Genomic DNA, 57,671 nt, shown 5'->3' with positions numbered 1-57,671 from the left:
TCAGCAGCAGTTCCTCGACCTCTTCGATCTCGAACTGGCGCCCGCCGGGGATCTTGCTGATCGAGAACTCGCACGCGGTGCAGGCGAAGCGGCGATAGTTCTCCTTGACCTGCCCGCCGCACTGCGGGCAGGGCGTGTCCAGCGTGGCGTAGTCGCCCGGGATGGTGTCGCTGTCGTATTCCTTGGCGCGCTTGACGATCTGCTGCGTCATCTGCGCGATCTCGAGCATGAACTCGTCGCGCTTCAGGCGCCCGCGCTCGATCTGCGAGAGCTTGTGCTCCCACTCGCCGGTCAGTTCGGCCTGCGTCAGTTCCTGCACGCCCAGCCCGCGCAGCAGCGTCATCAGCTGGAACGCCTTGGCGGTGGGGATCAGCTCGCGGCCTTCGCGCACCAGGTACTTCTCGGTCAGCAGGCCTTCGATGATCGCCGCGCGCGTGGCCGGGGTGCCCAGGCCCTTGCCGGCCATGGCCTCGCGCAGCGCGTCGTCGTCCACCAGCTTGCCGGCGCCTTCCATGGCCGACAGCAGCGTGGCTTCGTTGTAGCGCGCGGGCGGCTTGGTGGTCAGGCCGACGCTCTCGACCTTGTCGGTCTTGACTTTCTCGTCCTTGGCCACCGGCACCAGGTTGGCGGCATCCTTGTCGCCTTGCGCCTCGCGGCCATAGATCACCAGCCAGCCGGGGTTGACCAGCACCTTGCCTTCGGTCTTGAAGTGGTGTCCGGCAACTTCGGTGATGCGGGTCGTGACCTGGAACTCGGCGGCCGGGAAGAACACCGCCAGGAAGCGGCGCACCACCAGGTCATACAGCTTCTGTTCCGGCTCCGACAGATTCTTTGGCGCCTGCAGCGTCGGGATGATGGCGAAGTGGTCGCTGATCTTGCTGTTGTCGAAGATCTTCTTGTTCGGGCGTACCCAGCCCTGCGACAGGATCTTCTTCGCGTGCGGCAGGTAGTTGGGCGAGCTGTCGGCCAGCATGTCCATGGTCTGCTTGACCGTGTCCATGTAGTCTTCGGGCAGCGCGCGGGCGTCGGTACGCGGGTAGGTCAGGACCTTGTGCTTCTCATACAGCGCCTGCGCCAGGCCCAGCGTGTTCTTGGCCGAGAAGCCGAAACGCGAGTTGGCCTCGCGCTGCAGCGTGGTCAGGTCGAACAGTGCCGGCGACTGCTGCGTCGACGGCTTGGATTCCTCGGTGACGGTGCCTGGCTTGTCGCGGCAGGCGGCAACGATGCTCTTGGCCTCGGCCTCGCTCCACAGGCGCGACTCGCGCGCCTCGGGATCGAACTCGCTCTTCTTGAACTTGGGGTCGAACCAGCGGCCTTCGTACAGGCCCGCGGCGGCGATGAACTCGGCGCGCACTTCCCAGTAGTCGCGCGGGACGAAGTGCTTGATCTTCTCTTCGCGCTCGACCACGATCGACAGCGTCGGCGTCTGCACGCGGCCCACGGTGGTCAGGAAGAAGCCGCCGCCCTTGCTGTTGAAGGCGGTCATCGCGCGCGTGCCGTTGATGCCGACCAGCCAGTCGGCCTCGGAACGGCAGCGTGCGGCGTCGGCCAGCGGCAGCATGTCCTCGTCCTCGCGCAGGCTGGCGAAGCCGTCGCGGATGGCCTGCGGCGTCATCGACTGCAGCCACAGGCGGCGGATCGGCTGTTTGGCCTTGGCCTGCTGCGCGATCAGGCGGAAGATCAGTTCACCCTCGCGCCCCGCGTCGCAGGCGTTGATCAGGCCGGTCACGTCCTTGCGCTTGATCAGGCGGTTCAGCACCTTCAGGCGCGACTCGGTCTTGGCGATCGGGCGCAGGTCAAAATGCGGCGGGATCACCGGCAGGTTGGCAAAACTCCATTTGCCGCGCTTGACCTCGTATTCGTCCGGGGCGGCGATCTCGACCAGGTGGCCAACTGCCGAAGACAGCACGTAGTCGTCGCTCTCGAAATACTCGTCGTGCTTGGTAAACCCCCCGAGGGCACGGGCGATATCCGCCGCGACCGACGGTTTTTCCGCGATGATGAGGGCTTTTGACATGGGAAAGGGTCCTTGCGAGCCGCTTCCGGCAACCCGCTAATTGCACTGCAAACGTAGTAATCAGAACGCCGGGAGGCTTTGAGGCGCCAATAATAAGCGCGGTTTCAACGACGGTGCAAGCAAGCGCCATCGTTGTCGCCGGCACCGCCTAGGCGGCGCCAGCCTCCCCGGCAAGTAGCCAGTCCAGCACCTGTGGCACATCTTCGGCGCTTGCCGGCATCGCGCCACCGCGCGTCAGCATGCGGTCCAGCACCTCGACATGCGGCAGCAGCGTGCCATAGAACTGCGGCGCGCCGCCCGACGCCGGCTGTACCAGCAGCGTCGGGAAGTTCTCGATGTCGATATCGCCGAGCGCATCGGCATGGGTCTCGATATCGATCCAGACGAAACAGTCCTGCGGATGGCGCCCGGCAAGTGTCTCCAGGGCCTTCAGGTAGTCCCGGCAGGTACCGCACCACTGCGCGCACAGGCAAGCCACCAGACGGCCCTGTGGCCGCGCCGCCAGGCATTCGGCAATCGCGGCGGCGTCACGCTCGGGAAAGTAAACGGTCATGGCATCGGAGTCATGTGGCGTCCGCGACATGCGGACGCCGGCGATTGTATCGGTATCGGGGACCATGCCCCCTTGCTGTGGCAAAACGCCTGGTTCAGCCGAGGCGCCGGAACAGGTTTCCCGGTAGACGTTCGGCCATGCCGGCCAGTTCCAGCTCCAGCAGGCGCGCCGCGACCGTCTCCGGGGGCTGGCCGCTGCGCTCGCACAGCGCGTCCAGCGTAACCGGATCGTAGCCGAGTGCCGGCAACAGGGTATCAGCCGGTTCTGAAAGCCGGGCCTTGCCGGTGACATCGTGGTCCGGAGCCGCAACGACCGGGGCCGGGGGTGGGGCGGGGGCGGGGGCGCCAAGTTCGTCGAGCACGTCCGCTACCGATTCCACCAGCTTCGCCCCCTGGCCGATCAGCAGGTGGCAGCCGCGCGACAGCGGCGCGTGGATCGAACCGGGAATCGCGAAAACCTCGCGCCCGAGGTCCGCCGCCAGCCGCGCCGTGATCAGCGAACCCGAGCGCGCTGCCGCCTCGACCACCAGCACGCCGCGCGCAAGCGCTGCGATGATGCGGTTGCGCCGCGGGAAGTTGGCCGCCAGCCCGCGCATGCCGAGGGGGAACTCGGTGACGATGGCGCCGCGCTGCGCCACCTCGCGGGCCAATGAAAGGTTCTCCGCGGGATAGACGCGGTCGGCCCCGGTGCCGATCACCGCCACCGTGCCGCCGCAGCCGCGCAGGCCGCCCGCATGGGCGGCCGCGTCGATGCCCTGCGCCAGGCCCGAAACCACCGTCAGCCCCGACTCGGACAAGCCCTGCCCGAACGTCAGCGCGTCGCGCGTGCCCTGCGCGGTGGCCGAGCGCGCGCCGACGATGGCCACCGCGGGGCGGGCCAGCATCGCGGGATCGCCCTGGATATATAGCAGCGGCGGCGGATCGGCCAGGTCGAACAGGCGTCGGGGATAGGCGTCGTCGGCGAGCGTAACGAGGTGGTTGCCGGGCGTGTCGAGCCAGCGCAGCGTCCGGCCGGCCAGCGCCGACACCGCGGCGCCGGGGGCAGCCAGCACGGCGCGCGCCAGCCTGGCCGGTACCACCGCCGACAGCGCCGCCACGCTTTGCGCCAGCACCTGCTGCGGCAGCCCGAATGCCGCCATCAGGCGCCGCATCGCCACAGGGCCGACGCCGGGTGCGTTGGCCAGCCGCAGCCACGCGAGCACGTCAGGCGGCTCGCGCGTGCTGTCCTGCCGGATCTCGCCGGCCAGGGGCAATGCCTTCACGCCATCCCCCAAGGCCGGTTCAGCGCGGCGAGGTGGCGCGGTCGCCGACCGCGATCACGTTGGAGGCGTCGGTCACCAGCGCGTACGCCACGCCGGGGAACACGCGGAAGACAAAGGCGAGCCCGTAACGCTCGTCGGGCAGGCGGATGCTGCGGTTCTGGTCGGTCCGGTCGTGTACGGTCTCGCCGGTGCGCGACAGCGCCAGCACTTGCCCGGGCTCGAGCCCGGCCTTGCTGCCGACGTTGAGCACCACCACCTGCTTGGCGCCGCCGAATTCGACGCCGCCATAGACCTTGGCAACGCGGCCGTCGACCTCGACATCGGGTGCGTGCGGCACGTAGCGCACCGCTTCGCGCGCCGGCTGCGGCATCAGCATCGTGCCCACGCCCATCTCTTGCTGGGCCTGCGTGACCTGCAGCGTGGACACCGCGTCGGGGCCCTGCGCGCCGCGCGCCAGCCGGACGTTGCCCTCGTACTCGGCCTCATAGCCCAGCACGGCGTTGGTGACCGGATCGCGCACCGGCGTGACCGGCCGGTAGGCCTGCCAGTCGCTGCCGGCCGGCGCATCGGGCGCAATGCCGCGCGCGTAGGCGCTGTCGTCGCGGCCCAGGTACACGCGCGATTCGGGCACCGCGACGATCCGTGCCGAGGTTGCAAGCGTGCCTTCGTCGACCACCAGCGGCCGGATCAGGAACGGCTCGATATCGCTGGCGGAAATGCTGAGGATGGCGGCGCCGTCCACATCGCCGCCGCGCACGCGAGGTGACAGTTGCACAGTCCCGTTGCCCGCGGGGGTGGTCGACAGCCAAGCGCGGCCGTCGCGCTGGATCAGGTACAGGATCTGGCCGGGGTAAATAAGGTGCGGGTTGCGGATCTGCTGCTGGTTCATCCCCCACAACTCGGGCCAGCGCCACGGCTGGCGCAGGTATCGGCCCGAAATGCCCCACAGCGTATCGCCGTTGCGCACGGTGTACTGCGAGGGCGCATTGGGGGCGAGATCGGCGATCGGGATGCCCTGGCGGGCAGTGCGCTGGGCCTCGGCCTGCTGCGCCGCCGTGACCGTCAGGTCGGCGGCCCTGGCGGGCAGTGTTGCCGCGGCAGTGATGCCGGCGGCACTCAGCAATGTGAGGGTGAACGCGTGCAGCCTGCGGCCCGACGCCGCCTGGTGTTCTTTGGTAAGATCGCGCATTTTCCTGAACCGGCCGGTGGTTCGGCCGGATTGACCCTGGAGAGCGTGCCTGCTTCGGCGCGCCTTGATTTTTTGTACTGGCGCCCCGATTCTGCATGTAAAGTCCCGACGCCGCAACGCGGCCGGGCCGCTCGCTCAAGCGGGCGTTGCGCCCTAGCATCATGGCAAAACTCGACATCCTGACCTACCCCGATCCCCGTCTGCACACCGTCGCGAAACCTGTCGCGGCCGTGGACGACCGTATTCGCCAGCTGGTGAAGGACATGGCCGAGACCATGTACGAAGCGCCGGGCATCGGCCTGGCCGCGACGCAGGTGAACGTCCACGAGCAGGTGGTGGTGATCGACGTTTCCGAAACGCGCGACCAGCTCCAGGTCTTTATCAATCCGGAAGTCGTCTGGGCCAGCGACAAGCGCAAGGTGTGGGAAGAGGGCTGCCTGTCGGTGCCCGAGATCTATGACCGCGTCGAGCGCCCCGACCGTGTGCGCGTGCGCGCGCTCAACGAGAAGGGCGAGACCTTCGAGCTGGACGCCGACGACCTGCTGGCCGTATGTATCCAGCATGAGATCGACCACCTGCGCGGCAAGGTCTTCGTCGAGTACCTGTCGCCGCTGAAGCTGAACCGCATCAAGAGCAAGCTGCAGAAGCGCGAACGCACGCGCATGTAAGTCGCGCGCGGCATCCGCGAGAAGTGCGCGAAGATGTAACAGCACGGCGGAATCCGCCGCCTGCGCTCGACACGCGCGCGGGGTCTGCTATCTTTATGACTTCCGAAGAACAAACGTACCGGCCGCGATAGCGGCCGGTTGCGCTTTCAGCCAGTATTCACCTCGGAACCTGCCATGTCCCAAGCCAAGCCCCTGCGTGTCGCCTTTGCCGGCACGCCCGAGTTCGCGCGCGTCGCGCTTGAAGCCATCCACGCCGCCGGCTTTCCCGTGGTGGCCGTGCTGACGCAGCCGGACCGGCCCGCGGGCCGCGGCATGCAGCTGCAGGCAAGCCCGGTCAAGCAGTACGCGGTGGCCAACGGGCTCGGCCCGGTGTTGCAGCCCCGTTCGCTGCGCCGGCAAGGCAAGTATCCGGAAGAGGCCGCGGCGGCCGTGGACACGCTGGCGGAACTCGCCCCCGACGTGATGGTGGTCGCCGCCTACGGCCTGATCCTGCCGGCCGAGGTGCTGGAGTTGCCGCGCCTGGGCTGCCTCAACATCCACGGCTCGCTGCTGCCGCGCTGGCGCGGCGCGGCGCCGATCCACCGCGCCATCGAGGCCGGCGATGCCGAGACCGGCATCACGCTGATGCAGATGGACGAGGGCCTGGACACCGGCGACATGCTCACGCGCGAGGCCGTGCCGATCGGCGCCGACGACACCACCGGCACGCTGCACGACAAGCTGGCCGCGCTGGGCGCGCACATGACCGTCGCCGCGCTGCAGGAACTGGCCGCTGGCCGCGCGCTGGCGGCGACGAAGCAGCCCGAAGCCGGCGTCACCTACGCCGAGAAGATCGCCAAGGACGAGGCGCCGCTGGACCTGCGCCGCCCGGCCACGGCGCTGGCCAGCCAGGTACGCGCCTTCAACCCGTTCCCCGGCGCCACCGTGCAGGTCGGCGATACCGTCATCAAGTGCTGGCAGGCAATGCCGCTGGCCGCGGCCAGCAGCCTGCCGCACCCGCCCGGGACGGTGCTGGCGGCCGATGCCGGCGGCATCATCATCGCCTGCGGCGACGGCAGCGCCCTGCAGGTGACCGAGCTGCAGAAGCCGGGCGGGCGCCGCCAGCCGGCGCAGCAGTTCCTGCAGGCCATGCCGGTGCCGCCGGGCACGCGCTGCGTGGTCCCCGGCAATGGCGCGGCGCAGGCATAATCAGTCAAGCCGGCGCGGCAAGCACTTCGTGTGCATCATGCGCCATGGTGCGGCGGCTGGTCCCCGCAAGCAGTTGAATTTTCTGGTGTTGGCCCCTATCTAACGGTCATCGCACCGGCATGTTTTGCAACGCCTTGCAGCAGCCGGCGCGGTCCACTACATGGAGATCACCGCAATGTTCAACTGGGTCAAGACCTTCATGCTGATGGCGGCCATCACGGCGCTGTTCATCGTCATCGGCGGCATGATCGGCGGACGCAGCGGCATGATGATGGCGCTGCTGCTCGCGCTCGGCATGAACTTCTTCTCCTACTGGTTCTCGGACAAGATGGTCCTGCGCATGTACAACGCGCAGGAAGTCGACGCCAGTACCGCGCCGCAGTTCTACGGCATGGTGCAGGAGCTGGCGCAGCGCGCCAACCTGCCGATGCCGCGCGTCTACCTGATCAATGAAGACGCGCCGAACGCCTTCGCCACCGGCCGCAACCCGGAACACGCCGCGGTGGCCGCGACCACCGGCATCCTGCGCGTACTGTCCGAGCGCGAGCTGCGCGGCGTGATGGCGCATGAGCTGGCGCACGTGCGCCATCGCGACATCCTGACCTCGACCATTGCCGCGACCATGGCCGGTGCCATTTCCGCGCTGGCCAACATGGCGATGTTCTTCGGCGGCCGCGACGAGAACGGCAACCGCACCAATCCCATCGCCAGCATTGCGGTGGCAATCCTGGCGCCGCTGGCGGCCTCGCTGATCCAGATGGCGATCTCGCGCGCGCGCGAATTTGAAGCCGACCGCGGCGGCGCCGAGATCTGCGGCGACCCGCAGGCGCTGGCCAGCGCGCTCGACAAAATCCACCGCTATGCGCAGGGCATCCCGTTCCAGGCGGCCGAGGAGCACCCGGCCACGGCGCAGATGATGATCATGAACCCGCTCTCGGGCGGCGCCATCGCCAACCTGTTCTCGACCCACCCGGCGACCGAGGAACGCATCTCGCGCCTGATGCAGATGGCGCAGACCGGGACCTATCCCGCCTGATCGGGCGGGAGTTCGCGGGGTCCCTGGGGAGCCCGCCGGGGAGCCAATGTGGCTCAATTCCGGAGCGCGGCTCCCACACAAGGTAAACTGCCCGCTGGTTTAAACATGGACCAGCGGGCATTTTTCTTGCCCTCGCCCGGCTGCCCACCGATTCACGACTTACCTGCCGCCTCACCCGCTGCCTGACCGATATGCGCCTGCCTCCCGATTCGCTTGCCTTCCAGATGCTTGGCGCCGCCGCCGCGGTACGCGCCGTCAGCGAAGGCACCGCCTTGCCGCAGGCGATCGAAGACGCCGCCGCGCAGTTGCGCCTGGACCGCGTGCGCGATGCCGCCACGCGCGGTGCGCTGCAGGACATCGCTTACCGCACCATGCGCCAGTTCGGCACCGCGCGTGCGCTGGTGACGAAGCTGGTCACGCGCCCGCCCGGCGCGCAGGTGGACTCGCTGCTGGCGGTGGCGCTTGCGCTGCTGCTCGAGCAGGCACCGGGCCAGCGGCAGGACAAAGACAGCCAGGACGCGGCACAGGGCGCGACGCCGGGCACCCCGGGCCGCGCCGGCTACAGCACCTTCACGGTGGTCGATCAGGCGGTCAGCGCGGCCGCGTCGGAACCCAAGACTGCGCACGCCCGCGGCCTGGTCAACGCGGTACTGCGCCGTTTCCTGCGCGAGCGCAAGGCGCTGCTGGCCGAGGTCAACCGCGACGAACAGGCGCGCTGGAACCTGCCGCCGTGGTGGCTGCGCATGCTGCGCGAGGCGTACCCGGAGCAGTGGACCGATCTCGCCGCGAGCGTCAACGTGCGCCCGCCGATGACGCTGCGCGTCAACACCGCGCGGGTCAGCGTGAAGCAATACCAGACCGACCTGGCCAATGCCGGTCTCGCCGGCACCGTGGTCGGCCCGCAGGCCGTGCGCCTGGTGCGCGCGGTGCCGGTGACGCAATTGCCGGGCTTCGCCGAAGGCACGGTGTCGGTGCAGGACGCCGGCGCGCAACTGGCCGCGCCGCTGCTCGAGGTGGCCGACGGCATGCGCGTGCTCGATGCCTGCGCCGCGCCCGGCGGCAAGACCGGCCACCTGCTGGAGCTTGCCGACATCGACGTGACTGCGGTGGAAAGCGACCCGCAGCGCGCCACGCGCATCAACGAGAACCTCGCGCGCCTCGGCACGCAGGCCCGCATCGTGGTGGGCGATGCCAGCCGGCCCGCCGACTGGTGGGACGGCCAGCCCTTCGACCGCATCCTGGCCGACGTGCCGTGCTCGGCCTCCGGCATCGTGCGGCGCCATCCCGATATCCGCTGGCTGCGCCGTGAGACCGATATCGCCAAGCTGATCACCGAGCAGCGCCGCATCGTGTCGCAGCTGTGGCCGCTGCTCAAGCCGGGCGGCATCCTGGTCTACGTCACGTGTTCTATTTTCCCAACGGAAGGCGAGGAGCAGGCGCGCTGGTTTGGTGCACAACTGGCAGATGCGATACGATTGCAGGCGCCGGGGCAGCTGCTGCCCGGCACCCGTACGACAACGCACTCGGCCGGCGAACAAGGTGAAAAGGACCCTGGCCACGCCAGCCTGCCATCGGATCACGATGGCTTTTTCTACGCCCGCTTCCAGAAACGCGCCTGATCTGATCCGATGCCGAGCACGCCGCGCCCATCAGACTGCCGCGTTACCGTGGATTTCGCCACGGGAATGACGCAACTGCGGACGCAACTGCGGGCGTGCATGCGTGTGCTGATGCTCGCGCTGGCTCTGCTGCTGTGGCTGCCGCCTGCCGCCCAGGCGCAGGTGATCGAGGCTACCGAGGCCCGCATCGAATACCAGGACGGTGGCTTCGAACTGGCTGCGAGCTTCGAGTTCGACCTGCCGCCCGCGCTGGAAGACGCGCTGCACAAGGGCATATCGCTATATTTCGTGGTCGATTTCGAGCTGACGCGGCCGCGCTGGTACTGGTTCGACGACAAGCCGGTCAACACCAGCCGCAGCGTGCGCTTGTCCTACCAGCCGCTGACGCGGCAATACCGCATTTCCACCGGCGGCCTGCAGCTGCCGTTCTCGCGGCTGAAGAGCGCGCTGCAGTTTGTCCAGCGGGTACGCGGCTGGCGCGTGTTCGAGCGCAACGCGGTCAAGCCCGGCGAGAGCTATCACGCGCAGGTGCGCATGCGGCTGGACCTGTCGCAACTGCCCAAGCCGTTCCAGATCAATGCGGTCAATACGCGCGACTGGAACCTGGCTTCGGACTGGCGGCGCTTTATCTACACCGTGCCGACGGACCTGAACGCGATCCCGACGCCGGTGCCGGTGCCCGCGGTTCCGGCGCCGCCGCCGCTGCCCGCTTCACCTGCCGCACCCATGCCCATGCCCATGCCGGCGCCCGCGTCTGCGCCGGGCGCACCCGCCGCCGCGGCGGAGCCGCGCAACACCGTGTTCGTGCAGGCGGTATCGAGCGCGCTGTCGCCCGCGCTGCTGGCGCAGCCGGCGCTGTCCGCCTCAAGCCAGCCATGAACACTTCGCTGTGGGACAGCCGTTTCCGGCGCGTGCTGTATCGCGTCGTGGCAGGCATCATCGTGTTCCTGGCGCTGGTGCTGGTCGGCCTGCTGGCCGGGGCATCGGCCAATACCGAATTCTTCGATCGCTATTTCACGCTGCTGTTCAAGGTGAACCTGGTGATCGGCGCGCTGCTGGTGCTGATCGTCGGCGCGCTCGCGGTGACGCTGTGGCTGCGCTACCGCCGCGGCAAGTTCGGCACGCGGCTGATGACCAAGCTCGCGGTGTTCTTCGGCGTGGTGGGCGTGCTGCCGGGCGTGCTGATCTACCTGGTGTCGCTGCAGTTCGTTTCGCGCAGCATCGAGTCCTGGTTCGACGTGCGCGTGGAAACCGCGCTCGAAGCCGGCCTCAACCTAGGCCGCTCCACCATCGACAGCGCGCTGGCCGACCTGCAGGGCAAGGCGCGGCTGATGGCCGAGCAGCTCTCCGGTTCGTCGGGCGTGTCCACGTCGCTGCAGCTGAGCCGGCTGCGCGAGCAATACGGCGTGCAGGAGGCGGCAATCTTCACCGGCAGCGGCCGCGTGCTGGCCACCGCATCGAGCAACTACGCCGCGCTGGTGCCCGACCTGCCTTCGGGCGTGCTGGCGGAGCAGGCGCGGCTGGCGGGCGGCTACGCCGCGGTCGAAGGCGGCACCGATCCGACGCAGGACAGCCAGGGCGCCGAGCGCGTCGAAGGCACCCCCCTGTACCGGCTGCGCGTGATCATCCCGCTGGGCGCGGCGCCGACCACCGCGCAGGAGCAGGTGGCCGCGAGCACGCCGCGCGCGACACCGCGCCCGCGCTGGGCCGGGTCGGGCCTGTCGGTGGAGCGCCGTCCCGAGGAAGCGCCGTCGAGCGGCTTCGGCCTGGTCGGCGAGACCGTGCGCGAGGAGCGTTACCTGCAGGTGCTGCACCCCGTGCCGGCCGTGCTCGCGCGCAATGCCGACGAGGTGCAGCGTGCCTACCAGGAGTACCAGGAGAAAGCGCTGGGCCGCACCGGCCTGCGCAAGATGTATATCGGGACGCTGACGCTGACGCTGTTCCTCGCGGTCTTTATCGCGGTGATGCTGGCCCTGCTGCTCGGCGGCCAGCTGGCGCGGCCGCTGCTGATGCTGCTGCAGGGGACCAAGGAAGTGGCCGAGGGCGACCTGTCGCCCAAGCGCGAGCTGAAGAGCCGCGACGAACTCGGCATGCTGACCCAGCAGTTCAACCAGATGACGCGGCAGCTGGCCGAGGCGCGCCTGGCGGTGGAAGAAAACCGCGCGGCGCTGGAGCAGTCAAAGGCCTACCTGGAAAGCGTGCTGCAGAACCTGACCGCGGGCGTGCTGGTATTCGACCGGCGCTTCGTGCTGATCACCGCCAACCCCGGCGCCGAGCGCATCTTCCGCCAGCCGTTCGGCGCCGTGCTGGGACTGCCGGTGGAGCAGATCCCGGGGATGGGCCCGTTCGGCGAGATCGTGCGCCAGGCGTTCTCCGACCAGAACACCAGCGAGGTGCTGGGCGGCGCCGAGCATTGGCAGAAGCAGATCGAGCTGCCGCAGGGCCACGGCGGCGGCATGGACGAACAACCGCTGACGCTGCTGGTGCGCGGCGCGCGGCTGCCCGGCGGCGAGCGCGACGAGCCCGGCTACGTCATCGTCTTCGACGATATTTCCGATGTGATTTCCGCTCAACGCTCGGTGGCCTGGGGCGAAGTGGCCCGTCGCCTCGCGCACGAGATCAAGAACCCGCTGACGCCGATCCAGCTGTCGGCCGAGCGGCTGCAGATGAAGCTCTCGCCCAAGCTGGAAGGCACCGACGTCGACGTGCTCAAGCGCGGCGCGGCCACGATCGTCAGCCAGGTGGCGGCGATGAAGCGCATGGTCGACGATTTCCGCGACTACGCGCGCACGCCGCCCGCGGTGCTGCAATCGCTGCAGCTCAACAGCCTGGTGTCAGAGGTGCTGCATCTGTATGGCATCGACGATCCCGCGCTGCACGAGCATCCGGTGATCCATCCGGCGCTGGGCGCTGCGCTGCCCGAGATCAAGGGCGACCCTACGCAACTGCGGCAGGTCATCCACAACCTGCTGCAGAACGCGCAGGATGCGGCCGCCGAGAACGTGGCGGCGGGTAGGGCGGCGCCCCATATCACTCTGAACACCGAGACTGTAGAATACAAAGATTCTGCCGGCGAAAACCGGCAGGCCGTCAAGCTCACCGTTGCGGACAATGGCCCCGGCTTTGCACCACGGATCCTGAGCCGCGCGTTCGAGCCCTACGTGACCACCAAAGCCAAGGGCACGGGTCTCGGGCTTGCGATGGTAAAGAAGATCATTGACGAACACGGTGCGCGCATCGAGTTGCGCAATCGCCTGGAAGGTGCGGAGGTCGTCGGTGCACAGATCTCGATCCTGTTCGTTAAACTGGCATAGTCAACTTTTGGCGATCCGGTCCCGGAACGCTGCGGTGGGGTTAAGAGGGGAAGTATGGCAACCATCCTCGTAGTCGATGACGAAATGGGAATCCGGGAGCTGCTCTCGGAGATCCTCAGCGACGAAGGCCACGTGGTCGAACTCGCGGAGAACGCGCAGCAGGCGCGCGAATACCGCGCGGGCGGCACACCTGACCTTGTGCTGCTCGATATCTGGATGCCCGATACCGATGGCGTCAGCCTGCTCAAGGAATGGTCCGCGCAGGGCCAGCTGAGCATGCCCGTCATCATGATGTCGGGCCATGCCACCATCGACACCGCGGTCGAGGCCACCAAGATCGGCGCGCTGAATTTCCTGGAAAAACCGATCGCGCTGCAGAAGCTGCTGTCCGCGGTGGAGCAGGGCCTGGCACGCGGCATCGAACGCCCGCGCAGCGCTCCCGCCGCCACCGCCGCGCCGGCAAGCGCTCCTTCGGCCGAATCCGCCAGCGCCACCGCCGCACCGGAAGCCGCAGCCGAGACCGCCGCCAATGGCAGCCCTGCGCGCGTGCCCGAGGCCGAGATGCAGTTCTCGTTCGACATGCCGTTGCGTGAAGCGCGTGACCTGTTCGAGCGCGCCTACTTCGAGTACCACCTGCTGCGCGAACACGGCAGCATGACTCGCGTGGCCGAGAAGACCGGGCTGGAGCGTACCCACCTGTACCGCAAGCTCAAGCAGCTCGGTGTCGAACTGGGCCGCAACAAGCCTGAACCGGCCGAGCAGTGAGCCAGTGATGCAGATGTCGCTTGACGGCGCCAAAGACAACGGTTATAGTCTCACTTCTTTGGCCCGGTAGCTCAGTCGGTAGAGCAGAGGATTGAAAATCCTTGTGTCGGCGGTTCGATTCCGTCCCAGGCCACCAGAATAAAAAAGCCCGGCTCTTGCAGCCGGGCTTTTTTGCTTTTGGAAAGCGGTGTCGGTCATGGTCCGGCCCGCTGGCATCAAGGCCAATGTCTTTGCCTGCCACGCAACACCCAATCCAGAAGTAAATATCTTCTACTTGGCACCCGTTATAGGTATCTCTAGGATTGCCTGATGCCCTGCCACCTGGCAGCGCGTCGCGCGCCGGCAAAACCGCTCTCGGCTACAGAACAATGCGGTACCCGGCGCAGGGAAGTCCTTTCTACCGGGGGTCAGATGGATACGTTGATCGGGACGGGCGGCGAGCGCGGCCTGTGGAAGAGCACCATGGCCGCGGCGAGCCAGGCACTGGGCGCGGCCGGCAAGGTCCAGCAGGCCGTGACGCAGACGCTGAAACTGCAGCGCAAGATCCGCGAGTTGCGCGACGCCTTGCACCAGGCCGAGGCGGAACGCGACGTCTATCGCGAACTCCATGCCCGCACCGTCGACGAACTGCACCAGGCGGTGGACCGCAGTCCGGCCGAGATGCGGCGGCTGCGAGCCGTGGCCGAGGCCATGCAGGTGCGCCATCGCGCCTACAAGCTGCTGGTGCAGCACTACATGCGACTGGGTACGCCGATCGATCCGGCGGTCTTCGCCGAGCAGCGCAGCCGCGTGCAGCAGCACATCCTGTTCCAGCGCCGCAAGGGCATCCAGGTGTCGGAGATCGGCGTCGACGATATCGCGTTCCTGCTGCGCTGAGGCGAACCGGGGTGCAAACTCAGGTGCGAACTCAGGTCGAGCGCTCCGATATATCCGCTTCGCCCGCATGCAGCCCGTCGTCGCTGACGACGCGGTTGCGCCCGTGCGTCTTGGCATCGTAGAGGCGCCGGTCGGCGATCGCCAGCAGCGCGTCCAGCGCGAGCGGGGCGTCGGCCGGCGATTCGGCCACGCCGATCGAGACCGTGAAGCGGATTACGCGCTCGGGGCCCGAGGTTCCCGCGTCTGCGGCATGGAGCGCGGGATCGGACTCGGGCTCGGCTTCCGGCTCGGCCGCCACCGCACAGCCGGCGATCGCCTCGCGCAGGCGCTCCGCGATCCGCACCGCATCGGCCAGGCCGGTCTGCGGCAACATCACGGCGAACTCTTCGCCGCCAAGGCGCGCGGGCAGGTCGAACCCGCGCAGCGTGCCGTGCAGGGCCTGCGCCAGCGCTCCCAGCACACGGTCGCCGCTGGCGTGCCCCCAGCGGTCGTTGACCTTCTTGAAGAAATCGATATCGATCAGCAGCACCGACAGCGCGGTACCGCCGCGTTGCTGGCGCCTGGCCTCACGCCCGAAGCTGGCGCGGAAATGCCTGCGGTTGGCCAGGCCGGTGAGCGGGTCCTGCTGCGCCAGTTCCTGCAGCTTCTCGCCCAGCGCAAGGTAGTGATCGAACAGCTGCGTGACCACGCGCATCGTGACCCACAGCAGCAGCGGCAACAGCAGCCAGACGATCAGCAGGGGTCCGCTCAATCGGCTGAACATCGCCGGTGCCAGCGAAGACAGCGGCAGCACGTCGACCACCAGCCACGGGCTTTGCCCCGCGCGCTGGAAGAACAGCAGGTCGCCGTTGTGGCCGAGCATGCCGGAGCCCCGCGCGAACAACTCCGCCACGCCATGCCCGGACCAGTCTCCGGCTATGGCCTCGGGCCACTTCCGCAGGCCGGTGAACCCGCTGCCGGATGACGACACCACGTCGCCGTGCACATTGACCATGTAGTGCACCGTGCCCGGCTCGCTGGCGGCACCCAGCAGCTCGTGCAGGCGCTGCTGCGCGACGTCGACGGCGATCACGCCGCGGAACTGGCTGCCGGCATAGACCGGGATGCTGATCGTCGTCAGCACGCGCGAACCCTCGAATTCGGTATAGAGCGGCGCCCAATGGATTGACCGGGTCGGGTTCCGCGCCGGCATGTGGCCGCGATAGTAGTCCATGCTGTCGAATCGCTGCATCAGCCGGACGGCCTTGGCAGGATCCTGCGGCGGATAGATAGCGAAGAAGCCATTGGACGAGATGAACAGCGCATTGCCCTGGATCAGGTCGCCGCGCAGCCCCAGCCCGAGCAGCTGGCTCAGCGTGCGGCCGACCATCAGGTCGGCCTTCAGGTCGGCATCGCGGCGGGCAAAGCCTTGCAGGCCGGCAAGGCTGCGGGGACCGACGCCGATCAGTGGCGCATCGCCACGCTGCAGGGGCAATTGCCAGGCATCGTCATTGCGGGCGGCATAGGCGCGCTCGATATCGGCATCGGCCGTGCCGACATTGGCGTACAGGGCGAACAGATACTCGGAGAAGTCGCGCAGGAAAAACAGGCGGCGGCGTTCGGCGGACAGGATTGCGTCGACGCCCAGCGCGCGCAGCACCAGCGCATGCTGGCGCTCGCCGATGACGCGCTCGCGCACCAGGTACAGCTCGCGCGCGGCGACCACCAGCGTGACCAGGAACACCGCGCCGAAGCAAGCCAGCACGACCCGTTGCGGGCGCATGACGGCAAGGCGGGGCAGCCAGCGCGGCTGCGGCAGCAAACGTCGCCACATGGGGCGGGCTCCTGTCGGTGCGGTCAGGGGTCGGGCCTGGCCTGCCGGCGGGCAGGCGCGCGATATCGATGTGCTGGCCGTGCAGACTGGCTTAGTGTAGACGAGAGCCAGCCCGCGGTGTCGATTCGATACCCGGCGTCAGCACACAACAAAGCCGCCGCGCATTGACGCTCGGAGGCGCCGGCGGAACACTGTCGCGTCCGCGCGGGACCTGGCATCGCGCACGGAAATTCCCCCGCTGAATGCCACCGTATGAGGCGTCGTCTCAGGCGACGTTGCCGATCTTGCCGCTGCAAATTCCCCCCGTCTGTCCCGCACTCGTGGCCACTACCTTGCGCTTGCGCGCCGGCATGGGGGCGCAGCGATGAGTACGCGCGCCCGCCGCCTGGTGGCAGAGGGACTGGGCACCGCGCTGCTGGTGGCGATCGTGATCGGCTCGGGCATCCGTGCCGAGCGACTTGCCGCCGGCGATACCGCGCTGGCGCTGCTGGCCAATTCGCTGGCCACCGGCGCCGGGCTGGTGGCGCTGCTGGTCTCGCTGGGGCCGGTGTCGGGCGGGCACTTCAACCCGGTGGTGAGCCTGTCCGCGCTGGTGCAAGGCACGCTAACGCCGCGCGATGCGCTGCGCTACGTGGCGGTGCAGCTGGCCGGCGCCGTGTGCGGCGTGCTGGCCGCGCATGCGATGTTCGGCGAACCGGCGGTGGCGTGGTCGGGCCAGGCGCGTACCGGTGCGTCGATGTGGTGGAGCGAATGCGTGGCGACCTTCGGGCTGGTCGGCGTGGGCATCGGCACGCTGCGCAGCCGGCCGCAGCTGGTGCCGTTCGTGGTGGCGGGCTATATCACGGCGGGTTACTGGTTCACGTCGTCGACGTCGTTCGCGAACCCGGCGCTGACCATTGCCTGCGCACTGACCGATACCTTCACCGGGATCCGGCCGGTCGATGTGCCGGGCTTCGTGCTGGCGCAGCTCGGCGGCGGCCTGGCGGCGACGCTGGTGTTCCACTGGCTGTGCCGCAAGCCGCCGGCTGCGGAGGACACGGCGCATGCGTCAAACCCGGCCCAGGCCGAAAGCGCGACCACCGCCGCGATTACCGCCGCAACCACCGCCGCAACCACGCGGCGCAACTGGCAGACTGGCGCTACCAGCGCCGATTGAGCTGCACGCCGAAGATCGAACCGCTGGCCTGCGACGCCCATGCGTCGGCCGGCGCGGTATAGCCGATGCCGTCCACGTCGCTGGCGCGGCTGTAGGTATAGAACGCGCGCAGGTTGGCGTTGCCGGCCGACTTGCCCAGCGTCAGCGTGGGCGCCACCGTCAGCGCGGTGCGCTGGCCGCTGACGCCGAAGCCCGACGAAATCTGGTCGTGCGATACCTCGAAGTTCAGCCGGAACTGGTCGCTCGCCACATAGGCGGGGCGTACGCGCGTGGTGGTCCACTGCAGCGTGCCGACCGGCGATCGATCGAACTGCAGGCTCTGTTCCACCGCGCCGCCCAGACCCGAGCGGCCCCTCCATTCGATCGATTCCGCCACGCGCATGCGCGACAGCGATGGCCCCATGCCGGTGTAGCCGGTCATGGCACTGCGCGAGCCTGAGCCAAACTGCATGCCCAGGCGATTGGTGCCGTACAGCACGCCTTTCTGCTCGTGCAGCGCCGACGCCCACCATGCGCCGCCGGTGTCCTGCACCATCGGCTGGGCTTCGACGCGGGTGAAGCCGAGTTGCACCGTGCCCTTGTCGTTGGTCGGGATGGGCGCGGTGCGCAGCGAGTGGTAGCTCGGCAGGTTCTGGCCGTTCTGGTCCGCGCGCGCGGTGTACTGGTAGTTCAGGCCGATGTCGCCGATCACCCTGGCGTTGTCGATGCCGAAGCGCATCGCCGTGGAATTGGGCGGCAGCAGGCCGGACGACATCAGGAACGGCGCATTGTCGCGCCGGCCCGCCCACATGGTGGCGCCGTCCAGCACAGCCAGGCCGCTGACGGCGGTATAGAACTGCGGCACCAGCGCGTAGGGATCGATCGCGGCGGGGCGGCCGTTGACGGTGGTGGCGTCGGTGCCGCGCGCCTGGGCGATCAGCATCACCTGCGGACCGCCATCGACATCGAGCACCGACTCGCGGATTTTCACTTCGCCGGCGCTGCGGCAGGCCAGGCCGCTGCCGATGCCGGTCGACAGCGCGCCGCCCGGGCAGGCGCGCATGGTCGCCGGGCGGTCTTCGACGGCGGCGCGGCCGCTGTAGCCCAGGCGCCACACCGAGTCGCCCGCGGGATCGTCGGCGGGAAGTTGCGAGCGCAACACAGGCGGCGCCTCGGCAGGCGCTTGCGCCGTGGTGGTGGCATCGCCAGCAGCCTCCGCCGGAGCCTCGGCCCTGGCCGGGGGCGGCGCGGCAGGCGGATCGGCCTGGAACTCACCCAGACGCGGCGGGAACAGCACTAGCGGCGGCGGTGCCGGCGCCGGCGGCTCCGGCGGTCCTACGAAAGCCGGATCCGCGGCGCCGGTGGCGGCAACGGTCGCGGGGGCGCTGCCTTCGGACGGCGCGGCCGCCGCTGCAGGCGCCACAACCGGGACGGTCCCGCTGGGAGCCGTGGACGCATCGCCCGCGATCAGCGCCGCCAGCGGGTCGTCCTGGCCCGCGGTGGCTGCCGGCGCGGTCGCGGCTTGCGCGACAGGCGCTGCAGGCGCGGCCAGTACCACCGGCGGCACCGCCGGCCGCTGCGCAATGCGCGGAGGCTGCGTGCCGTCGTCAGGGGCGACAGCCAACGGGGCGATCGTCTGCGCGCACGCCGCCAACCCCCAGGCTGCCAGCACGGCAAAGCCGATGCGGCGCAGGGGCAAGCCGCCCAGGCCGGCGGCAGCGCGCAGGCAGGAGGGTTCGGCGGCAAGCCGGCAGGAGGAGGTCAGCAAGGCGGAGGGCACGACGACAACAAGGCGAAACGACGATTCCAGCGGGCTGAGCACGCGGCTGGATCGAACAAAACCCGCCGAAGGCGGGGACTGTTTTTTATCAGCCGGTCCATTTGACCGCAAGCCGGGTTACAAAATCCCTCACAGTGTTGCCCGTCTCACAATGCGAAAATCACACGCTTCCTGTCGCAATCGACTAGCGAAAACCCGCATTGGCACGATGCTCCGTGCCGAAAGGGCCACCGCTATAATCGGCTGGCTTGGTGCGACACGCATTCTCGTGTCCGGGTAGCTCCAACGTAAGGAGCATCAACCTTTGTCGAGACAAGGGGAGGGCCTCGGCCTGACCCGTCCAATCTCGACCATTACTTGCTTAGACGAACCCGGCCGAACAGCCAGAGGTGAGTCCGATGTGTTGTGAGGAAGCCGGAACACTGGCCGACTTGCAGCTTGCTTTTTGCTGGATGGATTTCCAGCCATTGCCCAAGGGCGGGGACGCTCGCCTTTGGGCGAGTTCTCTGTAGGCATCCCCTAACGGAGGGTGTATGCGGTCAAACAGCGGAGATTCCGTTGTATCGCCGCAACATAGCATTCAAACCGTTCTGGATAGAACGGCGCTACGTTCTTTGGGACGGCAGCCAGCGCTCGCAAGAGTGACCGATGCCGTCAAGCGCTCGCTTGCATAGGAGCACAGTGGTAGGTAAGTGAGGTCCCGGAGCGGTAGCTCTGTGCATTATGGTTCGGTCGAATATGCCCGAAAGGGTTACACGATAGAGAACCTGCTATGCGACTAGCAGTAGCCTAGGGAGACATGCGTCACTGGTAACGGTGGGGTGTGAAGCTCTCCTGACAATGTAGCCCCCGAAAGGGTGCCATCAGGTCGCGAGACAGGATGGTGGAGGCTCCGAGCAGCAACGGGGTTGAGGCGCTAGGCTGACTGGTATGGGTAACGTAAGTGAACTGCTGATAAACGTCGTAACGATTGAGATGCCAAAGCTGCTGCTAGGCATTAACCAAAAGGTGTGTGGTCGGTTGTCCTACTCAAGCCTTGGGACACGTCGCCACGATGACCACCGGCGGAAAGGCAGACCCTAACCCAGTCGTGTAATGCGCAGGGAACGTGGTAAGCCCGTATGGCTGCCGGAGCGCAGTTTGGCTCAGGCAGGCGAACCGCAAGGAACGCTGTTGGCTGTGCGGGTATGGGAGGTTGGAAAAAGCGAATGCCGGGCTGTAATCGTCCGGATAGGGGTTGAGACATCATCCCACGCGAAAGCGGGCAGACTTCCAACTGGTCAATCGTCGCAGGACGGCTGACTGATCTCGCTTGTTTAAATTTTCTTCCCTTGAGGGGCAACACGTCCCTCAAGGGGCGTGCTGTCTCTTGATGTTGGGGGAGATCCTCAAGATAGGAGAGCAGCATGGAAGCATTGATCCGCAAGGATGAATCTGCGCTCTCCGGCGTGCCGCAAACCTGGGGCGCCATTAATTGGCGCCGCGTGGAGCGGAACGTTCGAGAAATGCAGATTCGAATTGCGAAGGCGACACAGGAAGGGGACTGGCGTAGGGTGAAAGCCCTGCAACGGTCTCTGACCCGCTCGTTCTCCGCCAAAGCACTGGCGGTACGACGAGTGACGATGAACCAAGGTAAGCGAACGGCAGGCGTCGATCGCGAAAAGTGGACAACGCCTGAAGCCCGGTGGGAAGCCATTGGGAGGTTGAAGCGCCGGGGGTACAGACCTTTGCCATTACGGAGGGTTTTCATCCCCAAGGCCAGTGGGAAGGAGCGCCCTCTGGGCATTCCAACCATGTTGGACCGAGCCATGCAAGCGCTGTATTTGCTGGCGCTGGAACCGGTGTCCGAAGGAACGAGCGATCCGAACTCCTATGGGTTCAGGACCAACCGATCCACCGCGGATGCCATGTCCCAGCTGTTTGTTTCCCTATCTCAGAAGGCCTCGGCTCAATGGGTACTGGAAGCAGACATCAAAGGATGCTTTGACCATATCAGTCACGACTGGCTGGAGAGCAATGTCCCCATGGACAAAGCAATCCTGCGCAAGTGGTTGAAAGCTGGCGTGGTATTTCAGGGCCAGTTTCAGGCGACCGAAGCCGGAACACCGCAGGGAGGCATCATTTCCCCGACTCTGGCAAATGTGGCGCTGAACGGCTTGGAAACGCAACTGATCGAGTTCCTCAGAACGAAGTTGGGAGCGACCAAGGCGAAAAGGCTCAAAGTGAACGTTGTGCGTTACGCGGACGACTTCGTCATCACCGGTGATACGCCGGAGGTCCTAGAGGACGAAGTGAAGCCGTGGGTAGAACAGTTCCTTGCAGTACGGGGGCTGTCGCTGTCTACGGAGAAAACGCGGATCGTCAGCATCACTGATGGCTTTGACTTCCTAGGGTGGAATTTCCGGAAGTACTCGGGAACCCTGCTCATAAAGCCAAGCAAGAAAAACGCGCAAGCGTTCTATCGCAAGGTAAAGGCGGTCATCAGCACCAACAAGACGGTGGAGCAGTCGGACTTAATTCGACTGTTAAACCCGATGCTACGGGGCTGGGCACAGTATCACAGTCCGGTGGTGGCGAAAGCGGTGTTCGCCCGCGTGGAGCATGAAATCTTTAATGCTCTGCGACGGTGGGCAAAGCGGCGACATCCACATAAGTCCGTCGAATGGGTGCGTAGGAAATACTTTGCGACCGTCGGCGAACGAAACTGGGTGTTTGGAACCAAGTTCGTAAGCGGCAACGGCAGTGTAGGTTGGACGGAGTTGTACTCGCTCGCGGGTACGCCTATCCGACGGCACAAGAAGATTCGGGGGGATTACAATCCCTTCGATCCAACGCAGGAACGGTACGGCGAGAAGCTGCGACAGGAGCGTATGTTGGAAAACATGGCGCACCGGAAGCAGTGGATCAAGTTGTATCTATCCCAGCAAGGCTTGTGCGCAGTGTGTCAGTGCAAGATAACCAAGGAAACAGGATGGGAAGATCATCACATCGAACCTCGCATACGCGGGGGCTCCGATGCGCTAGGGAATCGCGTGCTGCTGCATCCGAACTGTCACAAGCAAGTGCATCACCAAGGTAGAACTGTTGTGAAGCCGGTGTCCGAAGGGGCATTTAGTTGAGACTCGAGCCGTATGCGGGGAAACTCGCACGTACGGTTCCTAGGGGGGGACAGGTCAGTAATGACCTTCGTCCCTACCCTACTCTTTCGGGTAAGACAGCCCTCGCCGTGCGACGCAAGTCCCGGCCATGCAGGGCACGCCGCCGTGCCCGTTCGCAACAGGCACAGCGTGCGCAGGCCGCCTATCGACACGATCGCCGGCGGCATGTGCGTCACGGTCCCGCGCCCGGCACCAAGCGAGCCGCGCGCTTGCAACCGAACCAAAATTTATAAGAGGAGAAGTAGAGATGGAACGTCGTTCCTTTCTGTTGAAGGCGTCGGCCGTAGCCGCCACCGGGGCACTGGCCGCGTGCGGCAAGGGCGAAGAGAAGGCAGCGCCTGCCGCCGCCAGCGGTCCGGCAGCACCGGCCGTGGTCGGCAGCAACCCGGCCGTGGAATGGCGCCTGGCCTCGAGCTTCCCCAAGTCGCTCGACACCATTTTCGGCGGCGCCGAGCTGCTGTCGGCGCGCGTGAAGGAACTGACCGACGGCAAGTTCAACATCAAGGTGTTCGCGGCGGGCGAGATCGTGCCGGGCCTGCAGGTGCTGGACTCGGTACAGAACAACACCGTGCAGATCGGCCACACGGCCGGCTACTACTACTTCGGGAAGAACCCGACGCTGTGCTTTGACACCACCGTGCCGTTCGGCCTGACCGCGCGCCAGCAGAACGCCTGGATGCTGCAAGGCAACGGCATGAAGCTGATGCGCGAGTTCTTCAAGGAATACAACGTCGTCAACTTCCTGGGCGGCAACACAAACGCGCAGATGGGCGGCTGGTTCCGCAAGGAAATCAAGACCGTGGCCGACCTGCAGGGCCTGAAGTACCGCATCGCCGGTTTCGCCGGCGTGGTGCTGTCGCGCCTGGGCGTGGTGCCGCAGCAGATCGCCGGCGGCGACATCTACCCGGCGCTGGAAAAGGGCACCATCGACGCGGCCGAGTGGGTGGGCCCGTACGATGACGAGAAGCTGGGCTTCTACAAGGTGGCACCGTACTACTACTACCCGGGCTGGTGGGAAGGCAGCGCGCAGCTGTCGTTCTACGCCTCGGCCAGCGAGTTCGAAAAGCTGCCGGCGCTGTACAAGCGCGCACTGGAAACGGCGACCATCGAGGCCCACACCACCATGATGGCCAAGTACGACACGGTCAACCCGCAGGCACTGGCGCGCCTGCTGGAAAACGGCGTCAAGCTGCGCCCGTTCTCCAAGGAGATCATGGAAGCCTGCTTCAAGGCGACGCAGGAAGCCTACGCCGACGAAACCGCCAAGAACCCGTCGTTCAAGAAGATCTACGACGACTGGCGCGTGTTCCGCAACAACGAGGCGGCGTGGTTCAACGTGGCCGAGCAGGCCTACTCGCAGTTCAGCTTCGCGCGCAAGCTCTAAGCACGTTCCGGCCGGTGCCGGGCACAAACCCCATGCCTGTCTGCGGGCATGGGGTTTTTTATTGCCCGGCGAGCTTTTCCCGGCGCCGGTAGAATCGCCGGCATCGACCGGAATTCCCTATGCAAATCGGCATCCTTTACGCGCTCCTGGCTTATGTCATCTGGGGGCTGCTCCCGCTCTATATCAAGTCGCTGCCCGGCATTGCGCCGACGGAGATCCTGCTGCACCGGATGGTGTGGTCGCTGGCGTTCCTGGGGCTGGTGCTGGCCTGGCGGCGCCAGTGGGCCTGGCTCGGGCAGTTGAGGGACCGGCGCCTGCTGCTGTCGTTCGGCGCCAGCGCGGCGCTGCTGTGCGCCAACTGGTTCCTCTATATCTGGGCGGTGTCGGCCAACCGCGTGGTCGATGCCAGCCTGGGCTACTTCATCAATCCGCTGTTCAGCGTGCTGCTAGGCGTGGTGTTCCTGCATGAGCGGCTGCGCGCGGTGCAATGGCTGTCGATCGCGGTGGCAGCGGCCGGGGTGGCTTGGCTGACGGTGGCGGCGGGCCAGTTGCCCTGGATCGCACTCGGGCTGGCGGCCAGTTTTGGCGGCTACGGGCTGTTGCGCAAGACGGGGGCGCTGGGCGCGCTCGAAGGATTGTCGCTGGAGACGCTGCTGCTGTTTCCTTTTGCCGCGGCGATGCTGGCCTACCTCTTCACCACGGGGCAGGATGGCTTCACCCACGCAGCGCCTGGTACGCAATTGCTGCTGCTGATGGCCGGGCCGGTGACGGCGGTGCCGCTGCTGTTCTTCGCCGCCGGCGCGCGGCGCATCCCGCTGTCGCTGCTGGGCCTGCTGCAATACACCGGGCCGACGCTGCAGCTGCTGCTGGGCGTGTGGCTGTGGCATGAACCGTTTCCCGCGCAGAAGCAGGTCGGCTACGCGCTGATCTGGATTTCGCTGGCGCTGTATGCGGTGGAAGGGCTGTGGGTGAACAGCCGGCAAAAGGCGGCTTCCATCCAGGCGACTAATGAATCGATTTGAGTCAGCGAAGCGTTTATTCTTCATGTAGATAAACCTGGTGCCCCGGCCATGTCCGCGCCGCCTGATGCCACGCCCCCGGTCCAGCGCAAGATCATCCATTGCGACTGCGATTGCTTCTACGCCTCGGTCGAGATGCGCGACGACCCCTCGCTGCGCGGCCGGCCGATGGCCGTGGGCGGCTCGCCCGACCGGCGCGGGGTGATCGCCACCTGCAACTATGAAGCGCGTGCCTTCGGCGTGCGCTCGGCCATGGCGTCGGCGCAGGCGGTCAAGCTTTGCCCCGATCTGCTGATCCTGCGTCCGGCCATGGACAAATATCGCGAGGTATCGCGCCAGATTTTTGCGATCTACCGCGAATACACCGAGCTGGTTGAACCGCTGTCGCTGGACGAGGCCTATCTCGACGTCAGCCTCTGCACGCGCCATGCCGGCAGCGCCACCCGCATCGCCGAAGAAATCCGACAGCGCGTGTGCGACCAGGTCGGCGTGACCGTTTCGGCCGGCGTGGGCCCGAGCAAATTCGTTGCCAAGATCGCTAGCGACTGGAACAAGCCCGACGGGCTGTTCGTGGTCCGCCCGGCGGCGGTCAATGCCTTCGTCGCCGCGCTGCCGGTCGAACGCATCCACGGGGTCGGCAAGGTCACCGCGGCCAAGCTGCGGCGGCTGGGCGCGCAGACCTGCGGCGACCTGCGGCCGTGGTCGCCGGACCGGCTGCACCGCGAATTCGGCGTGTTCGGGACGCGGCTCTACAAGCTGTGCCGCGGCGAGGACGAGCGCGAGGTGACGCCCGAGCGGGAGCGCAAGTCGATCAGCGTGGAAGAGACCTATGCCGACGACCTGCCCGACCTGCAGGCATGCCTGGTCGAACTGGAGCCGCTGATCGCCATGCTCGAGGCACGCATTGCCCGCGCGCAGGCGCACGGCACCATCGACAAGCTGACGGTCAAGCTGCGCTTTTCGGACTTCCGCCAGACCACGGTGGAATGCCGCGGCCATGCGCCCGACCGCACGGTCTACGCGCGCCTGCTGGCAGAGGGCCACGCCCGGCGCGGGCTGCCGGTGCGGTTGCTGGGGGTAGGGGTGGCGACCAGCGACCGGGATCGGTCGCAGCTCGAACTGTTCGAGTAAAACCAATTATTCGAGCGAATAATCAATGGGTGGATTTTTACCGCTGATCGATTATTCGTATTGATGATGCTCTGCCTATTGCAGGTTGTTCCGCATCACCAGCACCCAGGGCATGTGCGAATTGGTCACGCCATCGATCCGCCCCGAATCGCCCAGTTCGATTTCCTCCATCGATACCGATTGCTGGACATTGCCGCCGATGGCACGCACCACCCGCGCCGCCGGATCGACGGCCACCACGATGTCGCAATGCATCGGGGTGGTGCCGAAGCCGATCTCCGCCACATCATCGAGGTAGCGGTCGCGTCCCCGCCCGGAACAGACGATGTCGCCCGGGCGGGGCATGGCCGGAACGGGTTCGATGCGGAAGGCGGGATGGGCAAGGATGCCGTCGCGCGCATCGACTACATACATCGAATGTGACTGGCCGGTCAGGAACTGCTGCTCGTCCAGCCCGGCCTTGCGCAACACCCACGAGATAAACACCGCCGACCAGGCCCAGGCGCCTTGCGTGACCTGCCGGCAACTGGGGGTTTCGCCGACGATGCCCCAGTAGCGCCGGGCCAGCGTGCAGCCCAGCGGCGTGGCCTCCATGCCGGTGCCGTCCGGGAAAGTCATGCAATCGGCGCGAGGCCACTTGATGTTGTTGCTGTCGGTGTCGGCGCTGGTGCCGCTGGCGGGCGCGCCGGTATCGGCCTTGTCCTCGGGTTGCACCTCCGGCGGTTCAGGCAGGGCCGGGGGCAGTTCGGGAGCCGGCGCCGGGCTGTAGGTGACGCAGGCGCTGTCGTCGCGGCCAAGGCGCACCACCTGCCCGCCCCAGCGCGACCACTCCTGCGTGGCGATCTCGACGATGCGCTCGCGCGGCGTGGCGCCGGGCGTGGTGACCGGCCGCTCGTTGTCGGCCAGCGGCCGTGCCTGCGGACGCGCGGGTTCGCTGACCGTGGTGCAGGCGCTCAGCAGCGCCAGCGCCGCGGCGGCGCAAATGGCTTGTGGAGAAACCTGTGGAATCCGCTGTGGAAAGCGCTGTGCATAACGCTGTGGAGATCTGCGGCGCAATGGACGGGCGAACATGGAAGCCCCACATGGCTCGGCGCCCCGTCCGGCCCTGCATCGGCCTTGGCTGGACGCCTGTTGGAAGTCCTGGCGCGCAACCGCTTCGGCAATGGCTTCAGCGCTGCGGCGGATACTGCAGAAAACGTCGATCCCTGCTGTGGATAACGTCCCCCGCCTGGCGCTCGCCTGCGCCCTGGCCGAAGCTTGCGGCCGGCGGCGGCATGGCGGGGTCAAACAAACACGGGCCGTGCAGTGCAGCCCGTCAGGCTCACTGGTTGACAGCGTCCTTGAACTTCTGGCCGGCCTTGAACTTCACGGTCTTGGCGGCTTCCACCTTGATTTCTTCGCCGGTGCGCGGGTTGCGCGCCATGCGCTCGCCACGCTCGCCCTTGCTGAACGTGCCAAAGCCGATGAGGCTCAGCGTATCGCCCTTGGCCACGGCGTCCATGATGGCCGACAGGGTCACGTTCAGTGCCTGTTCTGCCTTGGCCTTGGTGAGACCGTCCACACCGGCTGCGATAGCGTCGATCAGTTCGGTTTTCGTCATGCTTCACTCCGTATCGAGTTGATAAAACACAGGCGCCCGGTCGGCGGTAGCAAGGCTGCCACCGGACCGGCAAAAGACGCCGCGGGCCACATCATACCGTGTCGGACAAGGCGCACCGCGAACAGATTGTTACCTGCAGGATTGCGCCAGGCCGCCTCAGGCCGTGGCTGGCGGCAAATCGACCTGCTGGCAGACCTGGTTGCGGGCGCTGCCGTTGCGGTGCAAACGCCGCGCGACGAGCGCATGGACGGCCACATGACGCTGCACAGGCAGGCGGCCAGCCCGCCACGTTACAAGATGTCCCACGAGCCGTTCAAAGGCCATAGAGGGCCGCAGAGGCGTTTACGGGCCTTCTGCGACTGGGGATGGACCTCAGGGAGCCTCCGGCACGTATACGCGCCTGTATTCGCCCTAAAAGCTCCACAGTCCGGCTGCACTATGTTGCATGCAGATCCAGGCAAGGTTACCTGCCTCGCAAGACGGTATTCGGCTTGTGCATGCCTGGATCCGGCGTGTTCAGGCTTGCGTATACGGCAACCTCTGCGGGCACCGGTATACGCCGGGCTCTTGCCGCTGCCCTGGTTCCGCCTTTCGGTTTACATCTTTCTTTCATGTATACAGATAGTGGTAGTAGGTAAACGGCGCCTCCGGCTGTGGAAAACTATGTAAACGTCTTTGCCGTCAACGGTTTACGTAAACGAGAAGTGGTTGCATCCATTGTTGGTCGCAGTGGATGAACCGGCCTTATGGATGAGGTCTTGCGGTATACGCCTCCGACTTATGCCCGAGGCATCCCCATGCGGGCCCCAGGCAGCCCACATCGAATCCGCGTGCTTTTCCACAGAAGGAGGCGGGGTTATCCACATGCGCGAGGTTTACGTGACCGGCCGTAATCAGGCCGTATACCTGCCAGGGCGAGCGGTCGAGCCGTTAACCAGGGGTCACGTATACGTGTCGCAGCCACGCCGGTATCATGCCGATCGCGCCGGAACGGCCGGCACAGGCAGGCGACACGCATGGAAAGGCAAATGGCGGACAAGGCAAAGCAAAAGGCAGCGGGCAAGAAGACCGCGAGCGACCGGATCGAGGTGCGCCAGTCGGGCGTGCACGGCAAGGGCGTATACGCGATCGCCCCCATCGCCGAAGGCGAGCGCGTGATCGAGTACAAGGGCGAGCACATCTCGTGGAAGAAGGCGCTGGAGCGCCACCCGCACGATCCCAGCGATCCCAACCACACTTTCTACTTCAGCCTGGACGACGGCAGCGTCATCGACGCCAAGTTCGGCGGCAACCGCGCGCGCTGGATCAACCACGCCTGCGAACCGAACTGCGAGGCGCGCGAGAAGAAGGGACGCGTCTTTATCCACGCGCTGCGCGATATCGCCCAGGGCGAAGAGCTGTTCTATGACTACGGGCTGGTGATCGAGGCGCGCTATACGGCCAAGCTGAAGAAGGAATTCGAGTGCCGTTGCGGCAGCCCGCAATGCCGCGGCACCATGCTGGCGCCGAAGGACAAGAAAAAGAAGAAGTAAGGCCGAAGGCGCTTCAGCCGGTCGAACCTGCCGGCTCGCACGGGATCCGGATCACGAAGCGCATGACCGCCCGGCGCTCCGGCGTGCCCTCGGTGCCCTGCAGGCTGGCCGGCTGCTGCGGCACGTCCTCGATATGGATGGTGCCCTGGTGCAGCGTCACGATCTCGTGCACGATGGCCAGCCCCAGGCCGGCGCCGCCGCTCTGCGCCGCGCGGTCGCCGCGGAAGAAGCGCTTGAACACCTCTTCGCGCCGCTGCGGCGGGATGCCGGGCCCGTTGTCTTCGATCATCACCACCGCCATGCCGCGGTGACCCATGGCCTCGCCGCCGGCGCGCACGGTGATGCGGCCGCCGGCCGGCACGTACTTCACCGCATTGTCGATCAGGTTGGACAGCGCCTCGCGCATCAGCAGGCGGTTCCCGCGCACAACCGCGGGCGTGCTGCCGGTGAAGGTAGGCCCGGGCAATATCTCGAAACCCAGGTCGATGCGGCGCGCGAGTGCCTGCGGCACCCATTCGGCGCCGATTTCGAAGGCAAGCTCGGCCAAATCGAAGTGCTCCACCGGCCCCAGCCGCTCCAGCGACAGCCCAGGCTCTGCGCGCGCCAGCGACAGCAGCTGGTTCGACAGCCGCACCGCGCGGTCGGCCGCGGTCTGGACTTCACGCAGGGCATGCCGGACGACCTCCGGAGAATCGGCTTCCATGGCGCGGTCGGCATGCAGCTTGACCGCGGTCAGCGGCGTGCGCAGCTGGTGCGCGGCATCGGCGATGAACTTGCGCTGTGCATCGAGGGCGTCGCGCAGCCGCGCCAGCAGTGCATTCAGGCCGCGGATCAGCGGCGCCACCTCGGCCGGCACCTGGGTTTCGTCCAGCGCCGCCAGCGAGCGCGCGGTCTGCCGGTTGAGCTTGTCGGCCAGGATCTGCAGCGGCACCAGCTCTTCCTTGAGCACGTGCGACAGGATCAGGCTGCCGACCAGCAGCAGCAGGATCAGCGGCACCGACACCGACAGCAGGATCTCGTTGGCGGCGGTCTCGCGCCGGTCCAGCAGCTCGGCCACTTCGATTACGATAGGTCCGCGCGCGGGCTTGCCGGCCTCGCTGGTGCCGAGCTCGTCCACCGCGGCGCTGGGCAGCATCACCGGCAGCCGCACCGCGCGCACCTGGCGCCCGCTGAACCAGGCATAGAACAGCCGGGCATCGTGCAGCGTGGTCTGGCCGGTGCCGTAGCCCAGCCACGTGTCCATGCCGCCGATCAGGCCATCGGGCCCGTGGATGCGCCAGTAGATGCGGTCGGTGCCCTCGGCCTCGACCAGCGTCTGCGCGATCATCGGGATGTCCTGCTCCAGCCGCGGGCCGGCGATGCGGATCTGCTGGGCGATGTTGTTGGCCACGCCATACAGCGCGCGGTCGAACACCTGCGTGGTGTAGTGCGCCGCCAGCCAGTAGGACAGCGAGCCGCTGGTGAGCACCAGCGCGAACAGCGGCGTCGCCAACGCGCGCAGCAGGTGTACGCGCAGGCTGATGTTGGAGCCGGGGCGGGCGGCCTGGCGTGTCGATGCGGGCGCGGCGCCGGCGTTGTCAGCCGCGGCGGAGGAAGGGAGCTCGTTCCGCGTTGCGATGCGGGACGAAGTGCGCCAGGAAATCCGGGTGGAGGTGCGGGAGCGGGGCCACATTGCCGGCTGGGCTGATGGGTCGGGGCCGGGGGTCAGTGCCGTGCGCTGGGCGGCGCAAGCGGCAGGAACGCTTTCATTGGCCGGCGCGGATCTGCAGCAGGTAGCCGAAGCCGCGCACGGTCATGATCTCGACATCGCTGTCCTCGAGCTTCTTGCGCACGCGGTGCACGTAGACCTCGATCGCGGTGTCGCCCACGGTATCGCCGCCTTCGCCGGCGGGGTGGGCAAAAGTGGCCAGGTGGTCCTGCAGCTGCGCCTTGCTGACGACGCGGCCCTGGCGCTGCAGCAGCAGCTCGAGCACCGCGAACTCGCGTGGCGACAGTTCCAGCGGCCGGGCGTCGATGAACATGCGGCGGTCGTTGCCGGACAGGCGCAGGCGCCCCAGGCGCACGTCGCGCTCGGGCGCGGCCTCGCCATGCTGGCTGCGGCGCAGCAGCACGCGCACGCGCGCTTCCAGCTCGGGCAGGGCGAAGGGTTTGATCAGGTAGTCGTCGGCACCGGCGTTCAGGCCCGAGAGCTTGTCTTCCAGTTCGTCGCGCGCGGTCAGGATGATGACCGGGGTGGTGCGGTTGCGGGCGCGGTAGCGCGCCAGCAGGGTCATGCCGTCGATCCCGGGCAGGCCCAGGTCGAGGATGACGAGGTCGTGCTGCTCGCGCAGCAGGTGTTCGGTGGCATAGACGCCGTCATGGACGACGCGTACCTGGTGGCCGGCGCGGGACAGGCCGGCTTCGACGCCGCTGGCAATCTGGCGGTCGTCCTCAATCAGCAGGATACGCATGGCGGCTCGGGCAGGAGGTTGGGCATGGCTGGAGGAGGGCCCATGCAGCACACGGTGCGGGCCTGCCGCAGATTGTACTCGGCGCGGACGGCTGCTTCCTTACGGTTTGCCTACATCCGCCCGGGTATCTGCTGCCGCGCGGGGTATCCGGGTATCAGCCCGGCACCACCAGCGCCGCCGCGGCGCGCTCGATGAAGTGGGCCAGGTCGATGTCGCGCTGTGTGAGGCCGTTGGCGTCGTGGGTGGACAGCGTGATGTCGACGCGGTTGTAGACGTTGAACCATTCGGGATGGTGGTCGGCCTTGTCGGCCTGGATCGCCACGCGCGTCATGAAGCCGAAGGCGGCATTGAAGTCGTGGAAGGTGAAGCGCTTGAAGATCGCGTCGCGGTCCTGGACGGTGGTCCAGCCGGGCAGTTCGGCGAGCAGCGTGGCTCGGGCTTGCGGGGACAGAGGGGTCATGGTGGGCTCGATCTGGGTCTTGGGAAATCGGCAGGCAGCGTCGGGGGACGCCGCCAGAGCGGACAGCCGGCCCGCCCGCGCCGGGGCGGCGGGCATGCCGGCATTGTTTCACAAAGCGGGAAGCGGGGCAGGGGCCGCCGGAATCAGATGTCGTCGGTGTCGGCCCAGCCTTCGCGGGTACCGACGTTGATCACCTGGTCGCCCGGCACCACGTCGCCGGCGCCCAGCGTGGGCTGCGCGCGCAGTTCCTGGTACAGCGGGGCGAAGTCCGGCCGGGTCGCGTCGAACAGCTGCTCAAAGCTGTCGATCACGAAGTAGGTCTTCTGGAACGTGTCGATGCGATAGCGCGTGCGCATGATGCGGCGCACGTCGAAGCCGATCCGGTTGGGGCTGGCCGAGTCCAGGCTGTAGATCGATTCGCCCTGGCTCGACAGGATGCCGGCGCCGTAGATGCGCAGCCCTTGCCCGGTGCGGATCAGGCCGAACTCTACCGTGTACCAGTACAGGCGCGACAGCATGTCGAGCGCGCCCATGCCGGCCGCCTTCAGGCCGCCCTTGCCGTAGGCCTCCATGTAGTCGGCAAAGACCGGGTTGATCAGCAGCGGCACGTGGCCGAACACGTCGTGGAAGCAGTCCGGCTCCTGCAGGTAGTCCAGCTGCTCGGGTTTGCGCATCCACCAGCTGGCCGGGAAACGGCGGTTGGCCAGGTGCTCGAAGAACACCTCGTCCGGCACCAGCCCGGGCACGGCGACCACCTGCCAGCCGGTGGCGCGCATCAGGGTCTCGTTGAGCTGGCCGAAATCCGGCACGCGGTCCTTTTCCATGCCCAGCGTGGCCAGGCCTTGCAGGAATTCGTCGCTGACCCGGCCCTGCAGCATCGAGGCCTGGCGCTCGTACAGCTTGCGCCAGATGGCGTGATCGGTGCTGGTGTAGCGGTGCACCGGCTGCGCGATGGTGAAGTCGGGGCGCAGCGCCTGGCCGGACAGCAGGCCTTCGTCGAACTGTTCGCGCAGCTTGTCGGTGAGGGTGCCCTGGAAGGCGGCGGGGGCTTCGGTGGCGGCCATGGCGGGTGCGGACATAGGTTTGTGTCTCCTGTTATGCGTGATCGCTGCGGCGCGGCAGCGCGGAATGCGGATTTACTGCGTAGTTTAGTGACAGCATGCTGCATATACGCCGCAAAATCGGCTTGTCTTCAATTGATCGTGCATGTAACGTGCGTCATGCGATGACTCGATGCGGAATTTGTGTATGACTGCCCAAAGCGTCTCTCTTGACCCGTTCGACCTGGCCCTGCTGGCCGCGCTGCAGGCGGACGGCCGCTCCACCCACCAGCAACTGGCCGAGCGCGTGCACCTGTCGCCCAGCCAGGTCGGGCGCCGCCTGGCGCGGCTGGAAGCCGATGGCGTCATCACCGGCTACCGCGTCAGCCTGTCGACCCAGGCGCTCGGCCTGGGCGTGCTGGTCTTTATCAGCGTCAAGCTGGCGCACCACGGCGACACCATCGTCGAGCGCTTCCGCGAGGAAATCCTGCTGCTCGAAGAGGTGCAGGAGTGCTATTCGGTAGCGGGCGAGGCCGATTACCTGATCCGCGTGGTCGTGCCGGACCTGCCCACGCTGGCGGAATTCACCATGAAGCGGCTGATGCGGGTGCCCGGGGTGGAGAGCGTGCGTTCCAATATCGTGCTCACCGCGATCAAGTGCGAGGGGGCGCTGCCGCTGTCGCACCTGCGCTGAGCCGGCTTTTAAGTCCGGGTTGAATCTTTTCCAGGTGCGCCATGCAGGATTGCGCGCCGGTCTTGCACTCCTGTGGCGTGCGTGTCACCCTCGCCGGGTGCCACGAAGTGGCGGAAAAGGGAGGATGGCAGGATGAAGGGAATCGTCGCCGGAGCCGGTCGGGACCTTGGCAGCAGGCAGCCAGCGCGCGCGTCATGCGCCGCGGCATTGGCGCTGGGCGCCGCGCTCGCGCTGCTCGCCGGCGTCCAGCCCGCCGATGCCGCCCAGGTCACCCGCTTTTCGCCCGAAGGCACGGTGGGGCAGGTCAGGCAGGTGGCGATCCGCTTCGACGAGGCCATGGTGCCGATGGGCGACGTGCAGGCCGCCGCGCCCGCCGCGGTGTCCTGCACCGGCGCCGGCACCAGCGGCCAGGCTCGCTGGGTGGATGCCAGGAACTGGGTCTATGACTTCGCCAGCGACCTGCCGCCCGGGGTGCGCTGCAGCGTGCGCATGCGCACCGGGCTCAAGAGCGTTGCCGGCACCGCCTATGCCGGCAAGCCGGAATACCGCTTCGAGACCGGCGGCCCGACCGTGATCGCCAGCCGGCCGTCCGGCGGCGAGATCGAGGAAGACCAGGTCTTCGCGCTGCGCTTCAACGGCCCGGCCACGCCGGCGTCGGTGCGCGAGCACGCCTGGTGCCAGGCGCAGGGGCTGGGCGAGCGCATCCCGGTGCGGTTGCTCGCCGGCAAGGAACGCGATGAGCTGCTCGAGGCGATCCACTGGACCAAACTGGCCAAGCCGGCGCCCGATGCCGTGCACCTGCTCGCCTGCCAGCAGCGGCTGCCGGCCGCGGCGCGCGTGCAGCTGGTGCTGGGCGCGGGCATTGCCACGCCGTCGGGGGTGGCCACGCGCGACGAGCGCCGCTTCGACTACACCGTGCGCGAACCCTTTGCCGCCAGCTTCAGCTGCGAGCGCGAGCACGCGCAATCGCCGTGCACGCCGCTGCGGCCGATGTCGGTCACGTTCTCGGCCCCGGTGCCGCGCAAGCAGGCCGAGAAGGTGGTGCTGAAGACGCCGTCCGGCCCGCGTGCGCCGCAGTTCGCTCCCGATCTGGCGCCGGATGCCAGCGTCAGCGCGCTCACCTTTGCCGCGCCGTTCGCCGAGAAGGCGCAGTTCACCATCGAGATACCGAAGGACCTGAAGGACGACAGCGGCCGCACGCTGTCCAATGCCGACCTGTTCCCGCTCAAGGTCGCCACCGCGTCCATGCCCCCGCTGGCCAAGTTCGCCGCAGCGCCGTTCGGCGTGGTGGAGCGCTTCGGCGAGCTGCCGCGCGGCAAGTCGCCCGCCGACTATCCGCCGCTGCTGCCGGTGACGCTGCGCAATGTCGAGGCCGATCTGGCCGTGCGCGGCATCCAGGCGCGTGCCGGCACGGTGATGAAGCTGCACGTGGACGACGATGCCGCGGTGATGCAATGGCTGGGGCTGGTGCGCCGCATGCATGAGTCCAACTATACGCGCGGCGAGCTCGACGCGGTGCTGGCGGGCCGCTCGCCGTACCGCGTCAGCAATCTGCGCAACGCGGTGTCGATCGAGACGCGCTCGGTGTCGTTGCTCGAGCGCGCCCCCGGCGTGCAGAAGCTGGCCGTACCCAAACCATCGGGCGACGGCCCGCGGCCGTTCGAGGTGGTCGGCATCCCGCTGCCCGAGCCGGGCTTCCATGTGGTCGAGATCGCTTCGCCGATGCTGGGCGAGGCGCTGCTCGGCAAGCGCGCGCCGATGTACGTGCGCACCGCCGCGCTGGTGACCAACCTGGGCGTGCATTTCAAGCTGGGTCGCAGTCTGGGCAACGAGGACGACGGCAGCCGCAGCGGCCTGGCGTGGGTCACGGCGCTCGACGACGGCAAGCCGGTGGCCGACGCCGCCGTCGCGGTGCGCGACTGCAGCGGGCGCCTGCTGGGCGAGGGCCGCACCGATGCCAGCGGCGTGGTGCGCTTTGCCCGGCTGGACGCCGTGCCGGAATCGAATTGCGACCAGAACGGGCTGTCGGGCTATTTCGTGTCGGCGCGCATCGCCGCCGGACATCCGCAGGCGCGCGGCAAGGCCGACATGGCCTTCGTGATGTCGGACTGGAACCGCGGCATCGAGACCTGGCGCTTCAACGTGCCCACCGACACCAGCACCGCGCCGACGGTGCGCGCGCATACCATCTTCGACCGTACCCTGCTGCGCGCCGGCGAGACCGTGTCGATGAAGCACCTGATCCGCGCCGAGACCGCGCAGGGCTTTGCCTTGCCGCCGGCCAGCCGCCCGCTGCCGACGCGCGTGGTGATCCGCCACGACGGCAGCGGCCAGACCTACGAGCTGCCGCTGCAGTGGCGCCAGACCGCGACTGGCGGGCGCAGCGCGGAAAGCACGTTCCAGGTGCCGCCCGCGGCCAAGCTCGGCGTCTATACCGTCGAGCTGGAAACGCAGGAGCAGACGCAGCAGGGCGGGCGCGCGAATGGCCGCGACGAAGGCTCGCGTACCTATCCCAGCGGCAGCTTCCGCGTCGAAGCGTTCCGGCTGCCGGTTCTCGCCGGCACGCTGCAGCTGGCCGGCAAGGCCGGCGCCGCGATCGCGCCGGCCGAGCTGCCGGTCGGCGTGGAAATCCACTACCTGTCGGGCGGCGGCGCGGCCGGCTTGCCGGTGCGCGTATCGGCGCTGCTGCGCGACAAGAGCGTCAGCTTCCCCGGCTATGACGAGTTCTCGTTCAACCCGCCGCGACCGCAGCGCGAAAGCGCCAGCGGCGACGAGGAAATGGATGACGCCGACCAGCCCGACGACGGCCAGAAGCTGGTGGCGGACAAGCTGCCGCTGACGCTGGACAAGAACGGCAACGGCTCTGTCACGCTGCGCAAGCTGCCCAAGACCGACGCGCCGCGCGACCTGGTGCTCGAAGCGGGCTTTGCCGACCCCAACGGCGAGATCCAGACGCTGCGCCAGACCGTGCCGCTGTGGCCAGCTGGCGTGGTGGTCGGCATCCGGTCCGAAGGCTGGGTCTCGGTGAAGCAGAAGCTGGCGGTGCATGGCGTGGTGCTGGACCTGAACGGCAAGCCGGTGGCTGATGCCCCGGTCAAGCTCAATGCGCGCGCTCGCCTCACCACCTCGGCGCGCAAGCGCGTGGTCGGCGGTTTCTACCGCTATGACAACCGCACCGAGACGCGCGACCTCGGCACCGTGTGCGAGACCCGCACCGATGCGCAGGGCCGCGCGCGCTGCGAGGTGGCGCTGGAGCAGGCCGGCCAGGTCGAACTGGTGGCAAGCGCGCGCGACAAGGAGGGACGCACCGCGCAGGCCGCTTCGACGGTCTGGGTCACGCGCCAGGGTGAACTGTGGTTCGGCGGCGAGAACCACGATCGCATCGACCTGCTGCCGGAGAAGAAGTCCTACGCCCCGGGAGACACCGCGGTGTTCCAGGTGCGCATGCCGTTCCGGCACGCCACCGCGCTGGTGGCGGTGGAGCGCGAGGGCGTCTACCAGACCCAGGTGGTCGAGCTGCATGGCAGCGATCCCACGGTGCGCGTGCAGGTCAGGCCGGAGTGGGGCCCCAATGTCTACGTCTCGGTGCTGGCGCTGCGCGGGCGCCTGCATGAAGTGCCGTGGTATTCGTTCTTTACCTGGGGCTGGCGCCAGCCCGGCGAGTGGTGGCGCGCGTTCCGCAGCGAAGGCCGCGAATATGCCGCGCCGACGGCACTGGTCGACCTGTCCAAGCCGGCCTTCCGGCTGGGGCTGGCCGAGATCAGGGTGGGCAATGCCGGACACCGGCTCGATGTCACGGTGACGCCCGACAAGGCCACCTATCCGGTGCGCGGCAAGGCGCGCGTGGCAATCCAGGTCAGGCTGCCCGACGGCAAGCCCGCCGCCAATGGCGAAGTCGCGCTGGCCGCGGTCGACCAGGCGCTGCTGGAGCTGATGCCTAACACCAGCTGGGACCTGCTTGACGCCATGCTGCAGCGGCGCGGCTATGGCGTGGAAACGTCGACCGCGCAGATGGAAATCATCGGCCGCCGGCACTACGGGCGCAAGGCCGTGCCCGCCGGCGGTGGCGGCGGCAAGAGCCCGACGCGCGAGCTGTTCGACACGCTGCTGCTGTGGAACCCGCGCGTGCAGCTCGATGCCGAAGGCCGCGCCAGCCTGGAAGTGCCGCTCAACGATTCGCTGACCAGCTTCCGCATCGTCGCCGTGGCCGACCTGGGCGTGGGCCGCTTCGGTACCGGCAGCGCCACCATCGCCGCCACGCAGGATTTGCAGGTGATCTCGGGCCTGCCGCTGCTGGTGCGCGAGGACGATCGCTACCGCGCCATGTTCACGCTGCGCAATACCACGAAGCGCGCGATGACGGTGCAGGCGAGCGCGCGCGCCACGCTGCTCGGCAACGACGGCACGCTGCCGGCGCAGACCGTGCAGATTCCCGCGGGTGAAGCGCGCGAGATCGGCTGGGACGTGACCGCGCCCACGCTGCTGGCGTATGCGCGCAGCGGCACCGTGATGTGGGAAGTGCAGGCGAGCGAGCAGGGCGGCGGCAATGCCGGCGACCGCATCAAGGTCTCGCAGCAGATCGTCCCCGCGGTGCCGGTGACGGTGCAGCAGGCAACGCTGGCGCAGGTGTCGCCGTCGCTGTCGGTGCCGGTCAAGGCGCCGCCGGGAGCGCTGGCGGATCCCGCCGGCAAGGTGCGCGGCGGGCTGCAGGTGAACTTCCAGTCGTCGCTGGCGGGCGGCATGCCGGGCGTGCGCGAATGGTTCCGCCACTATCCGTTCACTTGCCTGGAGCAGCGTGCGTCGAAGGCGATCGGCCTGAACGACAAGGCCGCGTGGGAAGCGCTGATGACGCAGTTGCCGTCGTACCTCGACGCCAACGGGCTGGCTTCGTATTTCCCGCTGGCTTCGGACAGCGACTACGGCAGCGAGGTGCTGACCGCCTACCTGCTGGCTGTGACCGACGAAGCCGCGCGCGCAGGCCTGGCGCTGCGCATTCCCGACGCGCAGCGCGCGCAGATGGAGCGCGGACTGGCCGACTTCGTCGAAGGCCGTATCCGCCGCGACGGCTGGTCGCCGGTGGGCGGCACGCAATACCTGGAGGTGCGCAAGCTGGCCGCGCTCGAAGCGCTGTCGCGTACCGGCCACGCGCAGGCGCGCATGCTGGATGCGATCCAGATCCTGCCGGCGCAGTGGCCGACCTCGGCGCTGCTCGACTGGACGCTGCTGCTGACGCGCATGGCCGATATCCCGCAGCGCGAGCAGCGGCTGGCCGAGGCGCAGCAACTGCTGCGCTCGCGCCTGACGGTGCAAGGCACGCGGCTGGCGTTCTCCACCGAGCGCAACGACAACTGGTGGTGGATGATGGCCGGCGGCGACGCCAACGCCGCGCGGCTGCTGACGCTGGCCGCCGAACTGCCGGGCTGGAAGGAAGACGCGCCGCAGCTGGCCACCGGCCTGATCGGCCGCCAGGTGCGCGGCGCCTGGGGCACCACCACCGCCAATGCGTGGGGCATGCTGGCGGTGACGCGCTTTGCGCAGGTGTTCGAGAAGACGCCGGTGGCGGGCAGCACGCGCGTCTCGGTGAGCAACGCCGCCGATGCCACGCGCAGCTTCGACTGGGCGCGCGCGCAGCGCAACGACGGCGTGGCGCAAGGCAGTGTCGACCTGCCGTGGCCGGCAGGCGCGGACGGCGGCACGCTGCAGGTGGAGCAGGCCGGCGCGGGCCATCCGTGGGCGACGGTACAGGCGCTGGCCGCGGTGCCGGTCACGGCGCCGCTGGCCGCGGGCTACCGCATCAAGCGCACCGTGACGCCGCAGGAGCAGGCGGTGTCGGGCAAGTGGTCGCGCGGCGACGTGTACCGCGTCAAGCTCGAGATCGATGCGCAGGCCGACATGACCTGGGTGGTGGTCAGCGACCCGGTGCCCGCCGGCGCCACCATCCTCGGCAGCGGCCTGGGCCGCGATTCGCAGATCGCCACGCGCGGCGAGCGGCGCCAGGGCGTGGCCTGGCCGGCCTATACCGAACGCACGCCGCAGGCGTATCGCGAGTACTTCGGCTACCTGCCCAAGGGCACGGTGTCGGTCGAGTACACGGTGCGCCTGAATAACGCCGGCGAGTTCTCGCTGCCGCCGTCGCGCGTCGAAGCGATGTACGCGCCCGATGTCTTTGGCGTGGCGCCGAACGCGCGGCTGGTGGTCGGGGCACGTCCATGAGCTGGATCGCGCTGAGGATGCCGGCGCGGGTGCGCGAGTGGTGGGTCGCGGGCGCGCTGGCGGGAGTGCTCTATGGCGCCTTGCTGGTGCAGGTGTCGATGGAGCTGCCCGAAGGCGCGCCATTGACCGGGCAGATCGCCATGCAGCCGTTGTGGAAGACCGCGATGGCGCTGCTGCTGGCGCGGGCCGCGTGGTTCCACCGGCCGCTGCCGGAACGGCGCTGGCTGGTGACGGCGCTGGTGTGCTCGGCCGTCGGCGATTTCCTGCTGGCGGTGCCCGCGCTGTCGTTTTCGTTCGTGGGCGGGCTGGGTGCCTTCCTGCTTGCGCACCTCGCCTACCTGCGGCTGCTGGTGCCACTGGCCGGCGACCTGCGCCCGCACCGGCTGATCGCATGCGGCGCCATGCTCGGCGTGGCCGGGACCATGCTGGGACGCTTCTGGCCCAATCTCGGCACGCTGACGGTGCCGGTGTCGGTGTACGTAGGGGTGCTTGCGGCGATGGCGTGCAGCGCGCTGGTGGCGCGGCTGCCGACGCCGCTGGCGGCGCTGGGCGCGCTGTGCTTTGCCGCGTCGGACATGATGATCGGCATCGCGCGTTTCCTGGTGCCGTTCGAGACCTTCGCGCTGGGCATCTGGTGGACCTATGCCGCGGCACAGGTACTGCTGGTGGCGGGCATCGTGTCGGGACGGCCTGAGGCATGAAGCGACGCGGCGCGCGACTGACCTGGCTGGCGCTGCTGCCACTGCTGCCGCTGCTGTGGAGCGGCCATGCTGCCGCGTTGCCGGCCTTCGCGCAGGTGCGCGACGACTGGCGCAGCGCCGACGTGGTCGTGCTGGACCGCCACGGCGATGTGGTCGGCCGGGTACGCGACGACTTCCGCGCGCGCCGCGGCGACTGGGTCACGCTGGCGCAGACTTCGCCGGCATTGCGCACGGCCATCGTGCTGTCGGAAGACCGGCGCTTCTACGCGCATAGCGGCGTCGACTGGCAAGGCGTGGCCGCGGCGGCGTGGGCCAACCTGTGGAACACGCGCACGCGCGGCGCCTCGACGCTGACCATGCAGCTGGCCGGACTGCTTGACGACGACCTGCGCCGGTCCGGCGCGGCGGCGCAGGGGCGCAGTCTCACGCAGAAAGTTGGTCAGGCGGCGGGGGCGGCGGCGCTGGAACGCAGCTGGAGCAAGGACCAGATCCTCGAGGCGTACCTGAACCTGGTGCCGTTCCGTGGCGAACTGGTCGGGCTGTCGGCGATGTCGCAGGTGCTGTTCGGCAAGTACCCGCAAGGGCTCGATGCGCGCGAATCGGCGCTGGCGGTGGCGCTGGTGCGCGCGCCCAACGCGCCGGCCGTGCAGGTGGCGCGCCGGGCCTGCGGCATCCTGCGCGAAATGCGGCTGCCGCGCCAATGCGAAGGACTGGAAGGCTTCGCGCAACTGGCGCTGCTGCGCACCGGGCCGGTGGCGCAGCGTAATGCCGCGGCGCAGGTGCCTGCCACGGTGCAGCAGCTCGCCCCGCATCTCGCACGCCGGCTTGTCAGCGACACGCGCGCGCAGCTGGCGCCCGGCGCCTCCATGCCAGCGCACATTACATCCACGCTCGACGCACGCCTGCAGCGCGCGGCGGTCACAAGCCTCGACCGGCACCTGCGCGAGCTGGCCGGGCGCCATGTCGAGGATGGCGCGGTGGTGGTGATCGACAACGCCAGCGGCGACGTGCTGGCCTACGTGGGTTCGTCCGGCGCGCTGTCGTCGGCCGCGCAGGTCGACCACGCCGCCGCGCTGCGGCAGGCCGGCTCGACGCTCAAGCCCTTCCTGTACGCGCAGGCGCTGGAGGAACGGCGCCTGACCGCGGCATCGCTGCTCGACGACCGGCCGGTGAACCTGCCGGTGGGCGGCGGACTGTATGTGCCGCAGAACTACGACCACCGCTACGCCGGCTGGGTCAGCACGCGCGCGGCGCTGGCGGCATCGCTGAACGTGCCGGCGGTGCGCACGCTGGTGATGGTGACGCCGCACCGCTTCCACAAGCGGCTGGTGGCGCTGGGCCTGCCGCTGACCGAGGCGGGAGACTACTACGGCTACAGCCTGGCGCTGGGCAGCGCCGACGTGTCGCTGCTGGCGCTGACCAATGCCTACCGCGCGCTCGCCAGCGGCGGGCGCTATGCGCCGCCGCGGCTGCGCGAAGGCGCACCTGTTGCTGCGCCCGTCGCGGTCATGCAGCCGGGCGCGAGTTACGTGATCGGCGATATCCTTGCCGACCGCCACGCGCGCGCCCGCACCTTCGGCCTCGACAGCCCGCTGACCACGCGCTTCTGGACCGCGGTCAAGACCGGCACCAGCAAGGACATGCGCGACAACTGGTGCATCGGCTGGTCGCAGCGCTATACCGTGGGCGTGTGGGTCGGCAACGCCAGCGGCGCGGCCATGCGCGACGTTTCCGGGGTGTCCGGCGCGGCGCCGGTGTGGCATGACGTCATGGAAGCGCTGCACCGCGAGCAAGGCAGCCGCGCGCCGGTGATGCCCGCGGGCGTGCAGCGCGTGACGCTGAATTTCGATGATGGCCTCGAGCCCGCGCGGGAAGAGGTGTTCCTCGCCGGCACGGCCATCACGCGCGTCAGCGTTGGCAAGCCCGCGGCGGCGGCCAGCACCGCGCCGGCGATCGCCAACCCGGCCAACGGTACCGTGTTCGCGCTCGACCCCGACATGCCGCCGGCATCGCAGCGCGTCTGGTTCCAGGCCGAAGGCATCGCCGGCCAGTCCGCGCGCGCGGTCAGCTGGCGCATGGACGGCAAGCCGCTCGGTCGCGGCGCCGAGGTGGCGTGGCTGCCGTGGCCGGGCCGCCATCAGGTGGAACTGCTAGACGCGGCGGGCAAGGTCGTGGACCGGATCGGCATCGAGGTGCGCGGCGCATCGGTGCGGGCGCCGTCCGCGCCTGCCAGGCGCTGACATCGCTGCGCGGCCGTCCCGCATAATGGCCGCTTCACCATCCCGCCGGAGCGCCCGCATGTCCCTGCTTCCCCTCGATGCCGCCAGCACGGCGGCCCGACTGCCATATCCCGAACTGGCGCGCGCCATCGCCGACATGCTGGCCGAGCTGCGCGACGGTACGGCCATGGCGCCGCCGCGCATCGCGCTGCCGGTGGGCGATGCGGAGGACGGCGAGGGTACGCTGCTGGTGATGCCGGCGCGCAACCGCAACCTGGTGATGACCAAGAACATCACCGTGCACCCCGGCAACCCTGGGCGCGGGTTGCCCAATATCCTTGGCGAAGTGGTGGTGGCCGACGCGCATACCGGCGCGCGGCTGGCCATGCTCGACGGGCCGACGGTGACCGGCCGGCGCACCGCGGCGGTGTCGCTGCTGGCGGCGCAATGCTTCGCCGCGCGCACCGACGGCGAACTGCTGATCGTCGGCGCCGGCGTGCAGGCGCTGACGCACCTGGAGGCCTTTGTCGACGGACTGGGTGTGCGCAAGGTATGGCTGCAGTCGCGCACGCGCGACAAGGCCGAGGCGCTGGCCGCGCAGGCGCGTACGCTGGGCGTCGAGGCCGAAGTGACCGACACCGTTGCCGCGGTGCTGCCGCGCGTGTCGATGGTGGTCACGGTCACGTCCAGCCGCAGCCCGGTGCTGCCGGACCTGGACAGCGGGCTCTGGCGCGACGACCACTTCATCGCCGCGGTCGGCGCTTTCCGGCCGGACATGTGCGAGCTGCCGCCGCGGCTTTGCCATGCGGCCGCGGACCACGGGCGCCTGCTGGCCGATACGCTGTTCGGCATCGAGGAAGAAGCAGGTGACCTGCTGCAGGCGGGCATCGACTGGGGCACCGTGCAGCCGTTCGAGACGGCGATCCTGCAGGCCGATGCCATCCGCGCGCGCGGCGGCAGCCCGCTGGTGTTCAAGAGCGTGGGCTATGCGCTGTGGGACCTGGCGGCGTGCGTGCTGGCCAGCCGCGCCTGACGCCCCCGATCATCTTCCGCTCGGCCCGCCCGGGCGCGCAGCCAGTCGCTGAACAAGGTACGCGCCGGCGCCAGGAAGCCGGCGATCGGCTCGCTGCGGTCGCTGGCGTACCAGTGGACATAGCAGCCGTGCAGCGTGGCCACGATCAGGCGTGACATTTCGGGCGGCAGCGGCTGGCCCGGTACTGACAGCACCTCGGCCAGGTCGCGCACATGCGCGTCCCAGCTGTGCCGGATCTGCTCGCGCACGCTGGCCGGCACGCCGCCGGAGAACAGCAGGCCAAGCACCACGCCCTTGGCCTCGGGGTTGGCCGTGAAATAGTCGGCAAGTTCGTCGAACAGGTTTTCCAGCCGCTGCGGCGGCGTCTTGCCGGCATGCCTGGCGACTCCCCCAAGCTCATTTCCAAAGTCTTCGAACAGGCTGGTCGCGGCTTGTGCCAGCAGCATTTCCTTGCTGCCGAAGTGCCAGAGCAGGCTGCTCTTGGCCACCCCGACCTCGGCGGAGATTTGATCCAGTGTCACCTCGGAGTAGCCATGTGCGCTGATCAGCTCACGCGCGACGGCGAGAATCCGGTCTCGTGTTTCCAGGCCGCGGCGGTTCTTGAGCGCAGCGGGCGGGGCCTTGGTGGGCGGGGGCATCGATGACGGCATAGGGGGCAGGGGCAAAGTTCAGAATTTTCAGCGGCGCTGCGATTTGACAGTAGAGGAGTTCTGCCAGCAAACTTCAATATTGTACTGAACGTTCAGCACAATCTTTGGACACCACTCGCTGACAGCGCCTGAAGGAGACCCGCATGGAGACCCGCATGTCGTACCCGACCTCTACTGCCGCGGCCTTCGCCGCAGCCCTCGTTTTCGCTGGCGCTTCCGGATCGGCCAGTGCCGCGCCTACACCGCCCAACCCGGCCAGCGACGCCACGGCCCGCGCCCAGGCCGCCGTGCTTCAGCAACTGCCGTTCCAGAATCAGCGTGATTTCGAGGACGCGCGCCGGGGTTTCATCGGCACCATCGACAGCGGCGAGATCCGCGATGCGCAAGGCAGGGTGGTGTGGTCGCTGGATTCATACCGCTTTATCGACAAGGATGTCGCACCGGCGACGGTCAATCCCAGCCTGTGGCGGCAGGCCCGGCTGAACATGAACCACGGCCTGTTCCAGGTGACCGACCGCATCTACCAGATCCGCGGCTTCGACATCTCCAACATGACGATCATCGAAGGCGACAGTGGCCTGATCATCATCGACCCGCTGACCGCCACCGAGACCGCCCGCACCGGCCTGGAGCTGTACTACAAGCACCGCCCCAGGAAGCCGGTGGTGGCGGTGATCTATACGCACAGCCATGCCGATCACTTCGGCGGCGCCAAGGGCGTGATCAGCGAAGACGACGTCAAGGCGGGGAAGGTCAAAGTGCTGGCGCCCGAAGGCTTCATGGAAGAGGCGGTCAGCGAGAACGTCTTTGCCGGCAATGCGATGAGCCGACGCGCCCAGTACATGTATGGCGCCAACCTGCAGCGCTCGGCCACCGGCCAGGTCGATGCCGGGCTCGGCAAGGCGGTCGCGCAGGGCACGCTGACGCTGGTGCCGCCGACCGACCTGATCGCGAGGACCGGCGAGACCCGCACCATCGACGGCGTGCAGATCGAATTCCTGATGGCGCCCGGCACCGAGGCGCCGGCCGAGATGCTGATGTACCTGCCGCAGTGGAAGGCGCTGTGCGCGGCCGAGGATGCCACCCACAACCTGCATAACCTGTACACCATCCGCGGCGCGCAGGTTCGCGACGCCAACCAGTGGTGGCGCGCGCTGGACGAGACCATCGACCGCTTCGGCGGCCGCACCGAGGTGCTGTTCGCGCAGCACCACTGGCCGACCTGGGGCCGCGACAATATCGTCACCTACCTCGGCAAGCAGCGCGATGGCTACAAGTACATCCACGACCAGTCGCTGCGGCTCGCCAATCTGGGCTACGTGCCCGCCGAGATCGCCGAGCGTGTGAAGCTGCCGCCGTCGCTGGCCTCCGAATGGCACCTGCGCGACTACTACGGCACCGTCAGCCACAACGCCAAGGCGGTCTACCAGCGCTACCTCGGCTGGTACGACGCCAATCCCGCCAACCTGAACCCGCTGCCGCCCGAGGATGCCGGCAAGCACTACGTCGAGTACATGGGCGGCGCGGCGCGCGTGCTGGAGCGGGCGCGCGCGTCGTATGCGCGCGGCGAGTACCGCTGGGTGGCAGAGGTGCTCAAGCACGTGGTCTTTGCCGACCCCGACAACCAGGCCGCGCGCCGGCTGCAGGCCGATGCGCTGGAGCAGCTCGGCTACCAGGCCGAGTCGTCGACCTGGCGCAATGCCTACCTGACCGGCGCTGCCGAGCTGCGCGACGGCGCGCCCGGGTCCACGCGCCGCACCGGCAGCCCCGACGTGCTGCGGGCGATGACCGACACCATGTTCCTGGACTACCTGGCGATCAGCCTGAACGGCGACCGTGCCGCGGGCAAGACCGTCGCGATCAACTGGGTGCAGCCCGACACCGGCAAGCGCTACGCGCTGACGGTCGAGAACGGCGTGTTCCGCTACAAGGCAGGCGCGCAGCATGCCGCACCGCAGGCCACACTGACGATGCCGCGCGCGGTGCTGACCGGCGTGCTCTCGGGGCAGACCACGCTGCAGGCGGAGACCCAGGCCGGCCGCGCCAAAGTCGGTGGCGATCCGCAGGCGCTCGCTGCATGGGTGGCACTGATGGACAAGTTCGAGCCGAGCTTCGCAATCGTCACGCCGTGAGCGCGGGTCTCGCCGCGTAGGGCAGGGGCAGGCGGGCGCTATTGCGCAGCCGGCCCCTAAACCCTCGTATCTTTCAGGGTTTTTTCCGGCGCGCGGCATAAAGCGTTGCGCCGACGCAGCGTTTACCCGGCCTGGCAATGTCTTCAGCCTGGGTTTCTTAGTGGTTAACCCTTCGTTTAGGGGGCGTCCTCTACGATTCTGTATCGTCGGTGAAACAGTCCTGCTCATACCCGCCGGATAATGCATACGGCAGTAAACGAATGAGGAGTAAGAGGACTATGAAATCGACCTACAAGAAGAAGATGCTGGCGGCTGGCGCTGTCATGGCGCTGACAGGAGCCGCACAAGCACAATCGGCCGGCAGCAATATCGTCAGCCTGGGCTGGTTCCGCGTGATGCCGAACAGCTCCGCCGACCCGATGACCGTCGACAGCATCAATGGCCGGCCGGTCAACATGACCCGCGCCAACACCGGCGCCGATATCGAGAGCGCCGACACCTTGGGCCTGGCGTTCACGCACTTCTTCACGGACAACATCTCGGGCGAGCTGGTCGCGGGCATTCCGCCCAAGCATGACGTCACGGGTACCGGCGAGTACGCCAAGTACGGCAAGCTCGGCTCGGTCAAGCAGTGGAGCCCGGCGCTGCTGGTCAAGTACCACTTCTTCGACGCCAGGACCAAGTTCCGCCCGTATGTCGGCATCGGCGTCAACTACACCTGGTTTACCGACGAAACCATCACCAACCAGCAATTCGTCAATGGCGCGTTCGGCATCCCCGGCGCCAGGATGACCGCCAGCGCCAAGCCGTCGTGGAATCCGGTGTTCAACATCGGCGCCAACTATGCGATCAACGACAACTGGTTCCTCGGCCTGTCGGTGTCGTACCTGCCGCTGTCCACCACCGCCACGCTGACCACGCAGGCTGGCCCGGTGACGATCATTTCGCATACCAAGATCAAGATCGACCCGGTGGTGACATTCCTGAGCGTGGGCTACCGCTTTTGAGCGCAGCGCCACGGCCAGTGCAAAAAGGGACGCCCGGGGGCGTCCCTTTTTGCTGCAGGCCTGCCGCTTATGACACCGACTTGACCGGATAGCCAGCGTCTTCGATGGCGTGCCGCAATGCCTGCGTGTCGGCGCCGCTGTCCACGCGCACGGCCTGGGTCGGTACGTCGGCGCTGACCTTGGCGGCCGGATCAACCGCCTGCACGGCACGCGTGATGGCGCCGACGCAATGGTTGCAGGACATGCCTTCGACCTGGAACTGGATCATGCTGGAAACCTCCTGAAGGGTTGAATGGCGGCACGGCGCCGCGACAGACATAGTGTGAACCTTGCCATGGTGGGAAGCGCAAGAGGATTTTTAAAGTGGCGGGAAATGCTGTTCCGCACTTGACCTTCCCATGATGGTAAGGTTCATGATGCTGACATCGACACTGTGGATGATCCAGAACCATGACAAGTTCCAGCGCTGTGCTCGCTCCGCAACCCGCCAAGAACTTTGACGACACGCCCGAATGGCGCCTGGCGGTCGAGGGCATGACCTGCGCCTCGTGCGTGCGCCGCGTGGAGAACGCGCTGGCGCGCGTGCCGGGGGTACACGACGTGGCCGTCAACCTTGCCACCGAGGCCGCCACCCTGCATGCCGACTCCGCTGCCGTGCTGCCGGCCGCCGCGCGCGCCGTGGCCGATGCCGGCTATGCGGTGCCGCAGGACACCGTCGAACTGCAAGTCAGCGACATGACCTGCGCGTCGTGCGTCTCGCGCGTGGAAAAGGCGCTGCGCGCCGTGCCGGGCGTGGTGGAGGCGCAAGTCAACCTGGCCACCGAACGCGCCACGGTCACGGTGCTGCGCGGCACCGCCGATGACGCCGCGCTGACTGCCGCCGTGGCGCGCGCGGGCTATGGGGCCACGCCGGCGGCTGGTGCCGAAGCCGGCGCAGTTGCGTCGACGCAAGCCGCGCGCACGCCTGCGTTCTGGGACGGCCCCTGGCCGGTGGCGATCTCGGCCGCGCTGTCGCTGCCGCTGGTCGCGCCGATGGTGCTGGCATGGTACGGCGTGCACTGGATGCTGCCGGCCTGGGCGCAGTGGCTGCTGGCGACGCCGGTGCAGTTCGTGTTCGGCTGGCGCTTCTATAAGGCTGGCTGGAAGGCGGTGCGCGCGGGCGCCGGCAATATGGACCTGCTGGTGGCGCTGGGCACGACCGCGGCATACGGGCTGTCGCTGTGGCTGATGTGGCGCACGCCTGCCGACGCCATGCCGCACCTGTACTTCGAAAGCGCGGCGGTGGTGATCACGCTGGTGCGGCTCGGCAAGTGGCTGGAGACGCGCGCCAAGCGCCAGACCGCCGAGGCCATCCGCGCGCTGGCGGCATTGCGCCCCGATACCGCGCGCGTGCGCCGCGGCGGCGAGGAAATCAGCGTGCCGCTGGCTTCGGTGCGCCTCGGCGACGAGGTGGTGGTGCGCCCGGGCGAGCGCATCCCGGTTGATGCCGAGGTGATCGAAGGCAGCAGCCATGCGGACGAATCGATGCTGACCGGCGAGAGCGTGCCTGTGCCCAAGAAGCCGGGCGACCGGCTGACCGGAGGCGCGATCAACTTCGAAGGGCTGCTGGTGGCGCGCACCGTTGCCGTCGGCGCCGAGACCGTGCTGGCGCGCATCATCCGCATGGTCGAGCATGCGCAGGCGGCCAAGGCGCCGATCCAGCGCATGGTGGACCAGGTCAGCGCGGTGTTCGTGCCGGTGGTGCTGGTGATCGCGCTGCTGACGGTGCTGGGCTGGGGCCTGCTGGGCGGAAACTGGGAAGCGGCGCTGCTCAATGCGGTGGCGGTGCTGGTGATCGCCTGCCCGTGCGCGCTGGGGCTGGCCACGCCCACCGCGATCATGGCGGGCACCGGCGCGGGGGCGCGTGCCGGCATCCTGATCAAGGACGCCGAGGCGCTGGAAGTGGCGCATCGCGTCAGCGTGGTGGCGTTCGACAAGACCGGCACGCTGACGGTCGGCAAGCCCGAGGTGGTGGCGCTGCATGCTGCCGATTCTTCCGATGCCGACGCCGATGCCGACGGCGGCGCGCTGCTGGCGCGTCTGGCCGCGCTGCAGGCCGGCAGCGAACACCCGCTGGCACGCGCGGTGCTGGCCGCGGCGCAGGCGCGCGGCATCGACGTGCCCAGGGCCGAGGACGTCAAGGCGCTGCCGGGCCGCGGCATTGCCGGCGTGGTCGACGGCCAGGCGCTGCAACTCGGCAGCGAACGCCTGCGCGAATTGCTCGGTGCTGACGCGGGTACGCTGGCACCGGTGGCGCAGCGGCTGCAAGGCGAAGGCCGCACCGTGTCGTGGCTGGTCGAGACCACGCCGCCACGCGTCGTCGGGCTGGTTGCGTTTGGCGATGCGATCAAGCCGCGCGCGCCCAAGGCGATCGCCCGGCTGCGCGCGGCGGGCGTGCGCACCGTGATGCTGACCGGCGACAACGCCGGTGCGGCGGCGCGGGTAGCGCGCGAGCTCGGCCTCGACGAGGTGCAGGCCGAGGTGCTGCCCGAGGACAAGGCCGCGCGTGTGCAGGCGCTGGGCCAGGGCGGTGCGGTCGTGGCGATGGTCGGCGACGGCATCAACGATGCACCGGCGCTGGCGGCGGCCGATGTCGGCATCGCTATGTCGACCGGCACCGACGTGGCCATGCACGCAGCCGGCATCACGCTGATGCGCGGCGACCCGGCGCTGGTGGCCGACGCGCTGGCGGTCTCGCACCGCACCGTGCGCAAGATCCGGCAGAACCTGTTCTGGGCATTCTTCTACAACGTGGTCGGCATCCCGCTGGCGGCGGCGGGGCTGCTGAACCCGGTGGTGGCGGGCGCGGCGATGGCGTTCTCCAGCGTCAGCGTGGTCAGCAACGCCTTGCTGCTGCGGCGCTGGCATCCGCAGTCCAGAACGGCAGCCACGGCAGCCACCGCACAGGGAGGCAAGCGATGAATATCGGCGAAGCGGCGCAAGCGTCGGGCGTGTCGGCCAAGATGATCCGGCACTACGAATCGATCGGGCTGGTGGAGGCGCCGCCGCGCACCGAGGGCGGCTACCGGCGCTATGACGAACGCGCGGTGCATACCTTGCGCTTCGTGCGGCGCGCCCGTAATCTGGGCTTCTCGCTCGACGAGATCCGCGACCTGCTGTCGCTGTGGCGCGACCGCGGCCGCGCCAGCGCCGACGTCAAGGCGCTGACGCTGAGGCACGTGGCCGACCTGGAGCAGCGCATTGCCGAACTGGCGGCGATGCGCGATACATTGCGGCAACTGGCGCAGCATTGCAGCGGCGACGACCGGCCGGATTGCCCGATCCTGGCCGATATCGCGGATGTGCCTGGCACTGGCGACGCGCGCCACGCGGCGCGGGAAGAACAGGGCTGTCACTGATCGCCTTGTGCCGTTTGGTGCAGTCACGCAGCAAGACAAAGAACAATGCCGGCGCACACGCCGGCCCGGCCGCAGAGGAGACCGTAGCGCATGGCACAACCGATGACGGACGATCCCGCTTCCGCTGGCGCCGCCGAGGCCCGGGGCACCACTACAGCCCCTGGCCCCGCCATTGCGCACGCGCCGGTGCAAAGCCGCCAGCGCATGCGCGACGGCACCGAGCTGCTGCTGCGCACCTGGCTCCCCGATCCCGGCCGCTTTGCGGAACCGCTTGGCTCGGTGCTGCTGGTGCACGGGCTTGCAGAACACGCCGGGCGCTACCAGCACGTCGCCGAACTGCTGTGCGGATTGGGATTGCGCGTGCGCGCGTTCGACCTGCGCGGCCACGGCGCCAGCGGCGGCGCGCGCATGGTGGCCGACCATCCCGACATCTATCTCGAGGACCTGGCCGAGGTCTACGACGCCGCGCTGCATGACTGGAACGAGCTGCCGATCCTGCTCGGCCACAGCATGGGCGGGCTGATCGCGGCGCGCTTTGCCACCGCGCGCGTGCGCCCGGTGCGCGCGCTGGTGCTGTCATCCCCCGCGCTGGCGCTGCGGCTGGCGCAGCCGATGCTGGCGCTGCACCGCGTGCTGCTGACGCTGGCGCCGCGCCTGCGCGTGCCCAACCCGATCGACGCGCGGCACCTGTCGCACGATCCGGCCGTGGTGGCGGCCTACCGCGCCGACCCGCTGGTGCAGACCACCATCACCGCCAGCGTGCTGGAGAGCTTTATCCGCGGCATGGCGCAGGCACAGGCCGATGCCGCGCGGCTGGAGGCGCCGATGCTGATGCTGGTCGGCGGCGCCGACCGCGTGGTCGATCCGGCGGGCAGCCGCAGCTTCTTCGACAATGCGCCGCCCGACCTGCGCGATGAGGTCTGGTATCCGCACGGCTTTCACGAGATCTTCAACGAAGCACAGCCGCTGCGCGGCGAAGTGTTCGCGGCGCTGGGCGACTGGCTGCGGCGGCACTTGCAACCCCCTGCGGCCTCGGCGCCGCCATCGGGCTAGGTCCGGAACACCGACTCCGCCACGCCGAACACCGCGGCCACCACCGGGTCGTCGCGGCGCGTTGCCAGGCAGACCAGCGTCAGCTCGGTCTGCACGGACATGCCCTCGACGATCACCAGGCCGTGCGCATGCGACTCGCGCAGCGCAATCGAATCGCGTACCAGCGACAGTCCCACGCCGGAACGGACCAGGTCCAGCATCGAGGCTTCCTGGTCCACATGCGCTACCTTGGGTACCCCGGCCGCGTCGACACCCGCTTGCGCGAAGCGCTCGCACAGCAGGCGGTTATGCGCCGATTCGGGCGGCGTCCAGATCCACGGCAGCGTTGCCAGCTGTGCCCATGAGCGCAGCGCGGTGCGTTCCTTCCAGCCCTTGGGCGCGACCACGTAGTAGGAGAAGGGCGTCAGCGTAAGCGCATGGAAGCTCGCGTCGGCCGGCTGGCCGAGGTAGAAGCCGACGTCGAGCGCGCCGCTGCGTACCTGTTGCAGTACCCAGCCCGACATGCCATGGCGCAGCTCGGTGCCGATCTGCGGGTGGCGCTCGACCAGCGTGCGCAGCATCGGTCCCAGCCGCGTGAATTCCGGATCCAGGATGGTGCCGATCGCCAGCCGCCCGCGCACCGTGTGATGCATGGCATCGACGGTGTGCTGAAGGTCGCCCACGCCGTCGAGGATGCGCTCGGCCAGCGGCAGCAGTGCAGCGCCGTCCGCGGTCAGTGTCAGGCCGGCGGCGGTGCGTTCGAACAGCTTGATGCGCCACGCCGACTGCAGCGCCTTGAGCTGCAGGCTGACCGCGGGCTGGGTCAGGTGCAGGCGTTGCGCGGCGCGGGTCAGATTGCCTTCTCGTGCGACGGCGACGAATGCGCGCAGGTGGTGGAGGTCCAATGCAATGGGGGCGTTTCGAATGCGCGAGTGGTGCGGCGCAATATTTAGCGCGGCTTATATTGCGCTTGACGATAAATCATTGGACGGGGCGGTGCAACTGCACCAAGCTTGCGCTCATTCCGGCCCGCTGCGCCATGCGCGGCAAGCGACGCTGCGGCGCTGTTATCGCTATTATTACCGCGCGCAATGATTGCGGCCGATCCTCGATATCCAGTATCAAGCAGGAGTGGAAGTGGAAGACATCCTTGCAGAAGCCAGCGCTGTGCAAACTACCGTTGGACATTTCATCGGGGGCCGGCAGACGCGTGGCGCGTCGCAACGCCTGGCCGATATCTACAACCCTGCGATTGGCGAAGTTGCCGCACGCGTGGCGCTTGCTACCGCGCAGGACGTTGCCGACGCCGTGGCTGCCGCCAAGGCCGCGTTTCCGGCATGGGCCGAGACGCCACCGCTGCGCCGCGCGCGCATCCTGTTCAAGTTCAAGGAGCTGCTCGACCAGCACCATGACGACCTGGCCGCGCTGATCACGCGCGAGCATGGCAAGGTGTTCTCCGATGCCAGGGGCGAAGTCACGCGCGGCATCGAGGTGGTGGAGTTTGCCTGCGGCATTCCCAACCTGCTCAAGACGGACTTCACCGACAACATCGGTGGCGGCATCGACAACTGGAACCTGCGCCAGCCGCTAGGCGTGGTGGCGGGGATCACGCCGTTCAACTTCCCGGTGATGGTGCCGATGTGGATGTTCCCGGTGGCACTGGCATGCGGCAATACGTTCGTGCTGAAGCCGTCGGAGCGCGATCCTTCGCCCAGCTTGCTGATTGCCGATCTGTTGCGCCAGGCTGGCTTGCCCGATGGCGTGTTCAACGTCGTGCAGGGGGACAAGGAAGCAGTCGATGCGCTGCTGTCGCATCCGGATGTGCAGGCGTTGTCGTTCGTTGGCTCGACGCCGATTGCCGAGTACATCTATACGGAAGGGACCAGGCATGGCAAGCGGGTGCAGGCCCTGGGCGGGGCCAAGAACCACCTGGTGGTGATGCCGGATGCGGACCTGGACCAGGCGGTCGATGCGCTGATTGGTGCGGCTTATGGCTCGGCGGGCGAGCGCTGCATGGCGATCTCCGTTGCCGTGGCGGTGGGGGACGTTGCTGACAAGCTGGTGCCGCGGCTGGCGGAGCGGGCGCGTGCGCTGAAGATCCGTAACGGGATGGAGTCAGACGCCGAAATGGGTCCGCTGGTGACCGGGGCGCACAAGGCCAAGGTCGAGGGGTACATCGCCCGCGGCGTGGAAGAAGGCGCGACGCTGGTGACCGATGGGCGGGGGCACAAGGTCGAAGGGCATGAAAACGGCTTCTACGTCGGTGGCACGTTGTTCGATCATGTGAAGCCCGACATGACCATCTACAAGGAAGAGATTTTTGGACCGGTCTTGTCGGTGGTGCGGGTGCATGACTTTGCCGAGGCGGTGGCGTTGATCAATGCGCACGAGTTTGGCAACGGCGTGTCGTGCTACACCAGCGACGGCGGGATTGCGCGGGCGTTTGCCCGGCAGATCCAGATTGGTATGGTCGGGATTAATGTTCCCATCCCTGTGCCTATGGCCTGGCATTCATTTGGTGGATGGAAACGTTCGCTGTTCGGCGACCATCATGCCTATGGCGAAGAAGGCGTGCGGTTCTATACGCGCTACAAGAGCGTGATGCAGCGGTGGCCGGATGCCATTGCCAAGGGGGCTGAATTTACGATGCCGGTGGCTAAGTAAGGTCTTGATTGGTTTTTGGTTTTTGCTGCCAAGCCGCAGGCAAAGCACACATTCCAAACATAAGAAAGCCATGGAGACATTCGACTACATCATCGTTGGCGCCGGCTCAGCCGGCTGTGTCCTGGCCAACCGCCTGACCCAGGACCCTGACATCAACGTCCTCCTGCTGGAAGCTGGCGGCAAAGACGACTACCACTGGATCCACATCCCGGTAGGCTACCTGTACTGCATCGGCAACCCCCGCACGGACTGGCTCTACCGCACCGAAGCCGAGGCCGGCCTGAACGGCCGCTCCCTTGGCTACCCCCGCGGCCGCGTCTTGGGCGGATGCTCGTCAATCAACGGCATGATCTACATGCGCGGCCAGCGCGAAGACTACGACGACTGGGCCCGCCTGTCCGGCGACGACGGCTGGAAATGGGACAACGTGCTTCCGCTGTTCAAGCGCTGCGAAGACCACCACCGCGGACCAAGCGAATTCCATGGTGCCCACGGCGAGTGGCGCGTCGAAGCGCAGCGGCTGCGCTGGGACATCCTCGAGCGCTTTGCCGATGCGGCGGAGCAAGCCGGCATCCCGCGTACCGACGACTTCAACCAGGGCGACAACTTCGGCGTCGGCTACTTTGAAGTGAACCAGCGCCGCGGCATCCGCTGGAACACCGCCAAGGCCTTCCTGCGCCGCGCGTCGGAGCGCCCGAACCTGACCATCGTCACCGGCGCGCAAGTCAGCGCGCTTACCTTCGACGGGCGCCGCTGCACTGGCGTGCAATACATCGGTGGCGGGCAGCCGCATGCCGCGGCGGCGCGGCATGAAGTCATCCTTTCCGCCGGCGCGGTCAATACGCCGCAGCTGCTGGAGCTGTCCGGCATCGGCGAGCCGGAACGGCTGCGCGCACTCGGCATCGAGGTACGCCACGCCTTGCCCGGCGTGGGTGAAAACCTGCAGGACCACCTGCAGCTGCGCACCGTGGTCAAGGTCAATGGCGTGCGTACGCTCAACACGCGTGCCGCCAGCCTGTGGGGCAAGTTGTGCATCGGCGTCGAGTACGCCTTCAACCAGAGCGGGCCGATGAGCATGGCGCCGTCGCAGCTGGGTGCATTCGCGCGCTCGGATCCGTCGCAGGCGCGGCCCAATGTGGAGTACCACGTGCAGCCGCTGTCGCTGGACAAATTCGGCGATCCGCTGCACGCGTTCAATGCCTTCACCGCCAGCGCCTGCAACCTGCGGCCGACGTCGCGCGGCAGCGTGCATGCGCGCAGCGCCGATTTCCGCGATGCGCCGGTGATCGCGCCCAACTACCTGTCGACCGATGAAGACCGGCGTGTCGCCGCCGATTCGTTGCGGCTGACGCGCCGCATCGTGGCATCGCCGGCGCTGGCGCCGTACCAGCCCGAGGAATACCTGCCGGGTGCCGCGTTCCAGACCGACGAAGAACTGGCCGAAGCCGCCGGCAGCATCGGCACCACCATCTTCCATCCCGTCGGCACCTGCAAGATGGGACGCGGCGACGACGGCATGGCAGTGGTCGACAACCGGCTGCGGGTGTTCGGCATCGAGGGGCTGCGCGTGGTCGATGCCTCGGTGATGCCGCTGATCACCTCGGGCAATACCAACTCGCCCACCATCATGATTGCCGAGCGCGCCAGCGACATGATCCGCGAAGACCGCCGGCGCGGCGCGGGGGCAGCGGGAGTGATGGCGCCAGCGCCACTCGCCGCGGCGGAAAACGCCTGAAGGTGGCAGGCGCGGGGTGCGCAGCATGGGAAATCGGGCGCGAAAGCATGGGGGCGCCAGGTGGCGTTTGCTGATCATGTGCGCCTGCAAAAAAACTGACACTTGGTTCATGTTTCATAGTGCAAACCCCGATGTTTTGCGATGCAACAGGCGCACACAATAGACGCCTCGGAGGGTGCGCGGGCTGCACATTGTGCTGGCCGCTGTCCTCCGGCGGGAGCCGCCCCGCACAGCCATGACAAAGACGCCGCAGCACGCCGCGACCACGGACGTGCCTGGCGGACGCGGCACAGGGCCTACAGGCCGGTTCGGACCATCAGTCAGTGCCGGGCATCACCCGGCGTACAACGAAGGGCGGGCAGGAGACATGAACCAGCAGGAAACCATCCTGGAAACGCGGAACCTCACCAAGGAGTTCAAGGGGTTCACCGCGGTGAGCGACGTCAACCTACAGGTGCGCCGCGGCTCGATCCATGCGTTGATCGGCCCTAATGGCGCAGGCAAGACCACTTGCTTCAACCTGCTCACCAAGTTCCTGGAGCCGACCACCGGCACCATCGTATTCAACGGCATCGACATCACCCGCGAGAAGCCCGCGCAGATCGCGCGCCGCGGCGTGATCCGTTCGTTCCAGATCTCGGCGGTGTTCCCGCACCTGACGGTGATGGAGAACGTGCGCATCGGGCTGCAGCGACAGCTTGGCACCGCGTACCAGTTCTGGCGCAGCGAGCGCTCGCTCGATGTGCTCAACGACCGCGCCATGGAGCTGCTCGAGCAGGTGGGGCTGACCGAGTTCGCGTACACGCTGACGGTGAACCTGCCGTACGGGCGCAAGCGCGCGCTGGAGATCGCCACCACGCTGGCGATGGAGCCGGAGCTGATGCTGCTCGACGAGCCCACGCAGGGCATGGGCCACGAGGACGTGGACCGCGTCACGCAGCTGATCAAGAAGGTCTCCGCCGGCCGCACCATTTTGATGGTCGAGCACAACATGAGCGTGGTCTCGTCGATCGCCGACAAGATCACCGTGCTGCAGCGGGGCGCAATCCTGGCCGAGGGGCCTTACGCCGAGGTGTCGAAGGACCCGCGCGTGATGGAGGCCTACATGGGCACGGCCGATGCCGAGCTGCAGGGCGCGCACTGAAGCGGGGGACGAGCAAATGAGTACGATCAGCACGAACAACACTCCCGCCCTCGAAATCAAG

43 protein-coding genes and 1 tRNA gene (2 of these 44 only partly in view) are annotated in these 57,671 nt (G+C 67.8%); 29 read left to right on the top strand and 15 right to left on the bottom strand.

Going from position 1 to position 57,671, the window contains the following annotated elements; genetic code table 11:
* From E0W60_RS27690 to E0W60_RS27675, 4 genes are all read right to left on the bottom strand, one after another.
* Positions 1-2,017, bottom strand: partial view of a DNA topoisomerase III gene (locus tag E0W60_RS27690; RefSeq protein ID WP_133096598.1) — the 5' portion only. It extends 686 nt beyond the left edge of the window; the window shows 2,017 of its 2,703 coding nt (coding positions 1-2,017); the start codon lies at positions 2,015-2,017; the stop codon falls past the left edge of the window.
* Positions 2,018-2,165: 148 nt separating this feature from the next.
* Positions 2,166-2,570 (bottom strand): thioredoxin family protein, encoded by a 405-nt coding sequence (locus E0W60_RS27685; protein ID WP_133096597.1) that lies wholly within the window; start codon positions 2,568-2,570, stop codon positions 2,166-2,168.
* Positions 2,571-2,664: 94 nt separating this feature from the next.
* The gene (gene dprA, locus E0W60_RS27680) at positions 2,665-3,831 is read right to left on the bottom strand and encodes a DNA-processing protein DprA (RefSeq protein ID WP_240745913.1); all 1,167 of its coding nucleotides are present in this window, start codon (positions 3,829-3,831) and stop codon (positions 2,665-2,667) included.
* Positions 3,832-3,850: 19 nt separating this feature from the next.
* Complete coding sequence (locus E0W60_RS27675) at positions 3,851-5,020, bottom strand: LysM peptidoglycan-binding domain-containing protein (protein ID WP_135706168.1); 1,170 nt, start codon at positions 5,018-5,020, stop codon at positions 3,851-3,853.
* 161 nt (positions 5,021-5,181) lie between these two features.
* Between E0W60_RS27675 and def the strand changes: the two genes are divergently transcribed.
* The 9 genes from def to E0W60_RS27630 all read left to right on the top strand — a co-directional run bounded on the left by def (position 5,182) and on the right by E0W60_RS27630 (position 14,486).
* Positions 5,182-5,688, top strand: a complete 507-nt coding sequence (def, locus tag E0W60_RS27670; protein ID WP_133096595.1) for a peptide deformylase — start codon at positions 5,182-5,184, stop codon at positions 5,686-5,688.
* Between the two features lie 174 nt (positions 5,689-5,862).
* Positions 5,863-6,876, top strand: coding sequence for a methionyl-tRNA formyltransferase (gene fmt / locus E0W60_RS27665; RefSeq protein WP_135706167.1), 1,014 nt, complete (start codon positions 5,863-5,865; stop codon positions 6,874-6,876).
* A 175-nt stretch (positions 6,877-7,051) separates the two neighbouring features.
* The gene (gene htpX / locus E0W60_RS27660) at positions 7,052-7,912 is read left to right on the top strand and encodes a zinc metalloprotease HtpX (protein WP_133096694.1); all 861 of its coding nucleotides are present in this window, start codon (positions 7,052-7,054) and stop codon (positions 7,910-7,912) included.
* Between the two features lie 191 nt (positions 7,913-8,103).
* Positions 8,104-9,531 (top strand): 16S rRNA (cytosine(967)-C(5))-methyltransferase RsmB, encoded by a 1,428-nt coding sequence (gene rsmB / locus E0W60_RS27655; protein ID WP_133096593.1) that lies wholly within the window; start codon positions 8,104-8,106, stop codon positions 9,529-9,531.
* Positions 9,532-9,597: 66 nt separating this feature from the next.
* Positions 9,598-10,410: a DUF4390 domain-containing protein gene (locus E0W60_RS27650; protein WP_431189893.1), complete on the top strand. Its 813-nt coding sequence runs from the start codon at positions 9,598-9,600 to the stop codon at positions 10,408-10,410.
* Positions 10,407-12,845 carry a sensor histidine kinase gene (locus tag E0W60_RS27645; protein ID WP_135706165.1) on the top strand — a complete coding sequence of 813 codons (2,439 nt, stop codon included), beginning with the start codon at positions 10,407-10,409 and terminating at the stop codon, positions 12,843-12,845. The genes E0W60_RS27650 and E0W60_RS27645 overlap by 4 nt, the downstream gene beginning before the upstream one ends.
* 54 nt (positions 12,846-12,899) lie before the next feature.
* The gene (locus E0W60_RS27640) at positions 12,900-13,610 is read left to right on the top strand and encodes a response regulator (protein WP_135706164.1); all 711 of its coding nucleotides are present in this window, start codon (positions 12,900-12,902) and stop codon (positions 13,608-13,610) included.
* Positions 13,611-13,670: 60 nt separating this feature from the next.
* A tRNA-Phe gene (locus tag E0W60_RS27635) sits at positions 13,671-13,746 on the top strand.
* 275 nt (positions 13,747-14,021) lie between these two features.
* Entirely contained in the window at positions 14,022-14,486 is a 465-nt protein-coding gene (locus tag E0W60_RS27630) for a hypothetical protein (protein WP_135706163.1), read from the top strand.
* Between the two features lie 31 nt (positions 14,487-14,517).
* Here the strand turns inward: E0W60_RS27630 and E0W60_RS27625 are convergent, their stop codons facing one another.
* Positions 14,518-16,299, bottom strand: a complete 1,782-nt coding sequence (locus E0W60_RS27625) for a diguanylate cyclase (protein WP_135706162.1) — start codon at positions 16,297-16,299, stop codon at positions 14,518-14,520.
* Between the two features lie 364 nt (positions 16,300-16,663).
* On the opposite strand from E0W60_RS27625, the gene E0W60_RS27620 reads away from it, so the two are divergent.
* The gene (locus E0W60_RS27620; RefSeq protein ID WP_240745912.1) at positions 16,664-17,455 is read left to right on the top strand and encodes an aquaporin; all 792 of its coding nucleotides are present in this window, start codon (positions 16,664-16,666) and stop codon (positions 17,453-17,455) included.
* Here the strand turns inward: E0W60_RS27620 and E0W60_RS27615 are convergent.
* Positions 17,439-19,133, bottom strand: a complete 1,695-nt coding sequence (locus tag E0W60_RS27615; RefSeq protein WP_135706329.1) for a carbohydrate porin — start codon at positions 19,131-19,133, stop codon at positions 17,439-17,441. The two genes, E0W60_RS27620 and E0W60_RS27615, sit on opposite strands and share 17 nt — an antisense overlap.
* 1,487 nt (positions 19,134-20,620) lie before the next feature.
* Between E0W60_RS27615 and ltrA the strand changes: the two genes are divergently transcribed.
* The 4 genes from ltrA (at position 20,621) to dinB (ending at position 25,906) form a co-directional block, all read left to right on the top strand.
* Positions 20,621-22,333: a group II intron reverse transcriptase/maturase gene (gene ltrA / locus E0W60_RS27605; protein ID WP_135706160.1), complete on the top strand. Its 1,713-nt coding sequence runs from the start codon at positions 20,621-20,623 to the stop codon at positions 22,331-22,333.
* 286 nt (positions 22,334-22,619) lie between these two features.
* On the top strand, positions 22,620-23,756 hold the full coding sequence (locus E0W60_RS27600; RefSeq protein WP_135706159.1) for a TRAP transporter substrate-binding protein: 1,137 nt from the start codon (positions 22,620-22,622) through the stop codon (positions 23,754-23,756).
* 119 nt (positions 23,757-23,875) lie between these two features.
* A complete protein-coding gene (gene rarD, locus E0W60_RS27595; RefSeq protein ID WP_135706158.1) occupies positions 23,876-24,778 on the top strand; it encodes an EamA family transporter RarD in 903 nt (300 codons plus the stop codon).
* Between the two features lie 48 nt (positions 24,779-24,826).
* Complete coding sequence (gene dinB / locus E0W60_RS27590; protein WP_135706157.1) at positions 24,827-25,906, top strand: DNA polymerase IV; 1,080 nt, start codon at positions 24,827-24,829, stop codon at positions 25,904-25,906.
* A gap of 75 nt (positions 25,907-25,981) precedes the next feature.
* Here dinB and E0W60_RS27585 read toward each other — a convergent pair whose 3' ends face one another.
* Both E0W60_RS27585 and E0W60_RS27580 read right to left on the bottom strand, forming a co-directional pair.
* Positions 25,982-26,977: a DUF2272 domain-containing protein gene (locus tag E0W60_RS27585; RefSeq protein WP_135706156.1), complete on the bottom strand. Its 996-nt coding sequence runs from the start codon at positions 26,975-26,977 to the stop codon at positions 25,982-25,984.
* Positions 26,978-27,227: 250 nt separating this feature from the next.
* The gene (locus E0W60_RS27580; protein ID WP_012354324.1) at positions 27,228-27,506 is read right to left on the bottom strand and encodes an HU family DNA-binding protein; all 279 of its coding nucleotides are present in this window, start codon (positions 27,504-27,506) and stop codon (positions 27,228-27,230) included.
* Between the two features lie 1,028 nt (positions 27,507-28,534).
* Here E0W60_RS27580 and E0W60_RS27575 point away from each other — a divergent pair.
* Positions 28,535-29,038, top strand: coding sequence for an SET domain-containing protein (locus tag E0W60_RS27575; protein WP_133096583.1), 504 nt, complete (start codon positions 28,535-28,537; stop codon positions 29,036-29,038).
* Between the two features lie 13 nt (positions 29,039-29,051).
* On the opposite strand, the gene E0W60_RS27570 is transcribed toward E0W60_RS27575, so the two are convergent.
* The 4 genes from E0W60_RS27570 to phhA all read right to left on the bottom strand — a co-directional run bounded on the left by E0W60_RS27570 (position 29,052) and on the right by phhA (position 33,027).
* Positions 29,052-30,710: a sensor histidine kinase gene (locus E0W60_RS27570; RefSeq protein WP_133096582.1), complete on the bottom strand. Its 1,659-nt coding sequence runs from the start codon at positions 30,708-30,710 to the stop codon at positions 29,052-29,054.
* Positions 30,711-30,783: 73 nt separating this feature from the next.
* On the bottom strand, positions 30,784-31,488 hold the full coding sequence (locus E0W60_RS27565) for a response regulator transcription factor (protein WP_115678953.1): 705 nt from the start codon (positions 31,486-31,488) through the stop codon (positions 30,784-30,786).
* A 154-nt stretch (positions 31,489-31,642) separates the two neighbouring features.
* On the bottom strand, positions 31,643-31,948 hold the full coding sequence (locus E0W60_RS27560; RefSeq protein ID WP_063240039.1) for a 4a-hydroxytetrahydrobiopterin dehydratase: 306 nt from the start codon (positions 31,946-31,948) through the stop codon (positions 31,643-31,645).
* 143 nt (positions 31,949-32,091) lie between these two features.
* Entirely contained in the window at positions 32,092-33,027 is a 936-nt protein-coding gene (gene phhA, locus E0W60_RS27555; protein ID WP_240745911.1) for a phenylalanine 4-monooxygenase, read from the bottom strand.
* Positions 33,028-33,196: 169 nt separating this feature from the next.
* Here phhA and E0W60_RS27550 point away from each other — a divergent pair, with 169 nt between their 5' ends.
* From E0W60_RS27550 to E0W60_RS27530, 5 genes are all read left to right on the top strand, one after another.
* On the top strand, positions 33,197-33,682 hold the full coding sequence (locus E0W60_RS27550) for an Lrp/AsnC family transcriptional regulator (RefSeq protein WP_029046491.1): 486 nt from the start codon (positions 33,197-33,199) through the stop codon (positions 33,680-33,682).
* Between the two features lie 132 nt (positions 33,683-33,814).
* Positions 33,815-39,895 carry an alpha-2-macroglobulin family protein gene (locus E0W60_RS27545; RefSeq protein WP_135706155.1) on the top strand — a complete coding sequence of 2,027 codons (6,081 nt, stop codon included), beginning with the start codon at positions 33,815-33,817 and terminating at the stop codon, positions 39,893-39,895.
* Positions 39,892-40,596, top strand: a complete 705-nt coding sequence (locus E0W60_RS27540; protein WP_135706154.1) for a lysoplasmalogenase — start codon at positions 39,892-39,894, stop codon at positions 40,594-40,596. Before E0W60_RS27545 ends, E0W60_RS27540 begins: the two co-directional genes overlap by 4 nt.
* Positions 40,593-42,836 carry a penicillin-binding protein 1C gene (gene pbpC, locus E0W60_RS27535; protein WP_135706153.1) on the top strand — a complete coding sequence of 748 codons (2,244 nt, stop codon included), beginning with the start codon at positions 40,593-40,595 and terminating at the stop codon, positions 42,834-42,836. The genes E0W60_RS27540 and pbpC overlap by 4 nt, the downstream gene beginning before the upstream one ends.
* A 58-nt stretch (positions 42,837-42,894) precedes the next feature.
* A complete protein-coding gene (locus E0W60_RS27530; protein WP_133096576.1) occupies positions 42,895-43,848 on the top strand; it encodes a delta(1)-pyrroline-2-carboxylate reductase family protein in 954 nt (317 codons plus the stop codon).
* Here the strand turns inward: E0W60_RS27530 and E0W60_RS27525 are convergent.
* Positions 43,800-44,486 carry a TetR/AcrR family transcriptional regulator gene (locus E0W60_RS27525; RefSeq protein WP_240745910.1) on the bottom strand — a complete coding sequence of 229 codons (687 nt, stop codon included), beginning with the start codon at positions 44,484-44,486 and terminating at the stop codon, positions 43,800-43,802. The genes E0W60_RS27530 and E0W60_RS27525 overlap by 49 nt on opposite strands.
* A 155-nt stretch (positions 44,487-44,641) precedes the next feature.
* On the opposite strand from E0W60_RS27525, the gene E0W60_RS27520 reads away from it, so the two are divergent.
* A complete protein-coding gene (locus tag E0W60_RS27520; protein WP_431189892.1) occupies positions 44,642-46,630 on the top strand; it encodes an alkyl/aryl-sulfatase in 1,989 nt (662 codons plus the stop codon).
* A gap of 278 nt (positions 46,631-46,908) precedes the next feature.
* Positions 46,909-47,637 (top strand): OmpW/AlkL family protein, encoded by a 729-nt coding sequence (locus tag E0W60_RS27515; protein ID WP_135706151.1) that lies wholly within the window; start codon positions 46,909-46,911, stop codon positions 47,635-47,637.
* 67 nt (positions 47,638-47,704) lie between these two features.
* Here E0W60_RS27515 and E0W60_RS27510 read toward each other — a convergent pair whose 3' ends face one another.
* Complete coding sequence (locus E0W60_RS27510; RefSeq protein ID WP_063240048.1) at positions 47,705-47,905, bottom strand: heavy-metal-associated domain-containing protein; 201 nt, start codon at positions 47,903-47,905, stop codon at positions 47,705-47,707.
* 182 nt (positions 47,906-48,087) lie between these two features.
* On the opposite strand from E0W60_RS27510, the gene E0W60_RS27505 reads away from it, so the two are divergent.
* From E0W60_RS27505 to E0W60_RS27495, 3 genes are all read left to right on the top strand, one after another.
* Positions 48,088-50,598, top strand: coding sequence for a heavy metal translocating P-type ATPase (locus E0W60_RS27505; RefSeq protein WP_135706150.1), 2,511 nt, complete (start codon positions 48,088-48,090; stop codon positions 50,596-50,598).
* On the top strand, positions 50,595-51,035 hold the full coding sequence (cueR, locus tag E0W60_RS27500) for a Cu(I)-responsive transcriptional regulator (RefSeq protein WP_133096571.1): 441 nt from the start codon (positions 50,595-50,597) through the stop codon (positions 51,033-51,035). Before E0W60_RS27505 ends, cueR begins: the two co-directional genes overlap by 4 nt.
* A 90-nt stretch (positions 51,036-51,125) precedes the next feature.
* A complete protein-coding gene (locus E0W60_RS27495; protein WP_135706149.1) occupies positions 51,126-52,088 on the top strand; it encodes an alpha/beta fold hydrolase in 963 nt (320 codons plus the stop codon).
* Here E0W60_RS27495 and E0W60_RS27490 read toward each other — a convergent pair.
* Positions 52,085-52,972, bottom strand: a complete 888-nt coding sequence (locus tag E0W60_RS27490; RefSeq protein WP_135706148.1) for a LysR family transcriptional regulator — start codon at positions 52,970-52,972, stop codon at positions 52,085-52,087. The two genes, E0W60_RS27495 and E0W60_RS27490, sit on opposite strands and share 4 nt — an antisense overlap.
* A 262-nt stretch (positions 52,973-53,234) precedes the next feature.
* Between E0W60_RS27490 and E0W60_RS27485 the strand changes: the two genes are divergently transcribed.
* The 4 genes from E0W60_RS27485 to E0W60_RS27470 all read left to right on the top strand — a co-directional run.
* Entirely contained in the window at positions 53,235-54,731 is a 1,497-nt protein-coding gene (locus E0W60_RS27485) for a CoA-acylating methylmalonate-semialdehyde dehydrogenase (protein ID WP_431189916.1), read from the top strand.
* Positions 54,732-54,801: 70 nt separating this feature from the next.
* Positions 54,802-56,466, top strand: a complete 1,665-nt coding sequence (locus E0W60_RS27480; RefSeq protein ID WP_133098566.1) for a GMC family oxidoreductase — start codon at positions 54,802-54,804, stop codon at positions 56,464-56,466.
* A gap of 367 nt (positions 56,467-56,833) precedes the next feature.
* Positions 56,834-57,610, top strand: a complete 777-nt coding sequence (locus E0W60_RS27475) for an ABC transporter ATP-binding protein (RefSeq protein WP_135706146.1) — start codon at positions 56,834-56,836, stop codon at positions 57,608-57,610.
* A 25-nt stretch (positions 57,611-57,635) separates the two neighbouring features.
* Positions 57,636-57,671, top strand: partial view of an ABC transporter ATP-binding protein gene (locus tag E0W60_RS27470; protein WP_135704013.1) — the 5' end (the start) only. Its footprint extends 696 nt past the window's final position; 36 of the gene's 732 nt are visible here — the first part of the coding sequence; its start codon is at positions 57,636-57,638; the stop codon falls past the right edge of the window.

Source organism: Cupriavidus oxalaticus, from assembly GCF_004768545.1.
In the GTDB taxonomy this organism is placed as follows: Bacteria; Pseudomonadota; Gammaproteobacteria; order Burkholderiales; family Burkholderiaceae; genus Cupriavidus; species Cupriavidus oxalaticus_A.
Note: the sequence above shows the minus strand (reverse complement) of the source record. Positions and strands in the feature narration are given on the sequence as shown.

Bases quoted from the DNA above. Each gene is read 5' to 3' on its own strand.
- E0W60_RS27685 (WP_133096597.1), bottom strand. From the start codon at position 2,570: ATGACCGTTTACTTTCCCGAGCGTGACGCCGCCGCGATTGCCGAATGC.
- E0W60_RS27675 (WP_135706168.1), bottom strand. From the start codon at position 5,020: ATGCGCGATCTTACCAAAGAACACCAGGCGGCGTCGGGCCGCAGGCTG.
- def (WP_133096595.1), top strand. From the start codon at position 5,182: ATGGCAAAACTCGACATCCTGACCTACCCCGATCCCCGTCTGCACACC.
- fmt (WP_135706167.1), top strand. From the start codon at position 5,863: ATGTCCCAAGCCAAGCCCCTGCGTGTCGCCTTTGCCGGCACGCCCGAG.
- htpX (WP_133096694.1), top strand. From the start codon at position 7,052: ATGTTCAACTGGGTCAAGACCTTCATGCTGATGGCGGCCATCACGGCG.
- rsmB (WP_133096593.1), top strand. From the start codon at position 8,104: ATGCGCCTGCCTCCCGATTCGCTTGCCTTCCAGATGCTTGGCGCCGCC.
- E0W60_RS27650 (WP_431189893.1), top strand. From the start codon at position 9,598: ATGACGCAACTGCGGACGCAACTGCGGGCGTGCATGCGTGTGCTGATG.
- E0W60_RS27645 (WP_135706165.1), top strand. From the start codon at position 10,407: ATGAACACTTCGCTGTGGGACAGCCGTTTCCGGCGCGTGCTGTATCGC.
- E0W60_RS27640 (WP_135706164.1), top strand. From the start codon at position 12,900: ATGGCAACCATCCTCGTAGTCGATGACGAAATGGGAATCCGGGAGCTG.
- E0W60_RS27630 (WP_135706163.1), top strand. From the start codon at position 14,022: ATGGATACGTTGATCGGGACGGGCGGCGAGCGCGGCCTGTGGAAGAGC.
- E0W60_RS27625 (WP_135706162.1), bottom strand. From the start codon at position 16,299: ATGTGGCGACGTTTGCTGCCGCAGCCGCGCTGGCTGCCCCGCCTTGCC.
- E0W60_RS27620 (WP_240745912.1), top strand. From the start codon at position 16,664: ATGAGTACGCGCGCCCGCCGCCTGGTGGCAGAGGGACTGGGCACCGCG.
- ltrA (WP_135706160.1), top strand. From the start codon at position 20,621: ATGGAAGCATTGATCCGCAAGGATGAATCTGCGCTCTCCGGCGTGCCG.
- E0W60_RS27600 (WP_135706159.1), top strand. From the start codon at position 22,620: ATGGAACGTCGTTCCTTTCTGTTGAAGGCGTCGGCCGTAGCCGCCACC.
- rarD (WP_135706158.1), top strand. From the start codon at position 23,876: ATGCAAATCGGCATCCTTTACGCGCTCCTGGCTTATGTCATCTGGGGG.
- dinB (WP_135706157.1), top strand. From the start codon at position 24,827: ATGTCCGCGCCGCCTGATGCCACGCCCCCGGTCCAGCGCAAGATCATC.
- E0W60_RS27585 (WP_135706156.1), bottom strand. From the start codon at position 26,977: ATGTTCGCCCGTCCATTGCGCCGCAGATCTCCACAGCGTTATGCACAG.
- E0W60_RS27580 (WP_012354324.1), bottom strand. From the start codon at position 27,506: ATGACGAAAACCGAACTGATCGACGCTATCGCAGCCGGTGTGGACGGT.
- E0W60_RS27575 (WP_133096583.1), top strand. From the start codon at position 28,535: ATGGCGGACAAGGCAAAGCAAAAGGCAGCGGGCAAGAAGACCGCGAGC.
- E0W60_RS27570 (WP_133096582.1), bottom strand. From the start codon at position 30,710: ATGTGGCCCCGCTCCCGCACCTCCACCCGGATTTCCTGGCGCACTTCG.
- E0W60_RS27565 (WP_115678953.1), bottom strand. From the start codon at position 31,488: ATGCGTATCCTGCTGATTGAGGACGACCGCCAGATTGCCAGCGGCGTC.
- E0W60_RS27560 (WP_063240039.1), bottom strand. From the start codon at position 31,948: ATGACCCCTCTGTCCCCGCAAGCCCGAGCCACGCTGCTCGCCGAACTG.
- phhA (WP_240745911.1), bottom strand. From the start codon at position 33,027: ATGTCCGCACCCGCCATGGCCGCCACCGAAGCCCCCGCCGCCTTCCAG.
- E0W60_RS27550 (WP_029046491.1), top strand. From the start codon at position 33,197: ATGACTGCCCAAAGCGTCTCTCTTGACCCGTTCGACCTGGCCCTGCTG.
- E0W60_RS27545 (WP_135706155.1), top strand. From the start codon at position 33,815: ATGAAGGGAATCGTCGCCGGAGCCGGTCGGGACCTTGGCAGCAGGCAG.
- E0W60_RS27540 (WP_135706154.1), top strand. From the start codon at position 39,892: ATGAGCTGGATCGCGCTGAGGATGCCGGCGCGGGTGCGCGAGTGGTGG.
- pbpC (WP_135706153.1), top strand. From the start codon at position 40,593: ATGAAGCGACGCGGCGCGCGACTGACCTGGCTGGCGCTGCTGCCACTG.
- E0W60_RS27530 (WP_133096576.1), top strand. From the start codon at position 42,895: ATGTCCCTGCTTCCCCTCGATGCCGCCAGCACGGCGGCCCGACTGCCA.
- E0W60_RS27525 (WP_240745910.1), bottom strand. From the start codon at position 44,486: ATGCCCCCGCCCACCAAGGCCCCGCCCGCTGCGCTCAAGAACCGCCGC.
- E0W60_RS27520 (WP_431189892.1), top strand. From the start codon at position 44,642: ATGGAGACCCGCATGTCGTACCCGACCTCTACTGCCGCGGCCTTCGCC.
- E0W60_RS27515 (WP_135706151.1), top strand. From the start codon at position 46,909: ATGAAATCGACCTACAAGAAGAAGATGCTGGCGGCTGGCGCTGTCATG.
- E0W60_RS27510 (WP_063240048.1), bottom strand. From the start codon at position 47,905: ATGATCCAGTTCCAGGTCGAAGGCATGTCCTGCAACCATTGCGTCGGC.
- E0W60_RS27505 (WP_135706150.1), top strand. From the start codon at position 48,088: ATGACAAGTTCCAGCGCTGTGCTCGCTCCGCAACCCGCCAAGAACTTT.
- cueR (WP_133096571.1), top strand. From the start codon at position 50,595: ATGAATATCGGCGAAGCGGCGCAAGCGTCGGGCGTGTCGGCCAAGATG.
- E0W60_RS27495 (WP_135706149.1), top strand. From the start codon at position 51,126: ATGGCACAACCGATGACGGACGATCCCGCTTCCGCTGGCGCCGCCGAG.
- E0W60_RS27480 (WP_133098566.1), top strand. From the start codon at position 54,802: ATGGAGACATTCGACTACATCATCGTTGGCGCCGGCTCAGCCGGCTGT.
- E0W60_RS27475 (WP_135706146.1), top strand. From the start codon at position 56,834: ATGAACCAGCAGGAAACCATCCTGGAAACGCGGAACCTCACCAAGGAG.